This is a genomic window from Cronobacter muytjensii ATCC 51329 (genome assembly GCF_001277195.1).
Lineage (GTDB): Bacteria > Pseudomonadota > Gammaproteobacteria > Enterobacterales > Enterobacteriaceae > Cronobacter > Cronobacter muytjensii.
This window is the reverse complement of sequence record NZ_CP012268.1, coordinates 4,118,646-4,174,135: the sequence shown is the minus strand read 5'-3', so window position 1 is coordinate 4,174,135 and position 55,490 is coordinate 4,118,646. Positions and strand designations below refer to the sequence as shown.

Sequence of the window (55,490 nt, the reverse complement as noted above, 5' to 3'; positions counted from 1 at the left end):
CGCGTGGAGCGGATTAACTATATCGACGAGGGCGAAGGGATGACGACCGTGCGCGAACGGGTATCGCGCCTGTTTTCGAAGGCGCGCTATTGCTATCAGGGCGTGATCCACGAACAGGTGACGCCGCGCGCAGGCATCCCGGCAGGCGAGACATTCCCGGTGCCCGTGACGCTGGATCATGTCGGCTATAAAAAAGCGGTATTGCAGCAGACGGATAAAATCAGCCGTAACATCCGGCTGCTAACGCGCGCGCTGCAAACCCGGCAGGACGGCCCCTATCTCTGGTTTCAGCTCGGTAAAAGCCATTTTCTGAAGCGCGACTACCCGGCGGCGGTTCAGGCGTTTCGCGAGGCGCTGCGTTACCAGCCAAATGTGGCGCTGGAGTATGTCGAAGAGCTGGTGGAAACCCTGGGCTATGCGCTGATTAATCAGGGCGACTACGCCGCCGCCATGACGCTTATCGATTACGAGCGATGGTACACGTCGGCCGATTTTACGTTCCTTAAGGCGTTAATTCTGATGAACAACGGCAAGCTTCAGGAGGCCGTGGACACCTTTATAGCCTGCACAACATTGCCGGAGGGCAACAAAGCGGGCGTCAACAGCTTCAAGGCCTGGTACAACATCGGCGTTATACTGGAGATTTCCGGTATGACGCCCGACGCGCAGGCGTGTTATCAGCAGTGCGGTGATTACCCGCCCGCGCAGGCCGGGCTGGCGCGGCTTAACGCCTGAGCCCTCAGCGCGGCGCGCCGCCGCTCTCCTTTAGCGCCTCCACCACCAGTGAAAACGCAGGAGATGGCTGCTTTCTGCTGGGATAATAGAGGTAATAACCGGGAAACGGACGGCACCAGGGTTTCAGCGCCTGTACCAGCCGTCCTTCTTCGATATGCGCGCCAAATTCCTCTTCCGGCAGGAAGGCGATGCCAAGCCCCGCCAGCGCCGCATCCACGATATGCGCCGAAGTGTTGAAAATTAGCTGGCCTTCCACGCGCACATTTACCGGCCCGTCGTCGCCGTCAAACTCCCACACGTAAACTCTGCCGGACGCGGCCATACGCATGTTGATGCAGTTGTGCTGCATCAGATCCTGCGGCGTCTGCGGCACCGGATGGCGGGCGAAATAGTCCGGCGAGGCCGCCGCCGCCATCCGCAACGCCGGCCCAATGGGCACGGCAATCATGTCTTTATCGATGGTGTCGCCCATGCGCACGCCTGCATCGAAGCGGTCCGCCACAATATCGCGAAAGCCGTGGTTAGCATCGAACTCCAGTCGGATATCCGGATATTCGCGCAATAGCGGCGTCAGTTTCGGCAGCAGAATGGTATGCAGGACGTTCGGCCCACAGGTGATGCGTACCGTGCCCGCAGGCTTGTCGCGCAGGGCGGTTAACATATCCAGCTCCGCCTCTATCTCATCAAAACGGTTGCCGATCGCCTGCAACAGCCGCTCGCCTGCGGCAGTAAGCGAGACGCTGCGCGTGGTACGCGTCAGCAGGCGGATTTGCAGCCGCGCTTCGAGACCGCTTATCGCCTGGCTCAACGCAGGCTGGGTGACGCCCAGCTGCGCGGCGGCGCGGGTAAAGCTCCCCTCACGCGCCACGGTCACAAAAGAGAGCAGATCATTAAGATTTCGCTTCATTCTGGCTCCTGCCGGTGCGATTTATAAATATTACTTATAAGCCCATTAAGCATTCATTAGCTAGTCAGCACAAGACGCGCGTGTAACACTTTTACCGTCACTTGCATGCCAGCCCTGCCGCGCGGTCTCCGCGCTGTCGCGCACAGGTCCATTGACCTTATCCGCGCCCATAAAAACATCCCGTCACATCAGGTTTTTATTCTCAATAAAAGCCCGACCCCGGCGTGCCTGCGCACGGGCTGGCGCAGAAAAAACGAAGGAAAAATATGTCCGGAACGTACCAGGAAACAGAAATACAAAGCGAAAAGACGCCCGCTTACTGGGCCGGCGTGCTGGCGATGACGCTGTGCGTCTTCGCGTTGGTAGCCTCAGAGTTTATGCCGGTAAGCCTGTTGACGCCGGTTTCGCGTGATTTAGGCGTCAGCGAAGGGTTGGCGGGCCAGGGGATCGCGATTTCCGGCGCGCTGGCGGTGCTGACCAGCCTGTCCATTGCGCGTCTCGCGAGCAGCGTCAACCGTAAGGCGTTGTTGCTGGGGCTGACTATTTTGATGGCGGTTTCCGGCGTCATCATCGCTATCGCGCCCGGTTACCTCACGTATATGGCGGGACGTGCCTTGACTGGCGTGGTGACAGGCGGCTTCTGGTCGCTCAGCGCCGCGACAGCGATACGGCTGGTGCCGCGCCATCAGGTAGCGCGCGCGCTGGCGGTTTTTAACGGCGGCAACGCGCTGGCGACGGTTATCGCCGCCCCGCTCGGCAGCTGGCTCGGCGGAGTGATCGGCTGGCGCGGTGCGTTTTTCTGTCTGGTGCCGGTCGCGATTATCGCGTTTATCTGGCAGTGGATAAGCCTGCCTTCGATGCCACCGTCGCCGCAAAAGACGCGCCAGAGCGGCCTGCTGCCTCTGCTGCGCCAGCCACTGGTGCTGACGGGAATGGCGGCCTGCGGGATCTTCTTTATGGGCCAGTTCGCGCTCTTTACCTATGTACGGCCCTTTCTTGAGTCCGTCACCCGCGTCGATATCCCCACGCTGTCGCTCATTCTGTTGGTTATCGGGGTGGCAGGGTTTACCGGCACGATGCTGATTGGCGGCGCATTGCGCGCCGGGTTCTACCGGACGCTTATCGCCATTCCGCTGCTGATGGCGACGGCAGCCGTCGCGCTGACCGCTTTCGGGCATCAGCTCTGGCTGGTCGCCGCGCTGCTCGGCGGCTGGGGGCTTATCGCGACCGCCGCGCCAGTGGGCTGGTGGACGTGGGTCGCGCGTACGCTGCCGGATAACGCCGAGGCGGGCGGCGGCCTGATGGTGGCGGTCGTTCAGCTCTCCATCGCGCTCGGCTCCACGCTCGGCGGACTCGCCTTCGACCACAGCGGCTGGCGCAGCGCGTTCCTTCTGAGCGCCGGGCTGCTGCTGCTGGCGGCGCTGCTGGCCGTGCTGACCGCACGACACGATCAACACCCTGATTTCTGAGCCGTAATACGGCTGACTACTAAGGAGCCTCGTTATGAAAATCAAAGCTATTGGCGCGATTTGTGCTACGCAACCGCTTGAACCTATGGAGATTTCACGCCGCGAACCGGGCGCGCAGGATGTGCAAATCGCCATCGCGTATTGCGGCGTCTGCCACTCCGATATTCACCAGGCGCGCGCCGAATGGGCGGGCACGTTATTTCCCTGCGTGCCAGGCCATGAAATCGTCGGACGCGTCACCGCGACCGGGGCGCAGGTTTCCGGCTTTAAGCCGGGCGATTTGGTGGGCGTGGGTTGTATCGTGGACAGTTGCAAACACTGCGAGGAGTGCGACGAGGGCCTGGAAAACTACTGCGATCATATGACAGGCACTTATAACTTCCCGACGGCGGACGCGCCAGGCTATACGCTCGGCGGTTACTCGCAGCAGATCGTGGTGCATGAGCGCTACGTGTTGCGCATCCGTCATCCGGAATCGCAGCTTGCCGCCGTGGCGCCGCTGCTGTGCGCCGGGATCACTACGTATTCGCCGCTGCGCCACTGGAATATCGGGCCCGGGAAAAAAGTGGGCATTGTCGGCATCGGCGGGCTTGGGCATATGGGCATTAAGCTTGCGCATGCGATGGGCGCGCAGGTGGTGGCGTTCACCACTTCAGAATCCAAACGCGACGCGGCGAGAGCGCTGGGCGCGGATGACGTGGTGGTGTCGCGCAACGCCGATGAGATGCAGGCGCACGCGAAAAGCTTCGATTTCATCCTCAATACCGTGGCGGCGCCACACAGCCTGGATGCGTTCACCGCGCTGCTCAAACGTGACGGCACGATGACGCTGGTCGGCGCGCCTGCCTCGCCGCACCCATCGCCGGAGGTGTTTAACCTGATTTTCAAACGCCGCGCGATTGCAGGCTCCATGATTGGCGGCATACCGGAAACCCAGGAGATGCTCGATTTCTGCGCCGAACACAACATTGTCGCCGACATTGAGCTCATCCGTGCTGACGAGATCAACGAGGCCTGGGAGCGCATGATCAAAGGCGATGTGAAATATCGCTTCGTGATAGACACCGCCACGCTCGCCTGAGTATTCCCACGCCGGGCGACGTAAACGTCCGGCGTCGCGATGTGGTCCATAACGCTTTTAGCTTTGACAGGAGATTGTGATGACTGAGATTTACCGTTGCGGTTCACGCGCCTCTTATGGCGGCCCGGAGGCGTGGTTTACGGGTACGGTGCGTATCGACCCGCTCTTTCCGGCAAACGATCCGGCCCGCGCGAGCGGCGGCAGCGTGACCTTTGAGCCCGGCGCGCGTACCGCCTGGCATACGCACCCGCTGGGCCAGACGCTTATCGTCACCGCCGGTTTCGGCTACGTGCAGACCTGGGGCCAGCCTGCGCGGGAGATTCGCCCCGGCGACGTGGTCTGGATCCCGCCGCATGAAAAACACTGGCATGGCGCAAGCCCGACCACGCCGCTGACGCATATCGCGATACAGGAAGCGCAGGACGGCAGCGTCGTGGAGTGGCTGGAGCACGTCAGCGACGCGCAGTACCACGCGCGCGGTTGATAAGCGCGGCCTGCGTTTGCGGCGCAGGCCGCGGCGCGAAAAAGCTTATCGGCGTGCAAAGGCCAGGTATAATCCGCAGCAGCGGGAATGGCCCGCGCCATTTTCCTTTGCGACAAGGACGTAATCATGAACGCGCCCGCGGACAGATTTCAACATACGCTGCTTTGCATTACCGTCGGGGTGGCCTGGTTTACGCTACCGGTCGCCATCTCCCTGTTACCAGGCTATTCAGGTATTTACCGTGCCGGGTTCGCCACGCCGCTGCTCTATTTCGTGTTCTGGCTTCCCTTCGCCCTGCTCTGCTGGCGAACGTATCAGAAACACTACGGACTGCTGCCGCCGGGCAGGCTGAGCGTGCAATCGCTGGTATTGCCGGGGCTGGCGCTGATGGCGCTTTCGATGATCCACGGGTTGTTTGGCAGGCAGGAGCCCTGGAGCGCCACGCTGTCAGAGATGTCATCCTTTAGCCTGGCGCTGACGGCGATCTGCATCTGCCTGCTGGCGCCGGTGGTGGAAGAGGTTATCTGCCGCGGCTTTTTGCTGAACGCGGGCATCGGTTGGGGCAAAACCGGCCAGACGATAGCGATGGTCGCCACCTCGCTGTTTTTCGCCATCGGCCACGCGCAATATCAGATGCCTACCACCTTCATCTGGCTGTTTGTCTTCTCGGTGATCCTCTGTCAGGTGCGCATTCATACCGGCAGCCTGCTGGCGCCCATCGTGCTGCATTCGGCGACCAACATTATCGGCATGATGGCGGCGCTGAAACTCTCCTGAACCGCCTTACGCCGCCGGGAACCGCAGAATAAAGCGGTTCCAGCCCTCTTCATGCTCGACCGCCACCTGACCGCCGTGTAGCCGCACGATCGCCTGGGTGAGCGCCAGCCCAAGACCAGTCCCGGGCGTGTGGCGCGCGTTGTCGCCGCGCCAGAAGCGCAGAAACAGTTTATCCGCCTCGGCTATCGGCGCGCCCGGATTGGCGACGCTTAATACTGCGTAGTCCGCCTCCTGAGCAGCGGCGATCCGTACGTCGCCACCCGTTGGCGCATGGCGCAGCGCGTTGGTCAGAAGGTTAGTAAGCGCTCGCTGGAGGAGCAGGCGGTCGGCGCGCAGCACTCCGCTCGCCTGCACGCTGAACGTGATGCCGCGCTCTTCCGCCAGCGGCTCCAGGAAATCGGTCAGTTGATGGATAAACGGCTCAAGCGCCAGCGTCTCGCGGCGTAGCGCGATGTTTTGATGATCGGCGCGGGCGAGAAACAGAATGTTTTCAATAAGTCGGGTCATCTGCTCCAGCTCTTCGATATTGCCGGCAAGCAGGTTCTGATACTCCTGCACGCTGCGCGGGCGTTGTAGCGCGACCTGATTCTGCCCCAGCAGAATGTTGACCGGCGTGCGCAGCTCATGGGCGAGATCGTCGGCAAAGCGCGTCAGCCGGGCGAAATCCTCCGCCAGCCGGCGGCGCATGGTATTGAGCGCCTCGCCAAGCGGCAACAGCTCGCGCGGCAGGGTCTCCAGGCTTAGCGGCTGTTGCAGCGTCTCGCTGCCAGTGCGGGCGGTAGCCTCGCTAAGACGGCGAATCGCCCGCAGTCCGCGGCGGATAAGCCACGGGCTTAACAGCGCGGCGGCGAGCGTCGCCAGCAGGCAGACCAGCAGGCTTTCCCGCCGATATTCCGCCAGCATCTGCGCGCGCTCCTGCGCCACGCGCGCCACGGTGATGACCAGCGGCCCGTTTTTATCGCTCGCCGTCAGGGCTATCGCGCTGACATACACGCCGTCGGGCCGCCGCCAGCGGTGCAACGCCTGTTCGTTCACGCTCCGCCCCGGCAACACCGGCGCGAGCGTCGGCAGCGTCACGCCCGCCTGGTTGATGTTCACCAGCGTGTCGCCATCGACGCGGCGGATCAGCAGCACATCCTGTCGCGTATCCAGCATACGGTTGAAATAGAGCGGCAGCTGGCGCGGTTCGGCGCCGTCCGTCAAAAGCTGGCGCAATTGCGAGGCGCGGTTGAGCAACGTCTGATCGTCGCGCCAGACCAGCTCCGCGCTGAGCGAGCGGTAGAGCGACACGCCGGTAATGCCGCAGGCGAACGCCACCAGCAGCGTAAAAATGAGCGTCAGGCGCAGCGTCAGTGAAGGGCTACGCATCGCTCTCCTCCGGCGCGTTGAGCCGATATCCCATGCCGCGGACGGTTTCAATCAGCTTGAGCGGGAAGGGATCGTCGATTTTCTTGCGCAGGCGACGGATGGCGACATCCACCACGTTGGTTTCGCTGTCAAAATTGATGCCCCAGACTTCGCTCGCGATAAGCGTGCGCGGCAAAATCTCCCCGACGCGGCTCGCCAGCAGCCAGAGCAGGGTAAATTCCTGGCGGGTCAGCGCGATCCGCTCGCCGCCGCGGCTGGCGGCGTGACGCGCGGTATCAAGCGTGAGGTCGGCCACCTGTAACGTCGCAGCGGCGGGCGCATGACGCCGCAGCTGGGCCCGTACGCGCGCCAGCAGTTCGGCGAAAGAAAAGGGCTTTACCAGATAGTCATCCGCGCCAAGCTCCAGCCCCTTGACGCGATCGCTGACTGCGTCTCTCGCCGTCAGGCAGAGTACCGGCGTGGCTTTGGCGGTGCGCAGCGCGCGCAACACCTGCCAGCCGTCGAGGCCCGGCAGCATGATATCAAGGATGATAAGCGCATAGTCCTGGTCCAGCGCCAGGTGCAGGCCATCGCGCCCGTCGGCGACAGCGTCCACCACCAGCCCCGCCTCGCGCAGCCCCTTTTCGAGCCACGCGCGGGTTTTTTCGTTGTCTTCAATCAGTAGCAGTTTCATGGCGACAGTCTCGCAAAGAACGCAGGCGCTGCCCAGCGCAGACACGCCGGATGACAAAACTGTCATCTTCGCGTCAGGCGTTTTCCCGCGCGCGGCTGGCAGGATAACCACACAACCCATTAAGGAGGAATGACAATGAACCGTTTTCAAACGCTTGCCGCCGCTGCCCTTTTCGCTCTGCCAGGGCTGGCGCTTGCCGCGTCTTCAAACTTACTGAGCGTACATGTGCTCAATGAACAGACCGGCAAACCCGCGCCGGGCGTAGTGGTTAAGCTTGAGAAAAAACAGGGCGACGCATGGCAGCCGCTGAACCAGGCGACAACCGATAAAGATGGCCGTATCAAAGCGCTGTGGCCGGACGCGCCCGCCGCCACAGGCGACTATCGCGTTATCTTTGAAACCGGCGACTATTTCGCCTCGCATAAGCAGTCCAGCTTTTTCCCGGAAGTGCCGGTGGTGTTCCATATCGACAACACCGACGAGCACTACCATGTGCCGCTGCTGCTGAGCCAGTACGGCTACTCCACCTACCGCGGCAGCTGAAAACCGGGCGGCGGGCAGCACAGGATGTTGCCCAGAAAAACGAGCAGTGGCGAGGACTCTTTCTCGCCGTAATAGTCGACGTCAGGCAGCGCGTAAAGAAAGCTGATATCGCTGACGCCGCGCTCGCAAAGCTGTTCCGCCGCCGCGCGGGTTAAAAACGCAAACTGCGGGTCGAGCGCCGGATTGTGCGGATGAATCGATCCCGTCTCGCCGGGCACGGCACCATACCAGAGCGCGATCGCGCGTTCCGCATGGCCCGGCGCAAACCCGAAATCCTGCAAAAAATGGCGCTCGCAGCCGGGCGCGGGCAGCGCCTCACGCAGCGCCTTTTCATCGTCAGTCGTGGAATACCAGACCGCAAAATGCATCGTCGTCATGCTGTTCTCCGCGTCGCGTTGCCTCAGAGTTTACCCAGCAGCCGGAACCAGCCGTAATCCAGCGGCAGCAGGAAAAGAAACGTGACGATCGCCAGCGCCAGACAGAGCTTCATCCCGGCGCGCGCCGGTACGTTGCCAAGCGCCATCGCCACCACAATCGGCGACGCCTGATACGGCAGCAGCGGCGTCGAATATCCCAGCACCTGAATCATAATGGTCGACAGCAGCGGAAACCCGGTGCTGCGTGAAAAGCTTTCCGCAAGCGTGGTGTAAAGCGCCGGAACGCCGTTGGCGGTCATAATGAAATTCAGCGCGGTGGTGATGCCGGTGAGCGCGGCGAAGCTCGTAAAGGGGCGTTCCGGATCAAGCGGCATAATATGCATCAGCGCCTCGCCGACCGCGCTGCCGATGCCGGTATGGGTGACGGTCGTCGCAAGGCCAAGAATGCCCGCCACGTAGATACAGGTACGCATATTAACGCCGCTGGCGAACTCATCGCCGGTAATAAACCCGACGCGCGGCAGCAGCGTGATGACCGCCGCCGCAAGCCCCGTCCAGGCAGGCCCGATGCCGTGCCAGCTCTCCGTCACCCACAGCACCAGCACCACCAGCAAAAGCCAGCCGAGGCGTTTTTCGGCGCGGCTCATCGGCGTTGCGGCGGGCAGTTCGCGCGGCGGCTGCGGCTTGCCGGGGAACAGCCAGCAGATAAGCGCTATCAGCACCGCGCCCTTGAGCAGCCCCAGTACCGGCGTGTGCAGCAGCAGATAGGGCAGATAGTTAAGATGAATGCCGAAAGAGCCTTCCGCCGCGCCGCTCATGACGAGGTTCGGCACGTTAGCAGGCAGAATGGTCGCGGAGAGCTGGAACGTGCCGAAGCCTACCGCCAGCGCCAGGCCGTACCAGCCGCGGGTGTTTTCCTCGATGCCGGCGCGTCTGGCCATCGCCGCCACAATCGGCATCAGCAGCGCGATGCGCCCCATGTTGGAGGGCATTACAAACGCCAGCGCATAGCTGAGCAGCACCACGCTCGCTACCATCTGCCACCAGGAGTCCGTCAGCCGCGCCGATAACGCCCGCGCGGCGCGGTCCGCCAGCCCGGTTTTGCGAATAGCCACGCCCAGCACGAAGCCGCTGAACACCAGCCAGAACGCCGATGACGCGAAGCCGCCGAACAGAACCTCCGGCGGGGCGATTTTGGCTATCATCGCCACCGCGAAAAAGAGCAGCGCGGTGATAAATTCCGGTAGCAGGGACGTCGCCCAGAGCACGATCGTCAGCAGAATAATAAGGGCGGGTAAGAAAAGCGGATGCGCAAGCCAGACGGACATACCTGTCTCCTGATGAATTTTTCAGCAAGTCTACGGCGCGCCAGACGTTAAGTAAATGTTATGGATTGCCTTTTTGCAGAAGCGCGCAGTCGTGATCCTGTAGCTCTTCGCTGTGCGCCAGGTTCAGTTGCAGAAGGTTGCGACGGGTCGCGAGCAGGACAAACGCGCCATCTTTTAGCGGCGCCAGCGCCAGCGAATAGCGGCCCATGTGCTCACGCGCCTGCGGCACTTCTTCTGCCAGCATGAGGAATGGCGAGCGACGCGACAGTTCTTCGCCGGTGATGTGCCGCGCCAGATAGTCGTGCCCGCGCAAGCCGCCCGGAAACGGCTGCCAGCGGCTGCCGATGGCGGTCATCGCCGCGTCAAGCTGCGCGCGCACATCCGGGCGCAGGCAGGAGATGTGGATATGCAGATGGTTCTGGGAACGGCCCAGCCTGGAGTTGATGGTCAGCGAGACGGCGCTATCCGGCACCGGGCTACCGCGCTTTTCGCTCATCCAGCGGCGCGCCTGCCAGGCCTGCCAGAAAAAGTTGGGGGTGTTATCGGAAAGCAGTTGCGGGCTTTCGATACCGTTGATTTTCCACAGCGGCATTAACAGGTATTGCAGCGGGCCGTTGATATCTTTCAGCACAGCGTAGCCGGCAGGGAGGTTCACCTGCGCGCAGGGCGCGGGGTTCTGGCGTTCACGTTCGCCGGGCAGACACTGCTGCGTCACGATGCGCCTGAGGATGTCGGGATCGTCCGCAAGGAAATAGCGCCACGCCACCAGCGCGGCCAGCGCCAGTAAGACAATGAGTGTGATCGTGACAGACACTATTCGCTTCATGCTTCGCCCTGATGATTCCGTAAACGCAAAGCGTAGCGTAAAACGGAACGCTACGGGGCACTATTGCGCGGAAAAAGCGGGCCACATCCTTGTGGCCAGGGTATTTAACGCTTGCTGATTTGATCGAACGTACCGCCGTTGGCAAAGTGCGTCTGCTGCGCTTTGGTCCAGCCGCCGAACACGTCATCAATCGTAAACAGCTTGAGTTTCGGGAAGGTGTTTTCATACTTCGCTGCAATTTGCGTATCGCGAGGGCGGTAGAAGTTTTTCGCGGCGATCTCCTGGCCTTCCGGTGAGTAGAGGTATTTCAGGTAGGCTTCCGCCACGGTCTGGGTGCCTTTCTCCTGCGCGACTTTATCGACGACCGAGACGGTCGGCTCCGCAAGGATAGACTCGCTCGGGGTCACGATTTCGAATTTGTCTTTACCAAGCTCGTTGGCCGCCAGCAGCGCCTCGTTTTCCCAGGCGATCAGCACATCGCCAATGCCGCGCTCAACGAAGGTGTTGGTTGCGCCGCGCGCGCCGGAGTCGAGCACTTCGACGTTTTTATACAGCGCCTTGACGAACGCCTGGGCTTTCGCCTGATCGCCGTTGTTGTGATGCAGCGCGTAGCCCCAGGCTGCCAGATAGTTCCAGCGCGCGCCGCCGGAGCTCTTCGGGTTCGGCGTGATAACCGACACGCCCGGCTTCACGAGATCGTTCCAGTCTTTGATCTGCTTCGGGTTGCCCTTACGCACCAGGAAGACGATGGTGGAGGTGTACGGCGCGGAGTTGTCCGGCAGGCGCTTGATCCAGTTTTTATCGATACGCCCACGCCCGGCGATAGCATCGACGTCATAGGCCAGCGCCAGCGTCACGACATCCGCCTTGATGCCGTTGATAACTGAGGTCGCCTGCTTGCCGGAGCCGCCGTGTGACTGGCGAACCACCACGTTGTCGCCGGTCTCTTTTTTCCAGTGCGCGCTGAATGCCTTGTTATATTGCTCATAGAATTCGCGCGTCGGATCGTATGAGACGTTTAACAACTGAACGTCTTTCGCCAGTACGCTTGCCGAAGCCAACAGTAAAGTAATGCCCACGCCCCACTTGTTCATTGCACGCTCTCTTTAAATTTTCAAAGTTAAATGTTGATAAAAGCAGCGTGCCAGAAAGCGCGGCAGGGATTAAAGAATAAAAAAAAATTGGCTATAACTGGCGGGAATAACAACAGGAAAAAGAAACGCCCGGCAGCGCAGGCTGACCGGGCGCAGAGCGTGAGGCTTAGTAGAGCTTTTTAGCGCAATCCAGCCAGTCGCCTTTGAACGGACGCTTCATGTTTTCGATAGCGTCGATGATGTCGTGATGCACCATTTTTTCGTTCTGAATGCCGACGCAGCGGCCACCGTGGCCCTGGAGCAGCAGTTCGATAGCATAAGCGCCCATGCGGGAGGCGAGGATACGGTCGTAAGGCACCGGCGAGCCGCCGCGCTGGATGTGACCGAGCACGGTGGCGCGAGTTTCGCGTTTCGTCTCGGTTTCAATGTATTTCGCGAGCTCGTCGATATCGCAGATATGCTCAGTGATGGCGACAATCGCGTGTTTTTTCCCTTTCGCGATGCCGGCTTTGATTTCCGCCACCAGATCTTCGCGGTTAAATTCCACTTCCGGCAGAACGATAAATTCGCAACCGCCCGCAATAGCCGCCGCCAGGGTGAGATCGCCGCAGTAACGGCCCATCACTTCAACGATGGAAATACGCTGGTGAGAAGAAGAGGTGTCGCGCAGGCGGTCAATCGCTTCGACCACGGTGTGCAGCGCGGTGAAGTAACCAATGGTGTAATCGGTGCCCGCCACGTCATTATCGATGGTGCCCGGCAGACCGATGCACGGGAAGCCCATTTCGGTCAGGCGTTTGGCGCCCATATAAGAGCCGTCACCGCCGATGACCACCAGCGCGTCGATGCCGCGTTTTTTCATGTTCTCGATAGCCACGGCGCGAATATGTTCTTCGCGGAATTCCGGGAAACGCGCGGAACCGAGGAAAGTGCCGCCGCGGTTGATCATGTCGGAAACGCTGTAACGGTCGAGCTGGATCATACGGTCTTCATACAGGCCAAGATAGCCATCGTAAATGCCGAATACTTCCAGACCTTCCGTCAACGCCGCGCGGACTACGCCACGGATGGCGGCGTTCATGCCAGGCGCATCACCGCCACTCGTCAACACACCGATTTTCTTAATCATGACTACCTCTGAACGTAGAATGCAAAAGGAATACTTTCGCCGGAAACCGCCTGCGCGAGTGCGACAGGTGATCGACTATTGCTGCAAATAGTATATCAACAGCTTCCTGCTGAATTGATTCAGGTCAGCCCGCGTGGGGGTGAGATATACAAAAAATGCCTGCCCGAATCACGCCTTTACAACGAATGCTTAATGCTCAAATTGCCCCTGCTGAAAACGCGGGACGACCGAGCATGGGTCCTGATGAATAATGACGTCCGACCCCGGAAACCGGAACAGGATCGCCTGCTCCACCTGTTCGGCGATTAAATGCGCCTGAACCAGCGGCAAGTTGTCTTCCATTTCGAGATGAAGCTGGATAAAGCGGGTCGGCCCTGACTGCCGCGTGCGTAGATCGTGCGCGCCCCGAACGCCTGGCCAGGCGGAGATAATCTCGACTATCGCCTGACGTTCTTCATCGGGCAGGGCCCGGTCAAGCAACGCCTGTACCGCTTCATAGCCCATCCGTAACGCACTGTATAAAATCCAGACGCCAATCCCGAGCGCAAACAGCGCGTCGGCGCGGTGCAGGCCATACCAGGAGAGGGCCAGCGCCACAAGAATAGCGCCGTTCATCATAACATCAGACTGATAATGAAGCATATCCGCCCGCACCGCCTGGCTGCGGGTTTTGCGCACGACCCAGCGCTGGAAAGTGACCAGCATCAGCGTGGTCACCAGCGCCGCCATCGTCACGATAACCCCGACCAGCGGCGCGCGCATCGGCTCTGGCGTCACCAGATGCTGAATGCCGGTGAGGAAAAGAAACAGCGCCGAGCCGGAAATAAACATGCTTTGCGCGAGCGCCGCCAGCGATTCCGCTTTGCCGTGCCCGAAGGCATGTTCTTTATCGGCAGGCTGAAGCGAATACCGTACCACCCATAAATTGGTGAGCGACGCGGCGATATCGACAAGCGAGTCCACCAGGGCGGCGAGAATGCTGACCGACCCGGTATACCACCAGGCGAAAATTTTGATGATCAGCAGTAGCGTCGCCACCAGCGTGGCGGCGAGAGCCGCCCGGTTCACCAGGCGGGCATAGTCATGATTCATAACGACTCCTGCGAAGACATGTTGCCAGTATAACCAACCGTCCGCAGGAATTTGATGAAATTCGTATGGCATGTAGCGCCGATGAACATCGGCGCGCGGCGAAAAAAGGGCAAAAAAAACCCCCTCATCATGAGGGGGAAGACAGGGATGGTGTCTATGGCAAGGAAAACAGGGTTGTTACTGGTTACTACGGGTACTGCTACTAAAGAGCGGCAGCGCAGACTGGCGCTGCATTTGCGCAACCTCACGAAACTGTTCCATGCGTTGCTGGTGTTTCTCGTTCAAAACCGCTTGCTGCTCGGGCGTTAACAGGCGATACATTTGATTTCTCACCTTCGCCATTTCCACCTGGCGGGCCACTTGCTCCTGGGCCATTTTTTCCGCCTGAGCGCGCACTGCGTTTTCATCAAAATTTTCTGCGGTGACCAGCCTGTGCATGGTCTCCATTTCGCTAACATTAACAGGGGGCTGCTCATGCCGCGCCTGCTGCATCAAATCGCGCATTTGCTGGCGCTGATGCTCTGTTAAGTTGATGCCGTCAAACATATGACTTTGCACGCTGCTGCGTTGCGTCAGCATTTCCGCCGGATGCCAGCTTTCGTCCGTCGGGACCTGTGCCGCCTGGCTGGTTAACGCACCGGCAGCCAGCGTTGAGGCCATGACGGCGGCGGTAACTTTGCGCATCACTGACTCCTGGAAACTTATGTGCTGCGGTTCAACGAAATCCAGTCTACGATTCGGGCTGCAAACATGCGTCAGGGGGTGTAAAACAACGTAAAGTCATGGATTAGCGCGCCTTGATGACGTAATTTCTGCCTCGGAGGTACTGAAAATGAATAAAATCCTGTTAGTTGATGATGACCGCGAGCTGACTTTCCTGTTAAAGGAATTGCTCGACATGGAAGGGTTTAATGTCCTCGTTGCCCATGATGGCGAACAGGCGCTTGACCTCCTGGACGACAGCATCGACCTGCTTTTGCTCGACGTGATGATGCCAAAGAAGAACGGCATCGATACTTTGAAAGAGCTTCGCCAGACTCACCAGACACCCGTTATTATGCTGACCGCACGAGGCAGCGAACTGGATCGCGTACTTGGCCTTGAGCTGGGCGCGGACGACTATCTGCCAAAACCGTTTAACGACCGCGAACTCGTGGCCCGTATTCGGGCGATTTTGCGCCGTTCACACTGGAGCGAACAGCAGCAGAACAGCGACAGCGGTTCGCCGACGCTGGAAGTGGACGCGCTAAGCCTCAACCCAGGTCGTCAGGAAGCGAGTTTTGACGGCCAGACACTGGAACTCACCGGCACCGAATTTACCCTGCTCTATTTGCTGGCGCAGCATCTGGGCCAGGTGGTGTCACGTGAACATTTAAGCCAGGAAGTGCTTGGCAAACGTCTCACGCCGTTCGATCGCGCGATCGATATGCATATCTCTAACCTGCGTCGTAAATTGCCGGAGCGCAAAGACGGCCATCCGTGGTTTAAAACCTTACGCGGACGCGGCTATCTGATGGTTTCCGCTTCATGATAGGCAGCCTTACCGCCCGCATTTTCGCCATTTTCTGGCTGACGCTGGCGCTGGTGTTAATGCTGGTGCTGATGCTGCCCAAGCTCGACAGCCGTCAGATGACGGAACTGCTGGAGAGCGAGCAGCGTCAGGGCACCATGATTGAACAGCACGTCGAGGCCGAGCTGGCGAGCGACCCGCCCAACGACCTGATGTGGTGGCGTCGGCTGTTTCGCGCTATCGACAAGTGGGCGCCGCCGGGGCAGCGGTTGCTGCTGGTCACCAGCGAAGGCCGCGTGATCGGCGCAGAACGCAACGAAATGCAGATAATCCGCAACTTTATCGGACAGTCCGATAACGCCGACCATCCCCAGAAGAAAAAGTATGGCCGCGTGGAGCTGGTCGGGCCCTTTTCCGTGCGCGACGGCGAAGATAACTATCAGCTTTACCTGATCCGTCCGGCGAGCAATTCACAGTCCGATTTCATCAACCTCCTGTTCGACCGCCCGCTGCTCCTGCTGATTGTCACAATGCTGGTGAGTTCGCCGCTGCTGCTTTGGCTGGCGTGGAGCCTGGCACGACCGGCGCGTAAGCTTAAAAACGCCGCCGATGAAGTGGCTCAGGGCAATTTGCGTCAGCATCCGGAGCTGGAAGCCGGGCCGCAGGAGTTTATCGCCGCAGGCGCCAGTTTCAACCAGATGGTAACGGCGCTGGAACGTATGATGACGACCCAGCAACGGCTGCTTTCCGATATCTCTCACGAGCTGCGCACTCCGCTGACGCGTCTGCAACTCGGTACCGCGCTGCTGCGCCGCCGTAGTGGAGAGAGCAAAGAGCTGGAGCGCATTGAAACCGAAGCCCATCGCCTCGACAGCATGATCAACGATCTGCTGGTGATGTCGCGTAATCAGCAGAAAAACGCGCTGGTGAGCGAGACTATGAAAGCGAATCAGCTGTGGGGCGACGTGCTTGATAACGCCGCCTTCGAAGCGGAACAGATGGGCAAATCGTTTGAAGTCGCCTACCCGCCAGGCCCGTGGCTGCTTTACGGCAACCCGAATGCCCTGGAAAGCGCGCTGGAAAATATCGTGCGTAATGCGCTGCGCTACTCTCACAGCAAGATTTCCGTAAGCTTCGCGGTGGATAAAGAAGGCATTACGATTAACGTCGATGATGACGGGCCGGGCGTGAGCCAGGCTGACCGGGAACAGATTTTCCGCCCGTTCTATCGCACCGATGAGGCGCGCGACCGCGAATCCGGCGGCACCGGTCTCGGCCTCGCCATTGTGGAAACCGCCGTGCAGCAGCATCGCGGCTGGGTGAAGGCGGACGACAGCCCGCTTGGCGGTCTGCGCCTGACCCTCTGGCTACCGCTCTATCACCGCTCGTGAATATGGCCCTCCCCTGCGCGGGAGGGCTTTGCTTCTCTGAAACGGTCCCCCGTGCCCCGCAGTTTTTACGCGCGGGCAATTCTGGTATTCTGCGCGCCTCTGCAAAAGGGGAGCCGTATGCTGAATATCGTCCTGTTTGAACCTGAAATCCCGCCCAATACCGGTAATATCATTCGCCTGTGCGCCAACACCGGCTTTCGCCTGCATATTATCGAGCCGATGGGCTTTACCTGGGATGATAAACGCCTGCGCCGCGCGGGGCTGGATTACCACGAATTTACCGCTGTAATACGCCATCGCGATTATGCCGCGTTCCAGGATTCGGAAAAACCGCAGCGCCTGTTCGCACTGACGACCAAAGGCACGCCCGCGCACAGCGCGGTCAGCTATCAGGACGGCGATTATCTGCTGTTTGGCCCCGAAACGCGCGGGCTGCCCGCCTCGATTCTGGACGCGCTGCCGCCCGAGCTGAAAATCCGTATTCCGATGATGCCGGACAGCCGCAGCATGAACCTTTCTAACGCGGTTTCCGTGGTGGTATATGAGGCGTGGCGACAGCTTGGCTATCCTGGCGCGGTATTGCGCAGCTAACGGCTGAACGTTAAAGACAACAAAGCCGCGCATTGCGCGGCTTTTTTATGCATAAAGCAGGCGGTTTAAATACCGTCGCCGTACTCGAACCCGTGGTTGATGCCGTTGAAGTGCTGATCCATATCCATCGACGGCTTATCGCTTTCCGGCTTGCCGACTATACGCGCCGGCACGCCTGCCGCCGTCGTGTGCGGCGGCACAGGCTGCAACACCACGGAGCCTGCGCCGATTTTTGCGCCACGCCCCACTTCGATATTGCCCAGAATTTTGGCGCCCGCGCCAATCATCACGCCTTCGCGGATTTTCGGATGGCGATCGCCGCTGGTTTTACCGGTACCGCCCAGCGTTACCGACTGCAGGATAGAGACGTCATCTTCCACCACGGCTGTTTCGCCGATCACAATGCCGGTCGCGTGATCGAGCATGATCCCACGTCCAATGGTGGCCGCCGGATGGATATCGACCTGGAAAGAGACCGACACCTGGTTTTGCAGGAAAATCGCCAGCGCCTGACGCCCCTGTTTCCACAGCCAGTGGCCGATGCGATGAGCCTGCAGCGCATGAAATCCTTTAAGATAGAGCAACGGCGTGGAATATTTATCTACCGCCGGGTCACGGGTGCGCACGGCCTGGATATCGCAGGCGGCGGAGGCAATCATCTCCGGGTCCGCTTTGTAGGCCTCTTCCACCACTTCACGAATGGCGATAGCTGGCATGATAGGCGACGCCAGCTTGTTGGCAAGCATATAGCTTAACGCGCTGCCCAGGTTCTCGTGCTTAAGCAATGTCGCATGGTAAAAACTGGCCAGCATCGGCTCGCAATCGGCCAGCTGACGGGCTTCGGCTTTGATATTCTTCCACACCAGATCCAGTTCTTCACACGGCATTGCTTTCTCCAGACAAACAAATAGCGGCCGACAAAAAGGTTTTGTCGGCACGCATCAATCATTACGGACGCGCTTCCCTACTGGCTGCTTCGCTCATCCTTGCGGGTACGGCCCAGCAGCGTTAATGCTGCCTCGCGCGCATTTTTTCCGCAATAGAGTACCTGATAAATTTCCTCGGTTATTGGCATTTCCACGCCAAAACGCGCCGCCAGTTCGCGCACCTCTTTGGTGTTGCGATACCCTTCGACCACCTGGCCTATCTTCTCCTGAGCGCTCTGCACATCCATACCCTGGCCGAGCATCATGCCGAAGCGGCGGTTGCGCGACTGGTTGTCGGTACAGGTCAGGACCAGATCGCCGAGACCAGCCATGCCCATAAAGGTGGTTGGATCCGCACCGAGCGCCGCGCCGAGGCGTGACATCTCCGCGAGACCGCGCGTAATCAGCGCCGTGCGGGCATTCGCGCCGAAGCCGATGCCGTCAGACATCCCGGCGCCGATGGCGATAACGTTTTTCACCGCGCCGCCGAGCTGCACGCCGATGAAATCGGGGTTGCTATAAACGCGAAAGCTCTTGCCGCAGTGCAGCAGCTGCTGGAGATCGTTGGCAAACGCGTCGTCCGTGGCCGCCAGCGAAATCGCCGTCGGCAGCCCTGCCGCCAGCTCTTTGGCGAATGTCGGGCCGGAGATCACCGCCAGCGGTATCTCATCGCCTAACGCTTCGCGCGCCACATCCTGCAATAATCGACCGGTTTCCGCCTCAAGACCTTTGGTCGCCCATACCACGCGGGCATCCGGGCGCATGAGCGGTTTAATCTGGCGCAGCACCTGACCAAACACATGGCTTGGCACTACAACCAGAATATTGCGGCTGGAGGCCAGCGCGGCGGCTAAGTCGCTCTCAAGATGAAGCGTGTCGGGGAAAGGCACATCGGGAAGGAACGCCGCGTTGCAGCGGTCGGCCTGCAGCGTCGCGATATGCGCGGGGTCATGACCCCACAGCACGACGTGATGGCCGTTTCTTGCCAGTGTAATGGCAAGAGCGGTGCCGTATGAACCGGCACCGATAACTGTCATTGACGCATTAATGGTGTTCATCAGGCATCCTGATGGTTTTGCGCACCTTCAGCAGCCTGCTGCTGCAGATAGTTCATGAACAGCGCGTCGAAGTTAACCGGCGCAAGGTTCAGCTGCGGGAAAGTGCCGCGGGAAACCAGGTTGGTGATGCATTCGCGAGCATACGGGAACAGGCTGTTCGGGCAGTAAGCGCCGAGGCAGTGCGCCATCTGGGTGCCTTCAATGCCAGAAATATTGAAAATGCCTGCCTGCTGCACTTCGCAAAGGAAAGCGGTCTCTTCGCCCAGCGACGCGGTGACCGTCACGCGCAATACCACTTCATAGACATCGTCAGCAAGCTGGCTGGAAGCGGTATCCAGATCCAGCTTCACATCCGGCTGCCAGTCTTTCTGAAACACATGCGGCGCATTCGGTGCTTCGAAAGAGATATCTTTGGTGTAAATGCGCAGAAGCTGAAAGTTCATTTCAGTGTTGTTTTGTTCTGACATGAGCGAAAACCCTTGTATGTAATGTCCTTAAAAATGCCGTCACGGCTAAGCGCACTAGCGCAGCAGAGGATCGAGTCCGCCGCGCGCATCCAGTGCATGCAGGTCGTCGCAACCGCCAATGTGCTGACCATCAATAAAGATCTGCGGCACAGTGGTGCGGCCACTACGCTGAATCATTTCTTCCCTTTTGGCGGTATCGCCGTCAATGGGCAGTTCGAGGAAAGCGGCGCCTTTGCTGTTCAGCAGGGCCTTCGCACGATGGCAATACGGGCAGGTCGCTTTGGTGTACATTTCGATATTGGCCATGTCGTTACCTCTTATGAAAATTATTTACCACGTACCAGCGGCAGGTTCTCGCCACTCCAGCCGGCAACGCCTTCTTTGAGCACATACACCTGTTCAAACCCGGCGTTAGTTAACGCCGTTGCTGACTCCTGAGCCGACAGGCCGTTGCCATCAACGACGATGACCGGCTTCGCTTTATGCTTGTCCAGTTCGCCGACGTTATTTGCCTTGATATCGGCAGGCAGCAGGTTCATGGCGCTGGCGATATGCCCTTTGCGGAAGTCGTCGCGCTGACGGATATCCACTACCACGGCATCTTCTTTGTTAATCAGACGCGTCGCTTCGCCACGCGTAATCACCTTCACTTTAGAGGTCAGGCTCTTGAAAGTGGTGTAAATCACCGCCGCGAATAACGCAATCCACGCGATACTAAGTATGGGGTGGCGGCCAACGAATTGCATAATTTCTTGCATGGGGGGTCAAACTCCCGACTCAGTAAAAAAACCAGGTGTGGAGTATACCTGCGCGCTGTGTCAATTACAGCCAGTACAAAGAAGGTTGTGCGTTTTCTGCGGCACGTTACGGAAAAAAGGATGAAATGCGCCGTTGCGCTTGCAGACCCCGGCCTGTTCTTTGATCTTCTGCGGCTATTTGCCCTCTGACGGTGTAGTAAAATTACGCCAATTTTTTCGTCGTTGACGCATGAGGTTCCGCAATGTCGCTTACTAAAAAACCTGTCGTATTAGTGATCCTGGATGGCTACGGCTACCGTGAAGACAATCAGGATAACGCTATTTCCGCCGCCAGAACGCCTGTAATGGATAGCCTGTGGGCAAGCCGTCCGCACACTTTAATTGATGCTTCTGGACTTGAAGTCGGCCTGCCGGACCGTCAGATGGGTAACTCGGAAGTGGGTCATGTCAATCTGGGCGCAGGCCGTATCGTGTATCAGGATCTCACGCGTCTGGATGTCGAAATCAAAGAACGCACTTTCTTTGCAAATCCGGTACTGACTTCGGCTGTTGATAAGGCCGTCGCCGCCGGGAAAGCCGTCCATATTATGGGCCTCGCCTCGCCGGGCGGCGTCCACAGCCATGAGGATCATATTCTGGCGATGATAGAACTGGCGGCCGCACGCGGCGCAGAAAAAATCTATCTGCATGCGTTCCTGGACGGTCGCGACACGCCGCCGCGAAGCGCCAGGGCGTCGCTGGAAAAATTCGCCGCGAAGTTTGCCGAAGTGGGTAAAGGCCGCGTCGCATCGATTATCGGCCGCTATTTTGCGATGGACCGCGATAACCGCTGGGAGCGCGTGGAGCAGGCGTATGATCTGCTGACGCTGGCGCAAGGTGAATATGAGGCGCCAAACGCCGTGGCAGGCCTTGAAGCCGCCTACGCGCGCGATGAAAACGATGAATTCGTTAAAGCGACCGTGATTCGTGGCGAAGGCGAAGCCTCTGCCGCAATGGACGATGGTGACGCGCTGATTTTCATGAACTTCCGTGCCGATCGCGCACGTCAGATAACCCGCGCCTTCGTGAACCCCGATTTTGACGGTTTTAACCGCAAAAAAGTCGTTAAGTTCGCCGATTTCGTTATGCTGACCGAGTATGCCGCCGATATTCGCACCGCCTGCGCTTATCCGCCCACCTCGCTGGTTAACACCTTCGGCGAGTGGATGGCAAAACACGATAAAACCCAGTTGCGTATTTCCGAAACCGAGAAATACGCCCATGTGACGTTTTTCTTTAACGGTGGTGTGGAAGAGCCGTTCCCGGGCGAAGACCGCATCCTGATTAATTCGCCGAAAGTCGCGACCTACGATCTGCAGCCGGAGATGAGCTCCGCCGAACTGACTGAAAAACTGGTTGGCGCTATCAACAGCGGCAAATATGACGCCATCATTTGTAACTACCCGAACGGCGATATGGTCGGCCACACCGGCGTGTTTGACGCTGCTGTCGCTGCGGTGGAAGCGCTTGATAACTGCATCGCGCAGGTGACGCGCGCCGTTGAGGCGGCAGGCGGTCAGATGCTGATCACCGCAGACCACGGCAATGCCGAACAGATGCGTGATCCGGCGACCGGTCAGGCGCACACTGCGCACACTAACCTGCCGGTACCGCTGATTTACGTGGGCGATAAAAAAGTTAACGCGGTAGACGGTGGCAAGCTTTCTGACATCGCGCCGACCCTGCTTACGCTGATGGGGATGGAAATCCCGCAAGAGATGACTGGCAAGCCGCTGTTCATCGTGGAATAATCCCTCCCCATGAGGGGAAAGGCGATTTTTTCAATGACATGGGGCAACAGGCCGTTTCGGTTCTCACTTAAGCCCCTGCTTTACGCCAGCGCGCTCAGCGCTGGCGTATTGTTATGCCCGCTTTCCGCCCATGCGGATGACCGCGATCAGCTCAAATCTCTTCAGGATGATATCGCCGCCAAAGAGCGCGCGGTACGCCAGCAACAGCAGCAGCGCGCAAAATTGCTCGCCCAGTTGAAAAGCCAGGAGCAGGCGATCGCTGCCGCCAGCCGTAAACTGCGCGAAACCCAGAATACGCTGGCGGAACTTAACCGTCAGATAGCCGAGATGAACGCCTCCATCGCAAAGCTTGAAAAACAGAAAGCCGCCCAGGAACGCAACCTCGCGGCCCAGCTTGATGCGGCGTTCCGTCAGGGGCAGCACAGCGGTCTTCAGCTTATTCTGAGCGGCGAAGAGAGCCAGCGCGGCCAGCGTTTACAGGCTTACTTCGGCTACCTTAACGAAGCGCGTCAGGAAACCATCGCGCAGCTCAAACAAACCCGCGAAGAAGTCGCCACTCAAAAAGCCGAGCTTGAAGAGAAGCAAACGCAGCAGCAAACGTTGCTCTACGAGCAGCAGGCGCAGCAGGCGAAGCTGGAGCAGGCCCGCAACGAACGTAAAAAAACCCTCAGCTCGCTGGAATCCTCTATTCAGCAGGGCCAACAGCAGCTAAGCGAGCTGCGTGCGAATGAATCGCGTCTGCGCGATCGCATCGCCCGCGCAGAGGCGGCGGCGAAAGCCCGTGCCGAGCGCGAAGCACGTGAAGCTGAGCAGGTCCGCTCTCGCCAGAAAGAGGCGTCGCGCAAAGGCACCACCTATAAACCCTCTGAAAGTGAGCGTTCACTAATGGCGCGTACCGGCGGGCTGGGCTCGCCGAATGGGCAGGCTTACTGGCCAGTACGCGGCCCGTTGCTGCATCGATATGGCGAGCAGTTGCAAGGTGAACTACGTTGGAAGGGCATTGTTATCGGGGCCAGCGAAGGCACCGAGGTAAAAGCCATTGCCGACGGGCGCGTGATCCTCGCCGACTGGCTGCAGGGCTACGGTCTGGTGGTCGTCGTTGAACACGGCAAAGGCGACATGAGCCTTTACGGTTACAACCAGAGCGCGCTGGTGAATGTCGGCGCCCAGGTCCGCGCCGGTCAGCCCATCGCGCTGGTGGGCAACAGCGGCGGCCAGGGGCGGCCTTCGCTCTATTTTGAAATTCGCCGTCAGGGTCAGGCGGTCAATCCACAACCGTGGTTGGGAAGATAAGTTTTGCTTCAGTTGCGTCGTCTTGTTTTTGCTCTCGCCGGTTCGCTGGCTCTCGCTTTCCCCGCCTTCGCCGGCAAACTCGCTATCGTTATCGATGACTTCGGCTACCGCCCGCATACCGAAAACCAGGTGCTGGCGATGCCCGCTGAAGTCTCCGTCGCTGTACTGCCCAACGCGCCGCATGCCCGAGAAATGGCGACTAAAGCCCACAATCAGGGACACGAGGTGCTTATCCATCTGCCGATGGCGCCGCTCAGCAAGCAGCCGCTGGAAAAAGACACACTGCGCCCGGACATGAGCGGTGAAGAAATCGCGCGCATTATTCGCAACGCCGTCGACAACGTGCCCTACGCCACCGGCATGAATAATCATATGGGCAGCGCCATGACCTCAAGCCTCCCCGGCATGCAAAAAGTCATGGCGGCGCTGGCGCACTATAACCTCTATTTTCTTGACAGCATGACTATTGGCAACAGCCAGGCCATGCGTGCCGCCGCAGGAACGGGCGTGAAGGTCATCAAACGCAAAGTCTTTCTTGACGACACCCAGAACGAGGCGGACATACGCGCCCAGTTTAACCGTGCGGTCGCGCTTGCGCGTCGCAACGGCTCAGCGATTGCCATTGGTCACCCGCATCCGGCAACGGTGCGCGTGCTCCAGCAGGCGCTCTATAATTTGCCGCCAGATATCACGCTGGTGCGCGCCAGTCGCCTGTTGAACGAGCCGCAGACGGATAATTCCACGCCGAATGCTGCGCCGCCCACAACAACGCCTGCCGTGCCGCGTAACCCGTTCCGCGGCGTGAAGCTGTGCAAACCGAAAAAACAGCCTGAACCGGTTTATGCCAGCCGCTTCTTTACGGTCATCAGTGAAAGCGTCAGCGAGAGCGCCGTGGTGAGCTACTTCCGCCATCAATGGCAGGGCTGGGGTAAACAGTCATAATAAAAAAACCGCCCTCGGGCGGTTTTTTTTAACGTGAGGGTGGCGAGTGAGCCACTGCGCATCAACTTAGGGGAGTTTAAAATTTCCGTTCAGGATAGCGCTGTACAGCGTGGACTCACCATTATCTGTCAGACGATACTTCTCTTTATGGGAAAGCTTATAGATGCCGACAGGATCATGTTTTAAGGTTTCCAGCGCGGTTTGCGTCGATGCCGCGTTGATAAACTGCCGGATAAGGAAACGATGATTCCCCGTCACGGGCTGCGCATCCATCCATTCGCGAAACGCTGGCACCTTCTCTCGCGCGTACAGGAAACTGTAATCGATCAGGAAATACTCAATAAGGTCGTCATGGTATTGCCAGTAACGATAAAGAATATCTCTGACAAATTTCACCAGCGAATTTCCCTTCTGCGCTGCAAGAAAATAGGCCGTCCAGTATCCCTGACTTAATGCGCTTTCCCGCCCGACGCCGTCAAAACGCAGTGACGAAAACGCGTTTTCATAGAAAGATTCAGGTAACGGCCGGGTCATAAAGACTGTGGCGTCCATCCAGATGCCACCATACTGATAAAGCAGAGAGCAACGAACAATATCTGAGTACTGCGCTTTACTGATAAGGCCCGCCTGATATTTAGCGGTAATATGATCAGGTAACGTCAGATATTGTGGGATATTGTCGTCAGTCAGCACAATAGTGCTTGCATCAGGCGTGTGCTGTTTTACCGACTCGATACACCGCTTAACCAGTTCAGGCGCCTGATCCAGGCCCTGGAACCAACAAATCCAGATGATGCGCGACCGCGCCTGCGGAACGGTTGCTACAGGCTCAGGCTGGACGTTAAGGCTATCAATAACAGAAAAAATCGTCGCCTTTTTCTTCGCTTCAAAATGTGCCGCCGCGCGCTGAAAAACCGCGAGTCTCGTCTTCTTATGCCACCGACGCGTTTTCTTGATGAGTTTGTTGATGGTCGTGAGCTTCATCATTCCACCTGACAGAGATTTCAGAAGAGTTCTTTTAATGTGCGGCGAAATAGCTTCAGCCTTAACTTAATGTCTTTCTTGCGGCCACGTAGCAGAGCATTCATGCGGGTCGAGCTAAAACCCCTGAAAGACATCAACTGAAAGAGGTTATTACTGCGCGTCGTTTCCGACATATGTTCACGATATTTAAAATAGAGCTTGCGATACGAGTTATATTTTTTGATTTTTTTAGTAATGCGATCGCTACTATGTTCAGCATCAACCATCGCAGTGCTAAAACTGTATTTAATCCCCGGGCCATATTTCAGGATGAGTTTTATCCACGCATCGCGATCCTGCTGCTGCTTTATTTCCGGTGAAAAACCACCAACCCCAAGTAATTTTTCTCTTGTGGTAAGCACCTGATTGCCAACTACATTTTCACAGAGAATATCCTGTAGGGTGATAATGCGTTTGCTGTTGCTGTCAGGCCTGGTGCGCTGTTTTTTATCCAGACGGGCTGGGGAGTCGGTGACGAAGGCATAACGCTCTTCATAACGAGTGACAAGCTTTGATAAACGCTCCGGTAAAAAGTAATCGTCATCATCAAGCCCCGTGACGAAAACGCCCTGTGAAAGCGCATAGCCCCGATTACGGCTGAAATTTGAACCGCTGTTTTTCGTATTACGTTCATAGATGAAATTAACGAACCGCGCCTCACATTCCGCCCGCATTTCCTCTATGAGCTGTGCGGTTTTTTCGTTCGAACAATCATCGACAACGATCAACTCGACGGCAGGATACGTTTGAGCAATGACGGAGCGAATCGCCCGCTCCAGCAGGTCTTCTCTGTTAAAGGTCGTAATGATAACGGAGATCAGTTCATTCATAGCAGGCTCGTCTGGTCAGGATCGTAACTCCACCGGGAGAATACCCTTTTCCCGGTGGGGAATCAAAAAAGCTTACTTAACAATATTCTGGTGCCTGTTTTGCTCCAGGAAAACGACAGACATAATTAACGTCAGCATCCAGGCGATAGGGGTCGTTTTCGAATAAAACATGACGCCACTAATGCCAAACATAATGATCGAGGCCAGAAACGCGCAAAGAATAATACTGTTGAGTTTTCTGTAGGCGTAACAGAACAGAGCGACAATAAAAGCAAAATAGAGCAATAAACCCGAAGGGCCTTTTACAGATAATGTTTCTACCACTTCATTGTGCAGGTGGCCTTTCATGAACAACAATGCACCACGTAACCCAGGGTCTTTCTCTACAGTAGCAACGATAATTTTATTACGCTGATCCGTTGACTGCCATAAATAATTTTCTTTAGCTGCTTCAAGGCCTGTCTTCCACATTGCCAGACGCGCGCCCACCGACGTCAAACTGTTATTTTTATCATACGCAGCAATATCGCGATTAAAATCATTATAGCGCTTAGAAATGTCGTCCTTCATCATAAACATTCCCACGATCAAGGCGCAAATAAAAGCTATTACGCCTTTCCAGGGAATATGTTTTTCCTTATACAATTTAATGCTTAAAAGAACAAAGAAGATAACCGGATAAGCGATAATCGCTGCGCGTGTGCCCGTTGTCACCAGCATCAGAAATGTCAGGAAAAAATGCCCTAGAATGAGTGACTCTTTCCATTTATAAGCGCTGTGCTGAAGTACAAGAATGATGTAAAAAGAGATAAAAGCAATGGTGTAGGCAGCACCTGTCGCATCTGCCCCCCCTTCAAGAGAGAGCGTTACCCGACCCGTCCCCAGAAAAATAGCCTGATATCCCACATACACGGCCATCATCAGCTGTAACAGCATCGCTAACAGGGCATGAATTTTATTACTACCGATATTTAACTTGCGGTAATTAGCGAAAGTGTAAATACAAAAGGCGCCAAAGACACATATTTTACCTACTTCCAGGTAGGCACGGTAGGAGTTAATGGCCGGACTGGTGTCGACTTTATACAGGCGGTACCACACTAAATCACAAAGTCCAATGGTTAATAGCACCGCGCACAGCCAAAAGGCATCATTTTTCCTGAAGTTTTTAATATCCAGCAAGAATGCTATCAGCGCCACCGCGCCAGCAAGGCTGAAAATTTTTGCAGCATAGTTTGGCGAAATAATCACACACCCAAATGCAATCGCACATAATCCGAATAACAATTGCATCAAACTAAAATGGACCTTCTCAAATTTACTTGTTGTCATCATCATTCCATTTATTACTGCAAACAAAAAACTTTAGCACACCATCGAAAAAATCATTAAGGACCGCTGTGTTAATGAATATTGCGCCATTCATATACGGTGCCCGTGGTATCCATAACGGCAACATCCTTATCATACTGCGACAGCCAGGACGATAACGTCTTCACCGCATCCCCTTCACGATGGATACCTAACCATAATTCAGCAAGCGTATTCACATCATCGGTTGACCAGAGCCGGTTGTAATCCCCCGTCAGCTTGTCTTTCGCTGCAACGCCCTGAGCATACCAGATGAACATGGGGACCTGTAGCGCCTCGCGAGGCGGTTTCGCTCCGCCATGAGAGTAGACTACGGCGCGGGAAGGGTCGCGTATCAGCGCGTGATCGGAAAAATAGAGCACGGAGGAGCGACTGTCGCCCAGAGCATGAAAGACCTGGCCCATCACCGTGTCGGTAAAGCGCACGGCATTATCGTAACAGTCATCAGTGTTATTACCGCTGTTGAGAACCGTCTGATTTGCCGGAAAACGCCGGCAGGCAGGTTCATGGCTACCATACAGATGTAACACGATAAGTTTTTTGCCCGGCTTTTTCAGCGCCTCGTTGAGTAACGGCAACAATGCGTCATCATAGCCCTCTTCCACCCATACACTCTGATGCGCGTTAAGCGCGATGCCCGTAATAATATTGTTATGCGCGCCGCCCTTTCCCTGACGGCTAAACCAGGACGTGTCGTAACCCGCTTTGTTGGCAATATTGATAACGTTATCGCCATATTTACGCGGATCGCGCGCCTTTACGGTATCCGCTGTCAGGGCCATCGGCACCGCCATAATGGTCACCGGTGCCGGAGCAATCGCGTTGCGAAACAGCAAAAGCCGATCTTTTTGGGCGTTCAGCGCTGGTGTGGTATCACGTCCATATCCGTAAATGCCCATATTTTTCGCACGTTCAGACTCACCGACGATTAACACATAGTTGTCAATTCCGGTATCTGAAACGGTGATTTTATAATCAGGAATATCATTACCGACGCTCGCCATCACAGCATTATCTTCCGCCGCCTGCATGAAAACTTTGGCGGTACTGACCGGCGTCGATTGCATAAAACGCTGCGTCAGACTTTCCACATTGCTTTTACGAATCTGATGTAGCCAGGCTTGCGTAAAAAAGCCAAATAGCGTCAGGCCGAGCAGAATAGCGGGCCAGCGTCTGAATCGAGGTGGAACCGGCCAGGCGCCGCTATTTGCCGTAAAAATAAACAGCGCCGAAAGAGCAAAAAATAACAGGCCATCGCGCCAGTAAAGGCCAAGCATGGAACTCGCCTCTTCCGGCGTGGTATTCAGCACACTTAAGGCAAATCCATAACTGAACGCTGAATTAAAATTTGTCCATGCATAAAGCTGCAGCGTCACGTCTGCCGCGACCGGCACTAAGAAAAGCACAGCCAGAAGATGTCTGAAGCCTTTGTTATTAATACATTTAATCGTAAAAATCAGTAACGCGAATACCAGCGCCCGGTTTATTACCGTATTATATTTTTCATTCAAAACATTAGCGTAAATGACGATTGCGAGCGAAATAATTAACGGCAAAACGCTCGAAATACGAAAACCGTATTTCGTGGTTTTTTGTTCTAACAGAATAGACATGACGACCTGGACTTTATTTAAATCTTTCCTGACGACACCCTTATCACCGGAAAAAGAAATACCTCACCCTCTTCCGGACAGAAGAAAGCCTGATATCTGCGTGATACTGGGCGTAAAAAAGAGGCACTATTAAAATTTGCGCAGACGGTAGCAATTCGTTTTTATAAAGTCAAACCGCTGAAGATAGTAGCGGCGCCTGAATATACAGGCGCCACGATAAGCTGTTAATCCCAGCTCAGAATGACCTTACCGGACTGACCAGAACGCATGGCGTCGAAGCCTTTCTGGAAGTCGTCGATGGTGAAGCGGTGAGTAATAATCGGCGACAGGTCGAGGCCGGACTGGATCAGCGCCGCCATCTTATACCAGGTTTCAAACATCTCGCGGCCATAGATGCCTTTGATGAAAAGCCCTTTAAAGATGACTTTGTTCCAGTCGATGGACATATCGGAAGGCGGAATGCCGAGCATTGCGATACGCCCGCCGTGGTTCATGGTGTCCAGCATGGTACGAAACGCCGGCGGCGCGCCGGACATCTCCAGACCTACGTCAAAGCCTTCGGTCATGCCCAGTTCGGCCATAACGTCCTGCAGGCTTTCGGTCGCGACGTTCACCGCGCGGGTCACGCCCATTTTGCGCGCGAGATCCAGACGGAACTCGTTCACATCGGTGATCACCACATTGCGCGCGCCCACGTGCTTCGCGACCGCCGCCGCCATGATGCCAATCGGGCCCGCGCCGGAGACCAGCACGTCTTCGCCGACCAGGTCAAACGAGAGCGCGGTGTGTACCGCGTTGCCGAACGGGTCGAAAATCGAGGCCAGCTCGTCCGGAATATTGTCCGGAATTTTGAAGGCGTTGAACGCCGGGATCACCAGGTATTCGGCGAAGCAGCCCGGACGATTCACGCCCACGCCAACGGTGTTGCGGCACAGGTGCGTACGCCCGCCGCGGCAGTTACGACAGTGGCCGCAGGTGATATGACCTTCGCCGCTGACGCGATCGCCGATTTTAAAGCCTTTCACTTCCTGGCCGATGCCGACGACTTCGCCGACATATTCATGCCCGACGACCATCGGTACCGGAATTGTCTTCTGCGACCACTCGTCCCAGTTATAGATATGCACGTCGGTGCCGCAAATCGCGGTTTTGCGAATTTTAATCAGCAGATCGTTATGGCCGACTTCCGGCTCCGGCACGTCGGTCATCCAGATGCCTTCTGCCGGTTTCAGTTTTGATAATGCTTTCATTCCACGCCCTCAGGCAATCACGCCTAACTGTTTACCGATGCGGGTAAACGCATCGACTGCACGTTCAATCTGTTCAGGGGTATGCGCCGCCGACATCTGGGTGCGAATACGCGCCTGGCCTTTTGGCACCACCGGATAGAAGAACCCGGTGACGTAAATGCCCTCTTTTTGCAGCTCGCGGGCGAAGTTCTGCGCCACAACCGCCTCGCCCAGCATGACCGGAATGATAGCGTGATCGGCGCCCGCAAGCGTAAAGCCCGCCGCAGTCATTTTCTCGCGGAACAGGCGCGCGTTAGACCACAGACGCTCACGCAACTCCGCGCCGGATTCCAGCATTTCCAGCACTTTGATGGAGGCGGAGACAATTGCCGGCGCGAGCGAGTTGGAGAACAGATACGGGCGTGAACGCTGGCGCAGCCACTCCACCACCTCTTTACGCGCCGCGGTATAACCGCCGGACGCGCCACCCAGCGCCTTGCCGAGCGTACCAGTGATAATGTCCACGCGGCCCATCACGTCGCAATACTCATGGGTGCCGCGGCCGTTTTCGCCGACAAAGCCCACCGCGTGGGAGTCATCGACCATCACCAGCGCGTCATATTTATCCGCCAGATCGCACACGCCTTTCAGGTTGGCTATCACGCCATCCATGGAGAACACGCCGTCTGTCGCGATAAGGACATGCCGCGCGCCCGCGTCACGAGCCTCTTTCAGGCGCGCTTCCAGCTCCTGCATATCGTTGTTGGCATAACGGAAGCGTTTTGCTTTGCACAGGCGCACGCCGTCGATAATGGAGGCGTGGTTCAGCGCGTCGGAGATAATGGCGTCTTCCGCGCCGAGCAGCGTCTCAAACAGCCCGCCGTTGGCGTCAAAGCAGGAAGAGTAAAGAATGGCGTCTTCCATGCCGAGGAACGCGGCCAGTTTATTTTCAAGCAGTTTGTGGCTGTCCTGGGTGCCGCAAATAAAGCGCACCGACGCCATGCCGAAACCGTGCGTATCCATGCCCTGCTTCGCCGCGGCGATCAGTTCAGGGTGGTTCGCCAGACCGAGATAGTTATTGGCGCAAAAGTTGATTACGTGGCTGCCGTCTGCCACCTGGATATCCGCCTGCTGGGCGGAGGTGATGATCCGTTCTTCCTTAAACAAGCCTTCGGCGCGCGCGGTATCTAAATCGGCGGAAAGCTGTTGGTAAAAATCCCCTCGCATTGCATTTCTCCAGACATGAGCCAGTTCGGCACATATTATTACCCAAAGCTATGGATGGAGACGAGATGACGAAGCACCGATTCTCTGTTTTGCAGCATAAATCACGCGAGACGGGCAAACTTGCTGCGGCTGAAACGGGCAATGGCTGTAGGGCAACCAATGTGATGGTATGATTAACACTATTCACGCCGGAGATTTTTCCCGGCTCACATTCTGAAGGACAGGCTTATGATTATCGTTACCGGCGGCGCTGGTTTTATCGGCAGCAACATTGTTAAGGCTCTGAACGACATCGGCTATACCGATATTCTGGTGGTGGATAACCTTAAAGACGGCACCAAGTTTGTTAACCTGGTGGATCTGAACATCGCCGACTACATGGATAAAGAAGATTTCCAGGTGCAGATCATGTCCGGGGAAGAGTTCGGCGACGTCGAAGCCGTATTCCACGAAGGCGCATGCTCGTCCACTACCGAGTGGGATGGCAAGTACATGATGGATAACAACTATCAGTACTCCAAAGAGCTGCTGCACTACTGCCTGGAGCGCGAAATCCCGTTCCTGTACGCCTCTTCCGCCGCCACCTACGGCGGGCGCACCTCTGATTTCATCGAATCCCGTGAATATGAAAAGCCGCTGAACGTTTACGGCTACTCTAAATTCCTGTTCGACGAGTATGTCCGCCAGATCCTGCCGGAAGCGAACTCCCAGATTACCGGCTTTCGCTACTTCAACGTCTACGGGCCGCGCGAAGGCCACAAAGGCAGCATGGCGAGCGTCGCGTTCCATCTCAACACCCAGCTGAACAACGGCGAGAGCCCGAAACTGTTTGAAGGCAGCGATAATTTCAAGCGCGACTTCATCTATGTGGGCGACGTGGCGGCAGTAAACCTGTGGTTCTGGCAGAACGGCGTCTCCGGCATTTATAACTGCGGCACTGGCCGTGCGGAGTCGTTCCAGGCCGTGGCAGATGCCGCGCTGGCCTTCCATAAAAAAGGCAGCATTGAGTACATCCCGTTCCCGGAAAAACTCAAAGGCCGTTATCAGGCGTTTACGCAGGCGGATCTTACCAACCTGCGCGCGGCGGGTTATGACAAGCCGTTTAAAACCGTTGCTGAAGGTGTGACGGAATACATGGCCTGGCTGAACCGCGACGCATAAGCAGGCTAATGCATGAAAATATTGGTGATCGGCCCGTCATGGGTGGGCGACATGATGATGTCGCAAAGTCTCTATCGCACGCTCAAGGCTCGCTATCCACAGGCGATCATCGACGTGATGGCGCCCGCGTGGTGCCGTCCGCTGCTGTCGCGCATGCCGGAGGTGAACGAGGCGATCCCCATGCCTCTCGGCCATGGCGCGCTGGGGCTCGGCGAGCGCCGTCGTCTGGGGCGCAGCCTGCGCGAGCGCCGCTACGATCGCGCTTATGTGCTGCCGAATTCGTTTAAATCTGCGCTCGTACCGTTTTTTGCAGGTATCCCGCACCGCACCGGCTGGCGCGGCGAGATGCGCTACGGCCTGCTGAACGATATTCGCGTGCTGGATAAACAGGCCTGGCCGCTGATGGTTGAGCGTTACGTCGCGCTGGCTTACGACAACGGTGTGATGCAGTCGGCGAAAGATTTACCGCAGCCTTTACTCTGGCCACAGTTGCTGGTGACGGACGCGGAAAAAAGCCAGGCCTGCGCCCAGTTCGCGCTCTCCGCGGAGCGTCCGATCATCGGTTTTTGCCCGGGTGCGGAGTTCGGCCCGGCGAAACGCTGGCCGCACTACCACTACGCCGGGCTGGCGAAAGAGCTGATTGACGAAGGGTATCAGGTGGCGCTGTTCGGCTCGGCGAAAGACAACGAAGCAGGTAATGAAATCCTCGCGGCGCTGAGCGTCGAACAGCAGGCGTGGTGCCGTAATCTCGCGGGCGAAACCCAGCTTGAACAGGCCGTGGCGCTGATTGCCGCCTGTAAAGCGATTGTCACTAATGATTCCGGCCTGATGCATGTAGCCGCCGCGCTCGACCGTCCGCTGGTCGCGCTGTATGGCCCGAGCAGCCCGGATTTCACGCCGCCGCTGTCCCATAAAGCGAAAGTCATTCGTCTTATCACCGGCTACCACAAAGTGCGCAAAGGCGACGCCGCCGAAGGTTATCACCAGAGCCTGATCGACATTACGCCCGCGCGCGTACTTGAGACGCTCAACGAACTGCTGCTGAACGAGGAAGCGTGAGGATGCGGGTGCTTGTTGTGAAAACCTCCTCGATGGGCGATGTACTCCACACGCTACCCGCGTTAACCGACGCGATGCAGGCGATGCCGGATATTCGCTTCGACTGGGTGGTGGAAGAAGGGTTCGCGCAGATCCCTTCGTGGCATCCGGCGGTCGATCGCGTGCTCCCGGTGGCCATCCGCCGCTGGCGCAAGGCGTGGTTTTCCGCGCCGGTGAAGTCCGAGCGCCGCGCTTTTCGCGACGCCCTGCGGGCGGAAAAATATGACGCCGTCATCGACGCGCAGGGGCTGGTGAAAAGCGCAGCCCTGGTGACGCGTCTGGCGCGCGGTCTGAAGCATGGCATGGACTGGCAGACGGCGCGCGAACCGCTCGCCAGCCTGTTCTACAACCGCCGCCACCATATCGCCAAAGCGCAACACGCCGTGGAGCGCACCCGTGAACTCTTCGCCAAAAGCCTCGGTTACGCGAAGCCCGCCGCGCAGGGCGATTACGCCATCGCGCCGCATTTTTTGCGTGAGCCTGCTGACGCCGCCGGGGACTATGTTGTGTTCCTGCATGCCACGACGCGTGATGAAAAGCACTGGCCGGAAGCGCACTGGCGCGAGCTTATCGCGCTGATGGGCACGACCGGCCTGCAAATCCGGCTGCCATGGGGGGCGCCGCACGAAGAAGCGCGAGCGAAAAGACTTGCTGAAGGTTTCGGGTATGTTCAGGTGCTCCCGCGCCTGACGCTTGAACAGGTCGCCCACCAGCTGGCGGGCGCACGGTTTGTGGTATCGGTGGATACCGGTCTGAGCCATCTGACGGCGGCGCTCGATCGCCCGAATTTCACGCTCTATGGTCCGACCGATCCGGGGCTTATTGGCGGATATGGGCAGAACCAGTTTGTTTGCCGCCCGCCCCATTCTCAGGATCTCGCCGCCCTGCCCGCAACAACCGTTTTCGAACAACTGCGTCCCTGGCTTAACGGGGAAACTTCCGTTTCAGAGAGTGCCCATGCCTGACTTTTTCTCGCCCGAACAACCGCCGAAGCGGGTTCTGATTATTAAGCTGCGCCACCACGGCGACGTGCTGCTGACGTCTCCCTGCTTTACGGTGCTTAAGCAAGCGTATCCGCAGGCCGAAGTGGACGCGCTGGTCTATGACGACACCCAGGCGATGCTCACCAGCCATCCGCACATCGATCAGGTACACACCATCGGGCGTAACTGGCGCAAACAAGGGCTGCTAAAGCAGCTCCGGCTCTATCGTGGGCTGGTGAAAACGCTGAAGGCGCGCCAGTACGATGTGCTGATCAACCTGACCGAACACTGGCACGGCGCCCGTCTGGCACGCCTGCTGAAGCCGCGCGTCTCTGTCGGCTTTCGCCCTGACAAGCGCAGCGGCTTTGCGCGCCGCCGCTGGGTGAAATCCTTTACCACACTTTATCCGGCGATTCAGGACAATACGCGCCATATGGTGGAGGTTAACCTCGACGCGCTGCGCCGTATCGGCATTCATCCGGCCACCCGCGACGATAAGCGTACGCTGTTCGTGCCGGGGGATGAGGCGGAAGCCTTTATCCAGGAAAAACTGGCGGCGTTCGGCCTCAAGAGCGGCGAGTACATTCTTGTGCATCCGACCTCGCGCTGGATGTTTAAATCCTGGGATATCCCTGCGCTGGCGGCGACCGTCGATGCGCTGGCAAGCCGCGGGCTGCCGGTGATCCTCTCAGCCGCCCCTTCACGCGAAGAAACCGAGTATATGGATAAACTACGCGCCGCCCTGACGCAGCCGGTATTCGACCTGAGCGGCCAGCTGAATCTCAAACAGCTTGGCGCGCTGATGAAGCACGCGCGGGTTTATTTCGGCGTGGACTCCATGCCTATGCATCTGGCGAGCGCCGTCGGCACGCCGACCGTCGCCATTTTCGGGCCGACCGGCGCGATTAAATGGGCGCCGTGGGGCGTCTCGCATCGGGTGATTACCGCAGGCTTCACCTGCCAGCCCTGCGGCAAAGCGGGCTGTGGCGACAGCGGCGTCTCCGACTGCATCACCGCGATTGCGCCTCAACAGGTGCTGAGCGCCATTGATACCCTGCTGCTGGAAACGCCTGCATGAAGCTTGCGATTGTCAGGCAGACCTGGAACCCCAACGGCGGCGCCGAGCGTTTTGTGTCGCGCGCGCTGAATGTGCTTTCGCAAAGCGGCGAGCTGGATGTCACGCTGATTGCCCGCCAGTGGGAAAGCGGCGCGGGCTGGCAGACGCTGACGGTCAATCCGCCGTTTCGCAACCGCAAGGCGCGCGAGGCGGGCTTCGCCGCCGCTGCCGCCGCGCAGTTCCCGGCATTCGATATTGTGCAGAGCCATGAGCGCATTCCCGGCGCGACGATTTTCCGCGCGGGTGACGGCGTCCATGCCGCCTGGCTGGAGCAGTACCAGCGCATCCAGTCGCCGCTGGCGCGCTGGGCGCAGGCGTTCAGCGCGTACCACCGCTACATTCTTCAGGCGGAGCGCGAGATGTTTATGCATCCTCAGCTTCGTAAAGTGATCTGTAATTCGAAGATGGTGCGTGACGATATTGCCCGCCGCTTCGGCCTTGCGGACCACCAGCTCACGGTCATTTATAACGGCGTCGATACGTCGGTATTCCATCCATCAGTACGTGAGCACTCACTACGCAGCGAGCTCAACATTCCTGACGATGCGCCGGTGCTGGCCTACGTCGGTTCCGGTTTCGCCCGTAAGGGCGTCGCCGTTGCGCTGAAGGCGATTGTCAACCATCCGTCTGTCTGGCTGTTAGTCGCCGGACGTGACAAGCACGCGCGACGCTTCGAGGCGCTGGCGCGCAAGCTCGGCGTAGCGGCTCGCGTGAAATTCCTCGGCCCCGTATCGGACATCAAAACGGTGTACGGTAGCGCCGACGCGCTGATCCTGCCGACGCTCTACGATCCGTTCCCCAATGTCTGCGTCGAAGCGCTCGCCTGCGGCCTGCCGCTGTTAACCAGCCACGGCTGTGGCGCGGCAGAGTGGGTGCAGGAAGGCGAAAACGGCTGGGTGCGTGACGCGCTGGACGCGTCCGGCTACAGCCTGGCGGTCGGGGAGTGGCTCGCGGGCCGCGCGGCAGGGAAAGATTACGCCGCTGCGGCGCGACGTACCGCGGAGCCCTGGACGCTGGAGCGAATGGCCCAGGAACTCAACGCGCTTTACCGGGAATTGCTGGCCTGACGGCTGGCGTTCCGGAAGACCTGTTCCATCGCATCCAGCATGCAGTCGCGCGTGAAATGGCTGCGCAGGTAATCGTAACCCTGCTGCGCCAGCCGCTCGCGCAACGCAGCGTCGTCATATAGCCGCATAATCGCGGCTTTTAACGCCTGCGCATCCCGCTGGCCCACCAGCACACCCGTCTGGTTATCAATGACCGCATCCGCGGTGCCGCCCGCGTCGGTAGCGATCGTCGCCACGCGCGAGGCGAGCGACTGCAATACTCCTTGCGGTACGCCTTCCATATCGTGCGACGGGCTCAGCGCGATATCAAACGCCGGGAACCAGGCTTCGGGATCGGCGCGATGCCCAGCCATTAGCACGCGCTCCTGCAACCCCAGCGCGACAATCTCCTGCTCCAGCGCGGCGCGATGCGGCCCTTCGCCGACAATCGCCAGTCGGATACGCGGGTTATCGATTTGCGCCAGCGCCTGCAACAACACGCTGTGGCCCTTGTTAGGCCGCAGATGCGAGACCACACCCAGCCAGAAATCCTCTTCTCTCAGCCCGCAATGCCGGCGTGCCGCGTTTTTATCGCCGGGCTTAAAGCGTGCCGTATCAACCCCACTGGGAACCGAGGTGCTGTGTGAAAGCGGAACGCCGATATCCTCAAGCTGATGACGCAATGCCTCGCCAGTCGTGACCACATGCGCGCAGGCGGTGCCGAAGAGCCAGCGGGTGCCGCGGTTATTACGCGGTTTGCCCGAGGCGTGGCGTGTGCGCACCAGCGGCGGCGCGTGACGCAGTGTCGCGCAGGCCAGCGCCGCAAGCCAGGTATCTACGGAGTTGTGACTATTGATGACATCAATATGTCCCGCCTCGTGTTTTAGCCAGGCGCGCAGACGCAGCAGGTTAGCGATTTTTTTACGCTTAATGGGCAGATTGACAACCGTCAGGCCCGCGTCCCGCGCCAGCGTGCTGAGCGGCACTTCTGCAGGACACACAATTGTGACCTGGTGTCCGCGTGACTGCATGCCAAGAGATTCGTTGATAATACGCAGCGGCTGACCACCTTTCCCGCCGTCCGCTTCGGTATGAACGATGTGCATAATCTTCCTGTTATTGACCGGCCTGTCCGGCGCTGACAAGTATACCTTTGGCTTTATGAAGGCTTCGCAGTTTTTCTCCCGCCAAAGAAGCGCGGGCAACCCGCTTGCACATCATGGTTTCGCCATCACTGGCAGGCACCTTACACAACACGCAAAGGTAATGCACCCGCAAACGGACGCGTGCCTGTGGCTTTCTTTACCACTTCATAGATAATAAGCGGCAACTGGAGCAACACGCTGGCGAACCACCGCCCCGGTAAGCGGTCAATAAGCCATACGTCAGGCGATGCGGTTTGCCTGTACGACCCGGTATCCAACGGAGAAAGCATGTCTGATACCCCTCTTCTGAGTATTATTGTCGCGGTTTATAACGGCGAGAAATTCCTGAGCGCCTTTTTTGACAGCATCAAAAGTCAGCAACTGGAAAGCGTTGAGCTTATCGTCGTGGACGACGGGTCGACCGACCGCTCCGCAGAAATCACCGAAAGCTATCGCGCGCAGTTTCCTCTTTTTCAGTATGTGAAACAGGAAAACCAGGGCGTATCCGCGGCCCGCAATACCGGCCTTGCGCTGGCGCAGGGGAAATATCTGGCGTTTCCGGATATCGACGACGTTATCTACCCGACGCTTTACCCGCGTCTGCTGGATATCGCCACGCAGAATGACCTTGATGTCGCAACCTGCAACGGCACCTATATCTATGACGACGGCCGCCCGGCGAAGAAAATTTTTCCGTCAGATCGCCTCTCTTCAACCGGTGTCCTGGACGGCCCAACCTGGCTGCAGATGGCACTCAGTTCGCGCAAATTCCTGCATGTCACCTGGCTTAATATCTATCGCCACGACTTTATTAAACGCCACGGTTTTAGCTTCGAACATGGCCTGCGCCATCAGGATATTCCCTGGACTACCGAAGTGTTGCTGACAGCGCAGCGGGTACAGTACATCGACGAAACATTGTATGACTACCTGATCCACTCAGCCTCGGTGTCGCATACGCCAGGTACGGACGACACGCGGATGCGATCGGCTCGCCACTATATGAAGATTCTGGAGATGCTGAACGCGATTAATGAACGTTACCCGGAGCAGGTGAAACGCGTACCGGCATGCCACTGGCAAATCGCCAAAGAAGGGCTCGGGATCCTGCACAGCATTAATAATATTGAAAATCCGCAGAAGAAGCGTGAAATCACGCGTGAGCTTTTCGAGCGGGGCATCTGGGAGATGATCTGGAAGAACGCGCGCGGCTTTAAGCAGCGCTGGCGTCTGGGTCGTCGCTATTTCCGCCTGAAAAAAATGGCGGGCTAAAAACCGGCGGGCGCAGGCGGCATAATATGGCCTGCGCCTTTATCACCAGAGACAGTTTCGGGGGCTTTTCGGAACGTATTGCCTGCCATCTGGATGGAGTAAAAAAAGCCGTTCCCTGATTTCTTCTGCGTTACAGCCTGACACGGCAGGCGGTTGCCGCCGCCCGCTTCTTCCTCTTCCCGCTTATCTGTATACTTCCGGCAGGCAAAACGCGTCGGCTGGCGCCAAAACAATAGCTTTAACCGGGCTAAATGCTTAGAATTTGCCCGCCGATAAAGAAAATAACGGATATTAGCTTGGAATCGTTGTATACCGCTCTGCTCTACCTGATACAGCCTTTTGTCTGGGTGCGGCTTCTGCTCCGCAGCCGTAAAGCCCCTGCCTATCGCAAACGATGGGGGGAACGCTACGGCTTTTGTCAGGGAAAAGTGTTGCCGGACGGTATTCTGCTGCACTCCGTATCGGTGGGCGAAACCCTGGCCGCGATCCCGCTAGTGCGCGCATTGCGCCACCGCTACCCTTCTCTGCCGATCACCGTCACCACCATGACGCCGACGGGCTCTGAGCGCGTACAGTCGGCGTTCGGCAAAGATGTACATCACGTCTATCTGCCTTACGATTTGCCCTGCGCGATGCATCGTTTTCTGGAAACCGTGCGCCCGAAGCTGGTTATCGTGATGGAAACCGAACTGTGGCCGAACATGATTTCCGCGCTGCATCAGCGCAAAATTCCGCTGGTTATCGCTAACGCGCGGCTTTCCGAACGTTCCGCGAAGGGCTATCAAAAACTCGGTGGATTTATGCGCCGTCTACTGTCGAAAATCACGCTGATCGCCGCGCAAAATGATGAAGACGCCAGCCGCTTTACCGCGCTTGGCCTCAAGCGTAACCAGCTGGCCGTGACCGGCAGCCTGAAGTTTGATATCTCCGTGACGCCGGAACTGGCGGCTCGCGCGGTAACGCTGCGCCGTCAGTGGGCGCCGCGTCGCCAGGTCTGGATAGCCACCAGCACGCACGACGGTGAAGAGGCGATTATTCTGCAGGCGCATCGCCAGCTACTGGCAACCTTTCCCGATCTGCTGCTGATTCTGGTGCCGCGCCACCCGGAGCGCTTTAAAGACGCCCGCGATATGGTGCAAAAAGCGGGCTTTAGTTTTACGCTGCGCAGTACCGGCGAAATCCCCTCTGGCAGTACCCAGGTGGTGATTGGCGATACGATGGGCGAACTGATGCTGCTGTACGGCATCGCCGATCTCGCGTTTGTCGGCGGCAGCCTTGTCGAGCGCGGCGGCCATAATCCACTGGAGCCCGCCGCCCACGCCATTCCCGTGCTGATGGGCCCGCATACATTTAATTTCAAAGATATCTGCGCCAAATTGCAGGAAGCCGACGGACTTATCACGGTGACCGGCGCCGATTCGCTGGTAAAAGAGATCTCCACGCTGCTGACTGACGAGGACTATCGTCTGTGGTATGGCCGTCATGCGGTCGAAGTGCTGCACCAGAACCAAGGCGCGCTACAGCGTCTGTTGCAGCTGCTGCAGCCGTACCTTCCGCAGCGGAGCCACTGATGCGCGCGCGTCTCTCGGTGGTGATGATCGCCAAAAACGCGGCGCTGCTGCTGCCGGATTGTCTCGCCTCCGTGGCCTTTGCTGATGAAATCGTGGTGCTGGATTCCGGCAGCAGCGACGAGACTGTCGCTGTCGCGACGGCAGCCGGCGCGAACGTGTTCGTCGAAACCGACTGGCAGGGCTACGGCGTTCAGCGCCAGCGGGCTCAGCAGCACGCCAGCGGTGATTACATTCTGATGATCGATACCGACGAGCGCGTGACGCCAGAACTGGCCCAGGCGATTCGTCAGGTGCTGGAAAATCCCGATCCGCAGACGGTTTACAGCATCGCCCGCCGCAATCTGTTTCTGGGCCGCTTTATGCGCCACAGCGGCTGGTATCCGGACCGCGTCACCCGCCTCTATGCCCGCGAGCGCTATCGCTATAATGATAATCTGGTGCACGAATCGCTCGACGCGCCGGATGCGCGCGTGGTCGCCCTGCAGGGCGATCTGCTGCACCTGACCTGCCGGGATTTCGCGGGTTTTCAGCGCAAGCAGTTAGGCTACGCCACCGCCTGGGCTCAGGAACGTCATCTGAGGGGCAAAAAGGTGTCGGTAGCGGGGATTTTCGGACATACGCTGGCCGCATTCTGCAAGACGCTTCTGCTGCGCGCAGGCGTGCTGGATGGCCGTCAGGGCTGGCTGCTGGCCGTGGTGAACGCCCAGTACACCTTCAACAAATATACCGAGCTGTGGGCGCTAAACCGCGGCTATACGGAAAAGTAACGCTATGACCACTCGCGCGATTTATCCAGGTACGTTCGACCCGATCACTAACGGTCATCTCGATATTATTACTCGTGCGGCCAGCATGTTTGATGAACTGATTCTGGCGGTGGCCGCCAGCCCGCATAAAAAGACCATGTTTTCGCTGGATGAGCGCGTGGCGCTGGCGCAGCAGGCGGCGGCGCATCTGCCGAACGTCAGCGTGACCGGCTTTAGCGATCTGATGGCGAACTTTGCGCAGACCCGGCAGGCGAATGTTCTGGTACGCGGCCTGCGCACCGCGGGTGATTTCGAGTATGAAATGCAGCTGGCGCATATGAATCGCCATCTGATGCCTTCGCTTGAGAGCGTGTTTCTGATGCCCTCGAAAGAGTGGTCCTTTATCTCATCAAGCCTGGTGAAGGAAGTGGCGCGCCATCAGGGCGATGTCTCCCACTTCCTGCCTGCGCATGTTCACCAGGCGTTGCTGGAGAAGCTGCGTTAATCACTTCTGACAGCGTCGGCACCAGTAGGTACGGCGCTGGGCATGTTTCCCTGCCAGAATCGGCGCGCCGCAGACCCGACACGGTTCGCCTTCACGCCCGTAGACCTGCAACTGCTGCGCAAAATAGCCCGGCTTGCCGTCGCTTTGCAGAAAATCACGCAGCGTCGTACCGCCCTGTTCAATCGATCGCAACAGTACCGCTTTGATCGCCTGCGCCAGTAGTTCACACTCTTTTTCTGACAATGACGAGGCCAGCCGATCGGGGTGGATCCCGGCGGCAAACAGCGACTCGCTGGCGTAGATATTGCCGACGCCTACCACGAGCTTGTTATCCATCAGCCAGGGTTTGATAGCGACTTTCTTTTTCGTGCATTTTTGATGCAGATACGCGCCGTTAAACGCCTCGCTGAGCGGCTCCGGCCCCAGATGCGCCAGGACGTTATGCCCTTCCAGCTCGCGCGTCCATAGCCAGGCGCCGAAGCGGCGCGGATCGGTATAGCGCAGCACTTTGCCGTTACTCATCACCAGGTCGACATGGTCGTGTTTCTCGGCCGGGCGCTCCTCCGGCAGGATACGCAGGCTACCGGACATGCCCAGATGAATAATTATCCAGCCGTCCGGCAGCTCCAGCAGCAGATATTTAGCGCGACGCTGCACGCTGAGGACGGGTTTGTCGCTTAACGCATGGATTTCATCAGAAACTGGCCAGCGTAGCCGGCTATTGCGCACAACGGCGTGCAGGATGGTTTCGCCAACCAGATGCGGCTCAATCCCGCGACGGCTGGTTTCCACCTCAGGTAATTCAGGCATAGCGTTTCTCGCGTGAGTTAACAGAAGCAGTAAGGATAGATATGGGGACAACGCAGAAAACAAAAAACCCCGCCGAAGCGGGGTTTTTGTACAAATCTGACTAAAATCTTATTTGATTTTAGCTTCTTTGTAGAGAACGTGTTGACGGACAACCGGATCGAATTTCTTCAGTTCCAGTTTTTCCGGCTTAGTACGTTTGTTCTTCGTGGTGGTATAGAAGTGACCAGTACCAGCAGAAGAAACCAGCTTGATTTTCTCGCGAATACCTTTAGCCATGATTTATTTCCTCTAAGTACTTAGTACTTTTCGCCACGGGCACGCAGTTCAGAAAGAACTACATCGATGCCTTTTTTATCAATTACACGCATACCTTTAGCAGATACGCGCAGAGTAACGAAACGCTTTTCGCTCTCAACCCAGAAACGGTGAGAGTGCAGGTTCGGCAGAAAACGGCGTTTAGTCGCGTTCAGTGCGTGGGAACGGTTGTTACCGGTCACCGGACGCTTGCCAGTAACTTGGCAGACTCGGGACATGTCTATTCTCCAAAAATCAAATTAGCTCGAGCTTCGTATAGGGTATTGGCAGCCTCGTCAGGCCTGATGGCCCAGTCTGGCGGTTCAATGGAACTCGCATTGCCAGGCCCACATGCCAAACCCGAGATTCTCAAAGGTGGCGTAGTATACGCTGCCGGGACCGTCTGCTCAAGTCCCGAACAAATAAAGATCGCTAAGGATCGCCACGTCTGGCTTATATCCACCCACGTTCGGCGAAAGAAACGTATTCTCCACGCCCAATGACCAGATGGTCAAGCACCCGAATATCCACCAGCTGACAACTTTTCACGATGCGCTCGGTGACCAGTTTGTCCGCCCGGCTGGGCTCGGCATGCCCGGAAGGATGGTTATGCGCCAGAATAATTCCGGCAGCGTTGAGCCGCACCGCCTCGCGGACGATTTCGCGCGGATGCACTTCGACATGGCTGAGCGTGCCGGTAAACAGCGTATTTTGCCTGATAACACGGTTCTGATTATCCAGAAAGACGACCAGAAACACTTCGCGTTCCAGCGCTGAAAGCTGGCTTTGCAGAAACTCGCGCGTGATAGTCGGGCTCAATAGCGCCGTTTCCTGCGAGGGCCGTGAGCCGTAATAACGCCGCGCCAGTTCGGCCACGGCTTTAAGTTGCACATATTTCGCCGTACCAATGCCGCTGAAGCCCTGAAATGCCTGCCAGTCTGCTGAAAGCAGGCTGTAGAGCGATCCGAAATGCAGCAACAGCCGCTTCGCCAGCGTAAGCACGTCTGCACCCGGCGTCCCGGTTCGCAGGAAAATTGCCAGCAGTTCGTCATCGTTGAGATCGGCGGCGCCGTATCGCATCAGTTTTTCTCGCGGCCCGTTGTCCATGACAGCTATCGTCTTCCTTGCCCTGTTTTGTTTGCCATTATGCGCAGGCGGTCAGTCGCTGGCGACAGCGTGTATCGATCCCTGCGTAACGTCTCGCAAAGTTTAAATTTCATACCGCCGCGCAGTTTTTCGGATTGTGATAAAATGCCCGCTTTCCAGAAAGCGACAGGAAGAGAAGACAATGGGGCTTGCCGGTAAAAAAATCGTTTTGGGCGTCAGCGGCGGTATTGCGGCGTATAAAGCGCCGGAACTGGTGCGGCGTTTGCGTGAGCGGGGCGCAGAAGTGCGCGTCGCCATGACCGAAGCGGCAAAAGCGTTTATCACGCCGCTGAGCCTGCAGGCCGTTTCCGGCTACCCTGTGTCAGACAGCCTGCTCGACCCGGCCGCCGAGGCCGCTATGGGCCATATTGAGCTTGGTAAATGGGCCGATTTAGTCATCCTGGCACCCGCGACGGCGGATCTCATCGCGCGCGTTGCGGCGGGTATGGCGAATGATCTGGTCACGACGATTTGTCTCGCGACGCCCTCGCCTGTCGCCGTCGTTCCTGCAATGAATCAGCAGATGTACCGTAACGTCGCGACGCAGCACAATATTGCGCTGCTTGCCTCGCGCGGTCTGCATATCTGGGGCCCTGACAGCGGCAGCCAGGCCTGCGGTGATGTCGGGCCAGGCCGTATGCTCGATCCGCTGGAGATTGTGGACCTCGCCGTTAACCACTTCGCCCCTGTCAACGATCTGCAACATCTCAACATCATGATTACCGCGGGTCCGACCCGTGAGCGGCTTGATCCGGTGCGCTACATCACCAACGACAGCTCCGGTAAAATGGGCTTCGCTATTGCGGCGGCAGCCAGCGCGCGCGGCGCGCGCGTCACGCTGGTGTCGGGGCCGGTCAACTTATCGACGCCAGCGGGTGTCGAACGCATTGATGTGGAAAGCGCTCTGGAGATGGAAGCCGCCGTTCAGCAACGTGCAGCGCAGCAGCATATTTTTATCGGCTGCGCGGCCGTGGCGGATTACCGCGCCGAAACGATTTCCAGCGAAAAAATAAAAAAACAGGGCGACGAACTCACGCTAAAAATGGTGAAAAACCCTGATATTGTCGCAGGCGTCGCGGCGCTTGTGGAAAATCGTCCTTATGTTGTCGGGTTTGCTGCCGAAACAAATAATGTGGAAGAATATGCGCGGCAAAAACGCCTGCGTAAAAACCTTGATCTGATTTGCGCCAACGATGTGTCGCAAGCGGGTCAGGGATTTAACAGCGATACCAACGCTTTGCATCTTTTCTGGCAGGAGGGAGATAAAGTCTTACCGCTTGAGCGGAAGGCGCTCCTTGGCCAACGTTTACTGGACGAGATTGTTACCCGTTATGATGAAAAAAATCGACGTTAAGATTCTGGACCCGCGTGTGGGCGAGCAATTCCCGCTGCCGACGTACGCCACCTCTGGCTCAGCAGGCCTCGATCTGCGCGCCTGCCTGGACGAGTCCGTTGAACTGGCGCCGGGTGCGACCACGCTCCTGCCAACTGGCCTCGCCATTCATATCGCCGATCCAACGCTCGCCGCTGTTATTCTGCCGCGCTCAGGCCTCGGGCATAAACATGGCGTCGTGCTGGGCAATCTGGTCGGGCTTATTGATTCCGATTACCAGGGCCAGCTGATGGTTTCCGTCTGGAACCGTGGCCAGCAGAGCTTCACCATTGAGCCTGGCGAGCGCATCGCGCAAATGGTTTTTGTACCGGTCGTGCAGGCGGAATTTAATCTGGTAGAAGAGTTTACCGCTACCGATCGCGGTGAAGGCGGTTTCGGTCATTCCGGGCGTAAATAAACCCGCCCGCGTATACGCGCATTCCTTAAGTTAAATAAAGCGAACAGATTGCCGCAGGCGAGGGCCTGCGGACGCTTTGTGGATGCTCGCCTGGCAAGTGTTTATTTTTCAGGGGTATTTTAGAACATGGCAGAAAAACAAACCGCGAAAAGGAACCGTCGCGAAGAAATACTTCAGTCTCTGGCGCAGATGCTTGAATCCAGCGATGGTAGCCAACGTATTACGACCGCTAAACTCGCGGCTTCCGTTGGCGTCTCCGAAGCGGCGCTTTATCGCCACTTCCCCAGCAAAACCCGCATGTTCGACAGCCTGATTGAATTTATCGAAGACAGCCTGATCACCCGCATTAATTTGATTCTGAAAGATGAAAAAGAGACGCTTAACCGTCTGCGCCTGATTGTGCAGCTCATTCTCGGGTTCGGCGAGCGCAACCCGGGGCTGACCCGCATTCTGACGGGACATGCGTTGATGTTTGAACAGGATCGTTTGCAGGGGCGCATTAATCAGCTCTTTGAACGTATAGAAGCCCAGTTGCGCCAGGTGCTGCGTGAGAAAAAAATGCGTGAAGGCGAAGGGTATGTCACTGACGAAGCGCTGCTGGCAAGCCAGCTGCTGGCGTTTTGTGAAGGCATGCTGTCGCGCTTTGTACGCAGCGAATTCCGCTACAGCCCGACGGCGGACTTTGAAGCGCGTTGGCCGTTGCTGGCCGCGCAGTTGCAGTAAACGCAGAGCAGGAAATGTAAAAAGGCCGGATATCCGGCCTTTTATTTTTTATCAGACGCCGTATTGCTGGCGATACGCCTCTACCGCCGCCAGATGGTTCGCCATCTCCGGTTTCTCTGACAAATAATCAATGAGGTCGTTGAGTGTAATAATGGCAATGACCTGGCAACCGTAATCCCGCTCCACTTCCTGAATCGCGGAGAGTTCGCCGCGTCCGCGCTCCTGCCTGTCCAGCGAAATCATGACGCCCGCAAGCGTCGCGCCATTCGCCTGGATTATCTCCATCGATTCACGGATCGCAGTGCCTGCGGTTATCACGTCATCCACCAGCATGACGCGCCCCTGAAGCGGGCTACCGACCAGGCTGCCGCCCTCGCCGTGATCTTTCGCCTCTTTGCGGTTAAAGCAATACGGCACGTCACGCTCATGATGCTCGGCCAGCGCGACCGCCGTGGTGGTAGCGATAGGGATGCCTTTATACGCAGGGCCGAACAGCAAATCGAAATCGATGCCGGAATCGACCAGCGCCTCAGCATAAAAACGGCCCAGCAGCGCCAGATCGCGCCCGGTATTAAACAAACCGGCGTTAAAGAAGTAAGGGCTCTGACGCCCGGATTTCAGCGTGAACTCACCAAATTTAAGCACCTGTTTGTTAAGGGCGAATTCAATAAACTGGCGCTGATACGGTTTCATGGCTTTGCTCCTCAGATAGCATATTGCAGGCATAAAAAAGGCGACTCTTCAGTCGCCTTAAAAATCAGTTTGCTAACGCCGCCTTCTGCGACGCGATGATCGATTCGATTCCCCCGCGGGCCAGCGCCAGCAAGGTGAGTAACTCCTCATGGGAGAAGGGCTCGCCTTCCGCCGTGCCCTGCACTTCAATCATACGTCCGTCTTCGGTCATAACGACGTTCATGTCGGTTTCTGCGGCAGAATCTTCGACATATTCCAGATCGCACACCGCTTCGCCCTTGACGATACCTACCGATACTGCCGCCACCATGCCTTTCATCGGATTGGTTTTCAGCTTGCCGGCAGCCACCAGCGCGTTCAGCGCGTCGGCCAACGCAACGCAGGCACCGGTAATAGAGGCGGTGCGGGTGCCGCCATCAGCCTGAATCACGTCACAGTCCAGGGTGATGGTGAATTCACCGAGCGCCTTGAGATCTACCGCCGCGCGCAGCGAGCGGGCAATCAGACGCTGGATTTCAAGCGTACGGCCGCCCTGCTTGCCTTTTGCTGCTTCACGGGCGTTACGGGTATGGGTGGAGCGCGGTAACATGCCATATTCGGCGGTGATCCAGCCCTGGCCCTGACCTTTCAAAAAGCGCGGCACGCCTTCTTCAATGGATGCGGTGCAGAGCACTTTGGTATCGCCAAACTCAACCAGCACGGAGCCTTCTGCGTGTTTAGTGTAATGACGGGTCAGGGTAACTGGGCGCACTTCAGATGCGCTACGGCCTGCTGGACGCATGGGCTTATCTCCGGCTTGTTAACGAATGTGGCTGCGCATTATACGGGCTGAAAGCGCTTATTCCTATCATGAGTGACCGGTGGTAGCTATAATCCCCTCATTCATTTCAGAAAACGGGTACTTCTATGATCCGCAGTATGACCGCCTACGCCCGGCGAGAAATTAAGGGCGACTGGGGCAGCGCCACCTGGGAGTTGCGTTCAGTGAACCAGCGCTACCTGGAAACTTATTTCCGTCTGCCGGAGCAGTTCCGCAGCCTGGAGCCCGTGGTGCGCGAACGCATCCGTACCCGTCTGACACGCGGCAAAATCGAGTGTAGCTTGCGCTTTGAACCCGACGCCAGCGCACAGGGTGAATTGATCCTTAACGAAAAACTGGCGAAACAGCTGGTTTCTGCCGCTAACTGGGTAAAACTGCAAAGCGACGAAGGCGAAATTAACCCGGTCGATATTTTGCGCTGGCCTGGCGTGATGGCCGCCCAGGAGCAGGATCTGGACACCATCGCCGCTGAGATCCTCACCGCGCTGGACGGCGCGCTCGACGATTTCATCGTGGCGCGTGAAACCGAAGGCCAGGCGCTGAAAGCGCTTATTGAGCAGCGCCTGGAAGGCGTAAGCGTAGAAGTCGCCAAAGTGCGCGCGCATATGCCAGAAATTCTCCAGTGGCAGCGCGAGCGCCTGGTTTCAAAACTCGAAGAAGCGCAGGTGCAGCTTGAAAATAACCGCCTGGAACAAGAGCTGGTAATGATGGCGCAGCGCATTGATGTCGCTGAAGAGCTCGACCGTCTGGAAGCGCATGTTAAAGAAACCTATAACATCCTGAAGAAAAAAGAAGCGGTAGGCCGCCGGCTGGACTTCATGATGCAGGAGTTTAACCGCGAATCTAACACGCTGGCGTCAAAATCTATTAATGCCGAAGTAACTAACTCCGCCATTGAACTCAAGGTATTGATTGAGCAAATGCGCGAGCAGATCCAGAACATTGAGTAATCCTTAAAGGGCCTGTCAGGGCCCTTTTTTCGCCGGCTATAGTTCCGGGATGCCCTACGCCGTAAACCTTTTCCCCAACCGAAACACGAATTCGTCCTTGCCCTTTCACCTTAGAAAATCTAATCCGAAACTCCTTACTTTAGAAAATATCAATCGTTCCGCCGTGCTCTAATCGTTACCCTTCCCGGGCTGCTACCGGAGGAAACGATGTTATTACATGTGCTGTACCTGATTGGAATTACCGCGGAAGCGATGACCGGCGCACTGGCGGCCGGGCGTCGCCGGATGGACACCTTTGGCGTCATTATTATCGCGACCGCGACCGCGCTTGGCGGCGGCTCTGTCAGAGACATTCTGCTGGGACATTACCCGCTCGGCTGGGTAAAGCACCCGGAATATGTCGTGATCGTTGCCGCGGCGGCAGTCGTTACGACCTTCGTTGCTCCTCTGATGCCTCATCTGCGACGCCTTTTCCTGATTCTGGATGCGCTGGGGCTGGTCGTTTTTTCAATTATCGGCGCGCAAATCGCACTGGATATGGGTGAAGGCCCAATCATCGCTTCCATAGCCGCTGTGGTGACAGGCGTCTTTGGCGGCGTATTGCGGGATATGTTTTGCAAACGCATTCCGCTCGTATTTCAGAAAGAGCTCTACGCCGGTATTTCTTTTACCTCTGCGGTGTTGTATATCGCGCTGGAGCACTATATCTCCAGTCACGACGTTGTGGTGATAGCAACTCTGCTGTTCGGTTTTACCGCGCGTCTGCTGGCGCTGCGCTTTCGTCTCGGCCTGCCGGTTTTTCATTACCGTGCTGAAACGCACTGACGATTACGCCCGTCACGGTTCTTTCGCCGGTAAATGAGCCTGAACTGACAAGCCGCATCATCATTCCCCGGCGGGGCCTGGCAGTTCAAACCCAGCGATTTTCTGCCGGGCCAGCCACTGCGCCAGTGCTGTGATATCTGGATGGTGGATATAACTGACAATCTGGCGTGCCCTTTCTGCGCCAACGCCTGGGAGCTGTTGCCAGCTATGCTCATTGCGCGTCTGAAGCTGATGCCAGTTATCGTCAGTGAGAGCCAGCCAGGCACGTGCCGGTAAGGGGAGCCCCAGCGCTTTCACCCAACGCTGAAACGGTTGTCGCCGCGTAAGGTTAAACTGATGCCAGAGCTGTGCTGCGCGACGGGCGCTAAAGCCCGGCGTCTGTTTCAACGCATCGTTACTAAGAGCAAGCCAGGAAAACAGGTGTGCGAAATGGTGGCTGCGCCACAGCTGACGCCATGTCGCCTCACCTGCTCCTTCTATCCCCAGTATAGATTCACCACTAAGCCAGACAAGACGGGCAATAAACTGTTCCTCACACATCTGTGACGCGTATAAACAGCTCAGCGCGTCAAAGCGAGCCGCCGGTGGTTCAGGCTTATTACGCTGCGTGGGCCGCCAGATGACGGCATCAAGCCGTGGGATCCCTTGCCCTGCCAGACTCACCTGTACCTGATCGCCTTCGGCAAGATCCAGTCTCTCCCAGCGCGCCAGAGACCCTATGCTCACTTTCGTGACTTGTTTGTCATCCAGCGCAACGGGCTCAAGCTGGGCTACCACACTTATCTTGCCGGTTCGACCCACGGCAAAACGTAACGCCTTCACTTCCGTAATCTGTTTCACTGGCGGATATTTCCATGCCGCTACCCAAAAACCCTCCCCCGGGCGCCAGCTTTTTCCGGGCGGCTCGTGGGACGCACGAATGACTACGCCATCGGTGACAAACGGCAGCGCCTCACTGAACCACCGTTCACGCCAGCGGGCAACGTCTGCCGCCGTATTGACCGGCTGGCTCCAGGTTTTCGCCAAAGGAAACCCACCTTCCGCCAGTATGGCAAGGCGCGCTTTCATCTCCTGCGGGCCATCCGGCCATGCCCAGATTAAGATATCCAGATCGTCAAGAACCGCAGACGCCGCGTTGCGCATCATCGCACCTGCCACGCGAGCGCGCGCATTAACGCCACCATCGTACTGCTGCCGATGCCCTTCACGCCGCAAAAAGAGCTCACCCTGCAATACGCTGTCGGCAAGCTCGCCACCAACCTGCTGAGGAATAGCGGGAATATGGCGCGCTCGCGCTGTCCAGTCTTCGCCTTGCAGCCCATTGCCACGGCTAATTACCTGCTGGAGCTGGCCATTGCGGTAAACCAGAGAAACAGCCACGCCGTCCACTTTCGGTTGTACCCAAAGATCCGTTTTTCCCTGCATCCATTGGGAAAGCGACGCGGCATCTCTGAGTTTTTGCACACCAGTATGCGCCACAGGATGTGGCGTTCGTCCCGCCGCCACAGACGCAGGGGCATCGTTGACCGTAGCCAGCGAAAAACAGCCCTGCCACTCTTTTAGCCGCTGACGCATACCGTCATACACCGCGTCGCTGACTTTATTTTCGCCCCGCAGCCAGTAGGCCTCCTCCCAGCGCGCCAACTGGCTTTGCAATGCCTTGACCTCCTGTTGCGCCTGCGCAATGGTCCAGTCAGGGCAGACAGCGTGGGCGCAACCACATGTCAGGCTCATCCAGAACAAAGTAATCGTGATGCGCACATTTCACCCCCTTCGCTTTCCTGAAGAGACGGTAATACATGGCGCTTTTCTGAGGCGACACAGACTGTTGGGTTTTACGAGAGGTTTTCCGGGGTATTTCGTCTGTTGCATAAACGAGACAATTTTTCTGGATAATGTCTCGCAAAATCGCGCAAAGAGGCGCTAACCCTGCGACAAAGACTGCGCCAGCGTAGCGCGACGTGTATAATAAGGCGGTATACGCACCTCTATTCGCATACCAACAGACGTAAATACCACATGGCTCAAGGCACGCTTTATATTGTTTCCGCTCCCAGTGGCGCGGGTAAATCCAGCCTTATTCAGGCTTTTTTAAAGACGCAACCGCTCTATGACTCACAAGTGTCGGTGTCGCATACCACCCGCGAGCCGCGTCCTGGCGAAGTGCATGGGGAACACTACTTTTTCGTTAATCATGATCGTTTTCGAGCGATGATTGCCGAAGATGCGTTTCTTGAACATGCGGAAGTGTTTGGCAACTATTACGGGACGTCGCGCGCCGCGATTGAACAGGTGCTGGCGACCGGCGTAGATGTTTTCCTGGATATCGACTGGCAGGGCGCGCGGCAAATCCGTGAAAAAATGCCGCACGCGCGCAGTATTTTTATCCTGCCGCCATCAAAGGAAGAGCTTAACCGCCGCCTGCGTGGTCGTGGTCAGGATAGCGAAGAGGTGATTGCAAAGCGTATGGCGCAGGCCGTAGCGGAAATGAGCCACTATGCAGAGTACGATTACCTTATCGTTAACGACGATTTTGATACGGCGCTGTCTGACTTAAAAATCATTCTGCGCGCCGAACGTCTGCGTATGAGCCGCCAGAAGCAGCGACATGACGCTTTAATCACCAAACTATTGGCAGACTGAGCGTAGTTTCAGTATCATGCCCAGTCATTTCTTCACCTGTGGAGCTTTTTAAATATGGCACGCGTAACTGTTCAGGACGCTGTAGAGAAAATTGGTAACCGTTTTGACCTGGTACTGGTCGCCGCGCGTCGCGCTCGTCAGATGCAGGTAGGCGGCAAAGATCCGCTGGTACCGGAAGAAAACGATAAAACCACTGTTATTGCGCTGCGTGAAATTGAAGAAGGTCTGATTAACAACCAGATCCTCGACGTACGTGAGCGCCAGGAGCAGCAGGAGCAGGAAGCCGCAGAACTGCAGGCCGTTACCGCAATCGCTGAAGGCCGTCGTTAATAACTTGTGCGGGTAGCCCTTGTATCTGTTTGAAAGCCTGAATCAACTGATTCAACAATACCTGCCTGCGGACCAGATCAAGCGTCTGCAGCAGGCTTATCTCGTTGCACGTGATGCTCACGAGGGACAGACACGTTCAAGTGGCGAACCCTACATCACTCATCCAGTAGCCGTGGCCTGTATTCTGGCCGAAATGAAACTCGACTATGAAACGTTGATGGCTGCGCTACTGCATGATGTGATTGAAGACACGCCTGCTACCTACCAGGATATGGAACAGCTGTTCGGTAAAAGCGTTGCCGAACTGGTGGAAGGGGTTTCTAAGCTCGATAAGCTGAAATTCCGCGACAAAAAAGAAGCGCAAGCCGAAAACTTTCGCAAAATGATCATGGCGATGGTGCAGGATATCCGCGTCATTCTGATCAAACTCGCTGACCGTACCCATAATATGCGCACGCTGGGCTCGCTTCGCCCGGATAAGCGTCGTCGTATTGCCCGTGAAACCCTTGAGATTTATAGCCCACTGGCTCACCGCCTCGGTATTCATCATCTGAAAACCGAACTGGAAGAGCTGGGTTTCGAAGCGCTCCATCCTAACCGTTACCGCGTTATTAAAGAGGTCGTTAAGGCCGCGCGCGGGAATCGTAAAGAGATGATTCAGAAAATCCTTTCTGAAATCGAAGGACGTTTACAGGAAGCGGGTATTCCATGCCGCGTCAGCGGTCGCGAAAAACACCTCTACTCCATCTATTGCAAGATGGTGCTGAAGGAGCAGCGGTTTCACTCCATTATGGATATCTACGCGTTTCGCGTGATCGTAAAGGATGTCGATACCTGTTACCGCGTGCTTGGCCAGATGCACAGCCTTTACAAGCCTCGCCCCGGCCGAATGAAAGATTACATCGCCATTCCAAAGGCGAACGGCTATCAGTCGCTTCATACCTCCATGATTGGTCCTCATGGCGTGCCTGTCGAGGTGCAAATCCGCACCGAAGATATGGACCAGATGGCAGAAATGGGTGTCGCGGCGCACTGGGCTTATAAAGAGCATGGCGAAAGCAGCACCACTGCGCAGATCCGCGCCCAGCGCTGGATGCAAAGCCTGCTGGAGCTTCAGCAGAGTGCGGGCAGTTCCTTTGAATTTATCGAGAGCGTTAAATCCGATCTTTTCCCGGATGAGATTTACGTTTTCACGCCGGAAGGGCGCATTGTCGAGTTGCCGGCAGGCGCGACGCCGGTCGATTTCGCGTATGCGGTGCATACGGATATCGGCCACGCCTGCGTGGGCGCTCGCGTAGATCGCCAGCCCTATCCGCTCTCCCAGTCGCTTTCCAGCGGTCAGACGGTAGAAATTATCACAGCGCCAGGCGCTCGTCCGAACGCCGCCTGGCTGAACTTTGTCGTGAGCTCCAAAGCGCGTGCCAAAATCCGCCAGATGCTGAAAAACCTCAAGCGCGATGATTCGGTAAGCCTGGGTCGCCGTCTGCTGAACCATGCGCTGGGCGGCAGCCGTAAACTGGCGGAAATCCCGCCGGAACACATCCAGCGTGAACTGGAGCGCATGAAGCTCGCCACGCTTGACGATCTGCTGGCGGAAATCGGCCTTGGCAACGCGATGAGCGTCGTGGTTGCGAAAAACCTGCTGCAGGGCGAAGCGGCCACCAGCAATCAGCCGAGCGTGCCGGCATCAGGTCACAGTCATCTGCCGATTAAAGGCGCGGACGGCGTGTTGATTACCTTCGCTAAATGCTGTCGCCCGATTCCGGGCGACCCGATCGTCGCGCACGTCAGTCCTGGCAAAGGCCTCGTTATCCATCATGAATCCTGTCGAAATATTCGTGGCTACCAGAAAGAGCCTGAGAAATTTATGGCGGTGGAATGGGATAAAGAGACTGAGCAAGAGTTCATCACCGAAATTAA

The 55,490-nt window shown here is 57.3% G+C and carries 59 protein-coding genes (2 of these 59 cut by a window edge); 29 read left to right on the top strand and 30 right to left on the bottom strand.

All coding sequences use genetic code 11. The annotated features are described in order from the left end of the window. Positions 1-735, top strand: partial view of a glycosyltransferase gene (locus AFK63_RS19115; RefSeq protein WP_038866653.1) — the 3' portion only. Its footprint begins 315 nt before the window's first position; 735 of the gene's 1,050 nt are visible here — the last part of the coding sequence; its start codon lies beyond the left edge, outside the window; its stop codon occupies positions 733-735. A gap of 4 nt (positions 736-739) precedes the next feature. On the opposite strand, the gene AFK63_RS19110 is transcribed toward AFK63_RS19115, so the two are convergent. Beyond that, positions 740-1,642 carry a LysR family transcriptional regulator gene (locus AFK63_RS19110; RefSeq protein WP_038866652.1) on the bottom strand — a complete coding sequence of 301 codons (903 nt, stop codon included), beginning with the start codon at positions 1,640-1,642 and terminating at the stop codon, positions 740-742. A gap of 266 nt (positions 1,643-1,908) precedes the next feature. Between AFK63_RS19110 and AFK63_RS19105 the strand changes: the two genes are divergently transcribed. From AFK63_RS19105 to AFK63_RS19090, 4 genes are all read left to right on the top strand, one after another. Beyond that, the gene (locus tag AFK63_RS19105; RefSeq protein WP_038866644.1) at positions 1,909-3,111 is read left to right on the top strand and encodes an MFS transporter; all 1,203 of its coding nucleotides are present in this window, start codon (positions 1,909-1,911) and stop codon (positions 3,109-3,111) included. 34 nt (positions 3,112-3,145) lie between these two features. Beyond that, the gene (locus AFK63_RS19100) at positions 3,146-4,192 is read left to right on the top strand and encodes an NAD(P)-dependent alcohol dehydrogenase (protein ID WP_038866637.1); all 1,047 of its coding nucleotides are present in this window, start codon (positions 3,146-3,148) and stop codon (positions 4,190-4,192) included. A 79-nt stretch (positions 4,193-4,271) separates the two neighbouring features. Further along, positions 4,272-4,676 carry a (R)-mandelonitrile lyase gene (locus AFK63_RS19095; protein WP_038866635.1) on the top strand — a complete coding sequence of 135 codons (405 nt, stop codon included), beginning with the start codon at positions 4,272-4,274 and terminating at the stop codon, positions 4,674-4,676. Between the two features lie 126 nt (positions 4,677-4,802). Then, positions 4,803-5,453, top strand: a complete 651-nt coding sequence (locus AFK63_RS19090; protein ID WP_038866633.1) for a CPBP family intramembrane glutamic endopeptidase — start codon at positions 4,803-4,805, stop codon at positions 5,451-5,453. Between the two features lie 6 nt (positions 5,454-5,459). Here AFK63_RS19090 and AFK63_RS19085 read toward each other — a convergent pair whose 3' ends face one another. Continuing rightward, positions 5,460-6,821: a heavy metal sensor histidine kinase gene (locus AFK63_RS19085; protein WP_038866632.1), complete on the bottom strand. Its 1,362-nt coding sequence runs from the start codon at positions 6,819-6,821 to the stop codon at positions 5,460-5,462. After that, positions 6,814-7,494 carry a response regulator transcription factor HprR gene (hprR, locus tag AFK63_RS19080; RefSeq protein ID WP_038866806.1) on the bottom strand — a complete coding sequence of 227 codons (681 nt, stop codon included), beginning with the start codon at positions 7,492-7,494 and terminating at the stop codon, positions 6,814-6,816. The genes AFK63_RS19085 and hprR overlap by 8 nt, the downstream gene beginning before the upstream one ends. A 135-nt stretch (positions 7,495-7,629) precedes the next feature. On the opposite strand from hprR, the gene uraH reads away from it, so the two are divergent. Beyond that, on the top strand, positions 7,630-8,037 hold the full coding sequence (uraH, locus tag AFK63_RS19075) for a hydroxyisourate hydrolase (RefSeq protein ID WP_038866631.1): 408 nt from the start codon (positions 7,630-7,632) through the stop codon (positions 8,035-8,037). On the opposite strand, the gene AFK63_RS19070 is transcribed toward uraH, so the two are convergent. The 7 genes from AFK63_RS19070 to cpxP all read right to left on the bottom strand — a co-directional run bounded on the left by AFK63_RS19070 (position 8,022) and on the right by cpxP (position 14,567). Continuing rightward, on the bottom strand, positions 8,022-8,414 hold the full coding sequence (locus AFK63_RS19070) for a hypothetical protein (RefSeq protein ID WP_038866629.1): 393 nt from the start codon (positions 8,412-8,414) through the stop codon (positions 8,022-8,024). The two genes, uraH and AFK63_RS19070, sit on opposite strands and share 16 nt — an antisense overlap. 23 nt (positions 8,415-8,437) lie before the next feature. Next, positions 8,438-9,742 carry an SLC13 family permease gene (locus AFK63_RS19065; protein WP_038866626.1) on the bottom strand — a complete coding sequence of 435 codons (1,305 nt, stop codon included), beginning with the start codon at positions 9,740-9,742 and terminating at the stop codon, positions 8,438-8,440. A 58-nt stretch (positions 9,743-9,800) separates the two neighbouring features. After that, positions 9,801-10,568, bottom strand: coding sequence for a CDP-diacylglycerol diphosphatase (locus tag AFK63_RS19060; protein WP_038866624.1), 768 nt, complete (start codon positions 10,566-10,568; stop codon positions 9,801-9,803). 104 nt (positions 10,569-10,672) lie between these two features. Next, positions 10,673-11,662 carry a sulfate ABC transporter substrate-binding protein gene (locus AFK63_RS19055; RefSeq protein WP_038866622.1) on the bottom strand — a complete coding sequence of 330 codons (990 nt, stop codon included), beginning with the start codon at positions 11,660-11,662 and terminating at the stop codon, positions 10,673-10,675. Positions 11,663-11,828: 166 nt separating this feature from the next. Then, entirely contained in the window at positions 11,829-12,791 is a 963-nt protein-coding gene (gene pfkA, locus AFK63_RS19050) for a 6-phosphofructokinase (protein ID WP_038866621.1), read from the bottom strand. Between the two features lie 189 nt (positions 12,792-12,980). Beyond that, positions 12,981-13,883, bottom strand: coding sequence for a CDF family cation-efflux transporter FieF (fieF, locus tag AFK63_RS19045; protein WP_038866619.1), 903 nt, complete (start codon positions 13,881-13,883; stop codon positions 12,981-12,983). A gap of 177 nt (positions 13,884-14,060) precedes the next feature. Beyond that, on the bottom strand, positions 14,061-14,567 hold the full coding sequence (cpxP, locus tag AFK63_RS19040; protein ID WP_038866616.1) for a cell-envelope stress modulator CpxP: 507 nt from the start codon (positions 14,565-14,567) through the stop codon (positions 14,061-14,063). A gap of 148 nt (positions 14,568-14,715) precedes the next feature. Between cpxP and cpxR the strand changes: the two genes are divergently transcribed. From cpxR to trmL, 3 genes are all read left to right on the top strand, one after another. Then, positions 14,716-15,414, top strand: coding sequence for an envelope stress response regulator transcription factor CpxR (cpxR, locus tag AFK63_RS19035; RefSeq protein ID WP_038866613.1), 699 nt, complete (start codon positions 14,716-14,718; stop codon positions 15,412-15,414). Then, entirely contained in the window at positions 15,411-16,784 is a 1,374-nt protein-coding gene (gene cpxA, locus AFK63_RS19030; RefSeq protein WP_038866611.1) for an envelope stress sensor histidine kinase CpxA, read from the top strand. Before cpxR ends, cpxA begins: the two co-directional genes overlap by 4 nt. Before the next feature lie 117 nt (positions 16,785-16,901). After that, a complete protein-coding gene (gene trmL, locus AFK63_RS19025; protein WP_038866610.1) occupies positions 16,902-17,375 on the top strand; it encodes a tRNA (uridine(34)/cytosine(34)/5-carboxymethylaminomethyluridine(34)-2'-O)-methyltransferase TrmL in 474 nt (157 codons plus the stop codon). Positions 17,376-17,440: 65 nt separating this feature from the next. On the opposite strand, the gene cysE is transcribed toward trmL, so the two are convergent. From cysE to AFK63_RS19000, 5 genes are all read right to left on the bottom strand, one after another. Beyond that, positions 17,441-18,262, bottom strand: coding sequence for a serine O-acetyltransferase (gene cysE, locus AFK63_RS19020; protein WP_038866608.1), 822 nt, complete (start codon positions 18,260-18,262; stop codon positions 17,441-17,443). Positions 18,263-18,339: 77 nt separating this feature from the next. Next, positions 18,340-19,359 (bottom strand): NAD(P)H-dependent glycerol-3-phosphate dehydrogenase, encoded by a 1,020-nt coding sequence (gene gpsA / locus AFK63_RS19015; RefSeq protein WP_038866606.1) that lies wholly within the window; start codon positions 19,357-19,359, stop codon positions 18,340-18,342. After that, entirely contained in the window at positions 19,359-19,826 is a 468-nt protein-coding gene (secB, locus tag AFK63_RS19010) for a protein-export chaperone SecB (protein ID WP_038866603.1), read from the bottom strand. Before secB ends, gpsA begins: the two co-directional genes overlap by 1 nt. A gap of 54 nt (positions 19,827-19,880) precedes the next feature. Beyond that, a complete protein-coding gene (grxC, locus tag AFK63_RS19005) occupies positions 19,881-20,132 on the bottom strand; it encodes a glutaredoxin 3 (protein WP_004388492.1) in 252 nt (83 codons plus the stop codon). Between the two features lie 20 nt (positions 20,133-20,152). After that, positions 20,153-20,584 carry a rhodanese-like domain-containing protein gene (locus tag AFK63_RS19000; RefSeq protein WP_038866594.1) on the bottom strand — a complete coding sequence of 144 codons (432 nt, stop codon included), beginning with the start codon at positions 20,582-20,584 and terminating at the stop codon, positions 20,153-20,155. A gap of 242 nt (positions 20,585-20,826) precedes the next feature. Between AFK63_RS19000 and gpmM the strand changes: the two genes are divergently transcribed. Genes gpmM through AFK63_RS18985 form a run of 3 tightly spaced genes read left to right on the top strand, consistent with a single transcriptional unit; the run spans position 20,827 to position 24,609 of the window. After that, a complete protein-coding gene (gene gpmM / locus AFK63_RS18995; RefSeq protein ID WP_038866592.1) occupies positions 20,827-22,374 on the top strand; it encodes a 2,3-bisphosphoglycerate-independent phosphoglycerate mutase in 1,548 nt (515 codons plus the stop codon). Between the two features lie 33 nt (positions 22,375-22,407). Further along, complete coding sequence (envC, locus tag AFK63_RS18990; protein WP_236613133.1) at positions 22,408-23,667, top strand: murein hydrolase activator EnvC; 1,260 nt, start codon at positions 22,408-22,410, stop codon at positions 23,665-23,667. A 3-nt stretch (positions 23,668-23,670) separates the two neighbouring features. Continuing rightward, complete coding sequence (locus AFK63_RS18985) at positions 23,671-24,609, top strand: divergent polysaccharide deacetylase family protein (protein ID WP_038866588.1); 939 nt, start codon at positions 23,671-23,673, stop codon at positions 24,607-24,609. A 66-nt stretch (positions 24,610-24,675) separates the two neighbouring features. Here the strand turns inward: AFK63_RS18985 and AFK63_RS18980 are convergent, their stop codons facing one another. The 6 genes from AFK63_RS18980 to kbl all read right to left on the bottom strand — a co-directional run bounded on the left by AFK63_RS18980 (position 24,676) and on the right by kbl (position 31,902). Continuing rightward, positions 24,676-25,596 (bottom strand): capsular polysaccharide synthesis protein, encoded by a 921-nt coding sequence (locus tag AFK63_RS18980; protein WP_236613132.1) that lies wholly within the window; start codon positions 25,594-25,596, stop codon positions 24,676-24,678. Between the two features lie 17 nt (positions 25,597-25,613). Continuing rightward, positions 25,614-26,462: a glycosyltransferase gene (locus AFK63_RS18975; protein WP_038866584.1), complete on the bottom strand. Its 849-nt coding sequence runs from the start codon at positions 26,460-26,462 to the stop codon at positions 25,614-25,616. Positions 26,463-26,534: 72 nt separating this feature from the next. Beyond that, the gene (locus AFK63_RS18970; RefSeq protein ID WP_038866582.1) at positions 26,535-27,794 is read right to left on the bottom strand and encodes an O-antigen ligase family protein; all 1,260 of its coding nucleotides are present in this window, start codon (positions 27,792-27,794) and stop codon (positions 26,535-26,537) included. A 71-nt stretch (positions 27,795-27,865) separates the two neighbouring features. Then, positions 27,866-29,446, bottom strand: a complete 1,581-nt coding sequence (locus tag AFK63_RS18965; RefSeq protein WP_038866580.1) for a phosphoethanolamine transferase — start codon at positions 29,444-29,446, stop codon at positions 27,866-27,868. A 224-nt stretch (positions 29,447-29,670) separates the two neighbouring features. Further along, positions 29,671-30,696, bottom strand: a complete 1,026-nt coding sequence (tdh, locus tag AFK63_RS18960) for an L-threonine 3-dehydrogenase (RefSeq protein ID WP_038866578.1) — start codon at positions 30,694-30,696, stop codon at positions 29,671-29,673. Between the two features lie 9 nt (positions 30,697-30,705). Then, positions 30,706-31,902, bottom strand: a complete 1,197-nt coding sequence (kbl, locus tag AFK63_RS18955) for a glycine C-acetyltransferase (RefSeq protein WP_038866577.1) — start codon at positions 31,900-31,902, stop codon at positions 30,706-30,708. 228 nt (positions 31,903-32,130) lie between these two features. Here kbl and rfaD point away from each other — a divergent pair, with 228 nt between their 5' ends. Genes rfaD through AFK63_RS18930 form a run of 5 tightly spaced genes read left to right on the top strand, consistent with a single transcriptional unit; the run spans position 32,131 to position 37,328 of the window. Continuing rightward, positions 32,131-33,063 carry an ADP-glyceromanno-heptose 6-epimerase gene (gene rfaD, locus AFK63_RS18950; RefSeq protein ID WP_038866575.1) on the top strand — a complete coding sequence of 311 codons (933 nt, stop codon included), beginning with the start codon at positions 32,131-32,133 and terminating at the stop codon, positions 33,061-33,063. A gap of 12 nt (positions 33,064-33,075) precedes the next feature. Next, on the top strand, positions 33,076-34,122 hold the full coding sequence (rfaF, locus tag AFK63_RS18945; protein ID WP_038866574.1) for an ADP-heptose--LPS heptosyltransferase RfaF: 1,047 nt from the start codon (positions 33,076-33,078) through the stop codon (positions 34,120-34,122). A gap of 2 nt (positions 34,123-34,124) precedes the next feature. After that, positions 34,125-35,126 (top strand): lipopolysaccharide heptosyltransferase RfaC, encoded by a 1,002-nt coding sequence (gene rfaC / locus AFK63_RS18940; protein WP_038866572.1) that lies wholly within the window; start codon positions 34,125-34,127, stop codon positions 35,124-35,126. After that, positions 35,119-36,222, top strand: a complete 1,104-nt coding sequence (gene rfaQ / locus AFK63_RS18935) for a putative lipopolysaccharide heptosyltransferase III (RefSeq protein ID WP_038866570.1) — start codon at positions 35,119-35,121, stop codon at positions 36,220-36,222. Before rfaC ends, rfaQ begins: the two co-directional genes overlap by 8 nt. Beyond that, a complete protein-coding gene (locus AFK63_RS18930) occupies positions 36,219-37,328 on the top strand; it encodes a glycosyltransferase family 4 protein (protein WP_038866568.1) in 1,110 nt (369 codons plus the stop codon). The genes rfaQ and AFK63_RS18930 overlap by 4 nt, the downstream gene beginning before the upstream one ends. Here the strand turns inward: AFK63_RS18930 and AFK63_RS18925 are convergent. Continuing rightward, a complete protein-coding gene (locus tag AFK63_RS18925; RefSeq protein ID WP_038866565.1) occupies positions 37,307-38,413 on the bottom strand; it encodes a glycosyltransferase family 4 protein in 1,107 nt (368 codons plus the stop codon). The genes AFK63_RS18930 and AFK63_RS18925 overlap by 22 nt on opposite strands. A 327-nt stretch (positions 38,414-38,740) precedes the next feature. Here AFK63_RS18925 and AFK63_RS18920 point away from each other — a divergent pair, with 327 nt between their 5' ends. Next, complete coding sequence (locus AFK63_RS18920; RefSeq protein ID WP_038866564.1) at positions 38,741-39,724, top strand: glycosyltransferase; 984 nt, start codon at positions 38,741-38,743, stop codon at positions 39,722-39,724. On the opposite strand, the gene AFK63_RS21695 is transcribed toward AFK63_RS18920, so the two are convergent. Further along, the gene (locus tag AFK63_RS21695) at positions 39,721-40,179 is read right to left on the bottom strand and encodes a hypothetical protein (protein WP_236613136.1); all 459 of its coding nucleotides are present in this window, start codon (positions 40,177-40,179) and stop codon (positions 39,721-39,723) included. The genes AFK63_RS18920 and AFK63_RS21695 overlap by 4 nt on opposite strands. On the opposite strand from AFK63_RS21695, the gene waaA reads away from it, so the two are divergent. Genes waaA through coaD form a run of 3 tightly spaced genes read left to right on the top strand, consistent with a single transcriptional unit; the run spans position 40,072 to position 42,546 of the window. Then, a complete protein-coding gene (gene waaA / locus AFK63_RS18910) occupies positions 40,072-41,295 on the top strand; it encodes a lipid IV(A) 3-deoxy-D-manno-octulosonic acid transferase (RefSeq protein ID WP_236613135.1) in 1,224 nt (407 codons plus the stop codon). The two genes, AFK63_RS21695 and waaA, sit on opposite strands and share 108 nt — an antisense overlap. Then, positions 41,295-42,062, top strand: a complete 768-nt coding sequence (locus AFK63_RS18905; RefSeq protein ID WP_038866558.1) for a glycosyltransferase family 2 protein — start codon at positions 41,295-41,297, stop codon at positions 42,060-42,062. Before waaA ends, AFK63_RS18905 begins: the two co-directional genes overlap by 1 nt. Before the next feature lie 4 nt (positions 42,063-42,066). Beyond that, positions 42,067-42,546, top strand: coding sequence for a pantetheine-phosphate adenylyltransferase (coaD, locus tag AFK63_RS18900; protein ID WP_038866555.1), 480 nt, complete (start codon positions 42,067-42,069; stop codon positions 42,544-42,546). Here the strand turns inward: coaD and mutM are convergent, their stop codons facing one another. The 4 genes from mutM to radC all read right to left on the bottom strand — a co-directional run bounded on the left by mutM (position 42,547) and on the right by radC (position 44,757). Continuing rightward, positions 42,547-43,356, bottom strand: coding sequence for a bifunctional DNA-formamidopyrimidine glycosylase/DNA-(apurinic or apyrimidinic site) lyase (gene mutM, locus AFK63_RS18895; protein ID WP_038866554.1), 810 nt, complete (start codon positions 43,354-43,356; stop codon positions 42,547-42,549). It abuts the gene before it with no gap. 108 nt (positions 43,357-43,464) lie between these two features. After that, positions 43,465-43,632 (bottom strand): 50S ribosomal protein L33, encoded by a 168-nt coding sequence (rpmG, locus tag AFK63_RS18890; RefSeq protein WP_003024094.1) that lies wholly within the window; start codon positions 43,630-43,632, stop codon positions 43,465-43,467. 20 nt (positions 43,633-43,652) lie between these two features. Then, positions 43,653-43,889, bottom strand: a complete 237-nt coding sequence (rpmB, locus tag AFK63_RS18885; RefSeq protein WP_004388471.1) for a 50S ribosomal protein L28 — start codon at positions 43,887-43,889, stop codon at positions 43,653-43,655. Positions 43,890-44,103: 214 nt separating this feature from the next. Next, the gene (radC, locus tag AFK63_RS18880) at positions 44,104-44,757 is read right to left on the bottom strand and encodes a RadC family protein (RefSeq protein ID WP_038866551.1); all 654 of its coding nucleotides are present in this window, start codon (positions 44,755-44,757) and stop codon (positions 44,104-44,106) included. 181 nt (positions 44,758-44,938) lie between these two features. Between radC and coaBC the strand changes: the two genes are divergently transcribed. The 3 genes from coaBC (at position 44,939) to slmA (ending at position 47,309) form a co-directional block, all read left to right on the top strand. After that, the gene (gene coaBC / locus AFK63_RS18875; protein ID WP_038866550.1) at positions 44,939-46,150 is read left to right on the top strand and encodes a bifunctional phosphopantothenoylcysteine decarboxylase/phosphopantothenate--cysteine ligase CoaBC; all 1,212 of its coding nucleotides are present in this window, start codon (positions 44,939-44,941) and stop codon (positions 46,148-46,150) included. Continuing rightward, complete coding sequence (gene dut, locus AFK63_RS18870) at positions 46,128-46,586, top strand: dUTP diphosphatase (RefSeq protein WP_038866548.1); 459 nt, start codon at positions 46,128-46,130, stop codon at positions 46,584-46,586. The genes coaBC and dut overlap by 23 nt, the downstream gene beginning before the upstream one ends. 126 nt (positions 46,587-46,712) lie before the next feature. Beyond that, positions 46,713-47,309: a nucleoid occlusion factor SlmA gene (gene slmA, locus AFK63_RS18865; RefSeq protein ID WP_038866546.1), complete on the top strand. Its 597-nt coding sequence runs from the start codon at positions 46,713-46,715 to the stop codon at positions 47,307-47,309. A gap of 51 nt (positions 47,310-47,360) precedes the next feature. Here slmA and pyrE read toward each other — a convergent pair whose 3' ends face one another. Both pyrE and rph read right to left on the bottom strand, forming a co-directional pair. Continuing rightward, entirely contained in the window at positions 47,361-48,002 is a 642-nt protein-coding gene (pyrE, locus tag AFK63_RS18860; protein ID WP_038866543.1) for an orotate phosphoribosyltransferase, read from the bottom strand. Between the two features lie 64 nt (positions 48,003-48,066). Beyond that, entirely contained in the window at positions 48,067-48,783 is a 717-nt protein-coding gene (rph, locus tag AFK63_RS18855; RefSeq protein WP_038866542.1) for a ribonuclease PH, read from the bottom strand. 125 nt (positions 48,784-48,908) lie between these two features. Here rph and AFK63_RS18850 point away from each other — a divergent pair, with 125 nt between their 5' ends. Next, complete coding sequence (locus AFK63_RS18850) at positions 48,909-49,772, top strand: YicC/YloC family endoribonuclease (protein ID WP_038866540.1); 864 nt, start codon at positions 48,909-48,911, stop codon at positions 49,770-49,772. A gap of 207 nt (positions 49,773-49,979) precedes the next feature. Then, complete coding sequence (locus AFK63_RS18845) at positions 49,980-50,597, top strand: trimeric intracellular cation channel family protein (RefSeq protein WP_038866538.1); 618 nt, start codon at positions 49,980-49,982, stop codon at positions 50,595-50,597. 60 nt (positions 50,598-50,657) lie between these two features. Here the strand turns inward: AFK63_RS18845 and ligB are convergent, their stop codons facing one another. Beyond that, complete coding sequence (gene ligB / locus AFK63_RS18840; RefSeq protein ID WP_038866536.1) at positions 50,658-52,358, bottom strand: NAD-dependent DNA ligase LigB; 1,701 nt, start codon at positions 52,356-52,358, stop codon at positions 50,658-50,660. Between the two features lie 258 nt (positions 52,359-52,616). Here ligB and gmk point away from each other — a divergent pair, with 258 nt between their 5' ends. The 3 genes in view from gmk to spoT are tightly spaced (at most 54 nt apart) and all read left to right on the top strand, a layout consistent with a single transcriptional unit that may run on beyond the window. Continuing rightward, positions 52,617-53,240: a guanylate kinase gene (gene gmk / locus AFK63_RS18835; RefSeq protein ID WP_038866533.1), complete on the top strand. Its 624-nt coding sequence runs from the start codon at positions 52,617-52,619 to the stop codon at positions 53,238-53,240. Positions 53,241-53,294: 54 nt separating this feature from the next. Continuing rightward, positions 53,295-53,570, top strand: coding sequence for a DNA-directed RNA polymerase subunit omega (gene rpoZ / locus AFK63_RS18830; RefSeq protein ID WP_000135058.1), 276 nt, complete (start codon positions 53,295-53,297; stop codon positions 53,568-53,570). A 19-nt stretch (positions 53,571-53,589) separates the two neighbouring features. Then, positions 53,590-55,490, top strand: the 5' portion of a protein-coding gene (gene spoT, locus AFK63_RS18825; RefSeq protein WP_038866530.1) for a bifunctional GTP diphosphokinase/guanosine-3',5'-bis pyrophosphate 3'-pyrophosphohydrolase. It continues 220 nt past the right edge of the window; 1,901 of the gene's 2,121 nt are visible here — the first part of the coding sequence; its start codon is at positions 53,590-53,592; the stop codon falls past the right edge of the window.

Bases quoted from the DNA above. Each gene is read 5' to 3' on its own strand.
- AFK63_RS19085 (WP_038866632.1), bottom strand. From the start codon at position 6,821: ATGCGTAGCCCTTCACTGACGCTGCGCCTGACGCTCATTTTTACGCTG.
- trmL (WP_038866610.1), top strand. From the start codon at position 16,902: ATGCTGAATATCGTCCTGTTTGAACCTGAAATCCCGCCCAATACCGGT.
- hprR (WP_038866806.1), bottom strand. From the start codon at position 7,494: ATGAAACTGCTACTGATTGAAGACAACGAAAAAACCCGCGCGTGGCTC.
- dut (WP_038866548.1), top strand. From the start codon at position 46,128: ATGATGAAAAAAATCGACGTTAAGATTCTGGACCCGCGTGTGGGCGAG.
- AFK63_RS18920 (WP_038866564.1), top strand. From the start codon at position 38,741: ATGTCTGATACCCCTCTTCTGAGTATTATTGTCGCGGTTTATAACGGC.
- AFK63_RS18970 (WP_038866582.1), bottom strand. From the start codon at position 27,794: ATGACAACAAGTAAATTTGAGAAGGTCCATTTTAGTTTGATGCAATTG.
- AFK63_RS19000 (WP_038866594.1), bottom strand. From the start codon at position 20,584: ATGCAAGAAATTATGCAATTCGTTGGCCGCCACCCCATACTTAGTATC.
- slmA (WP_038866546.1), top strand. From the start codon at position 46,713: ATGGCAGAAAAACAAACCGCGAAAAGGAACCGTCGCGAAGAAATACTT.
- mutM (WP_038866554.1), bottom strand. From the start codon at position 43,356: ATGCCTGAATTACCTGAGGTGGAAACCAGCCGTCGCGGGATTGAGCCG.
- rph (WP_038866542.1), bottom strand. From the start codon at position 48,783: ATGCGTCCAGCAGGCCGTAGCGCATCTGAAGTGCGCCCAGTTACCCTG.
- AFK63_RS19060 (WP_038866624.1), bottom strand. From the start codon at position 10,568: ATGAAGCGAATAGTGTCTGTCACGATCACACTCATTGTCTTACTGGCG.
- gmk (WP_038866533.1), top strand. From the start codon at position 52,617: ATGGCTCAAGGCACGCTTTATATTGTTTCCGCTCCCAGTGGCGCGGGT.
- grxC (WP_004388492.1), bottom strand. From the start codon at position 20,132: ATGGCCAATATCGAAATGTACACCAAAGCGACCTGCCCGTATTGCCAT.
- AFK63_RS18975 (WP_038866584.1), bottom strand. From the start codon at position 26,462: ATGAATGAACTGATCTCCGTTATCATTACGACCTTTAACAGAGAAGAC.
- cysE (WP_038866608.1), bottom strand. From the start codon at position 18,262: ATGCCGTGTGAAGAACTGGATCTGGTGTGGAAGAATATCAAAGCCGAA.
- rfaC (WP_038866572.1), top strand. From the start codon at position 34,125: ATGCGGGTGCTTGTTGTGAAAACCTCCTCGATGGGCGATGTACTCCAC.
- rpmB (WP_004388471.1), bottom strand. From the start codon at position 43,889: ATGTCCCGAGTCTGCCAAGTTACTGGCAAGCGTCCGGTGACCGGTAAC.
- coaBC (WP_038866550.1), top strand. From the start codon at position 44,939: ATGGGGCTTGCCGGTAAAAAAATCGTTTTGGGCGTCAGCGGCGGTATT.
- rpmG (WP_003024094.1), bottom strand. From the start codon at position 43,632: ATGGCTAAAGGTATTCGCGAGAAAATCAAGCTGGTTTCTTCTGCTGGT.
- pyrE (WP_038866543.1), bottom strand. From the start codon at position 48,002: ATGAAACCGTATCAGCGCCAGTTTATTGAATTCGCCCTTAACAAACAG.
- rfaD (WP_038866575.1), top strand. From the start codon at position 32,131: ATGATTATCGTTACCGGCGGCGCTGGTTTTATCGGCAGCAACATTGTT.
- AFK63_RS19070 (WP_038866629.1), bottom strand. From the start codon at position 8,414: ATGACGACGATGCATTTTGCGGTCTGGTATTCCACGACTGACGATGAA.
- AFK63_RS18930 (WP_038866568.1), top strand. From the start codon at position 36,219: ATGAAGCTTGCGATTGTCAGGCAGACCTGGAACCCCAACGGCGGCGCC.
- rpoZ (WP_000135058.1), top strand. From the start codon at position 53,295: ATGGCACGCGTAACTGTTCAGGACGCTGTAGAGAAAATTGGTAACCGT.
- AFK63_RS18850 (WP_038866540.1), top strand. From the start codon at position 48,909: ATGATCCGCAGTATGACCGCCTACGCCCGGCGAGAAATTAAGGGCGAC.
- cpxA (WP_038866611.1), top strand. From the start codon at position 15,411: ATGATAGGCAGCCTTACCGCCCGCATTTTCGCCATTTTCTGGCTGACG.
- AFK63_RS19090 (WP_038866633.1), top strand. From the start codon at position 4,803: ATGAACGCGCCCGCGGACAGATTTCAACATACGCTGCTTTGCATTACC.
- uraH (WP_038866631.1), top strand. From the start codon at position 7,630: ATGAACCGTTTTCAAACGCTTGCCGCCGCTGCCCTTTTCGCTCTGCCA.
- pfkA (WP_038866621.1), bottom strand. From the start codon at position 12,791: ATGATTAAGAAAATCGGTGTGTTGACGAGTGGCGGTGATGCGCCTGGC.
- AFK63_RS18925 (WP_038866565.1), bottom strand. From the start codon at position 38,413: ATGCACATCGTTCATACCGAAGCGGACGGCGGGAAAGGTGGTCAGCCG.
- cpxR (WP_038866613.1), top strand. From the start codon at position 14,716: ATGAATAAAATCCTGTTAGTTGATGATGACCGCGAGCTGACTTTCCTG.
- AFK63_RS19065 (WP_038866626.1), bottom strand. From the start codon at position 9,742: ATGTCCGTCTGGCTTGCGCATCCGCTTTTCTTACCCGCCCTTATTATT.
- gpmM (WP_038866592.1), top strand. From the start codon at position 20,827: ATGTCGCTTACTAAAAAACCTGTCGTATTAGTGATCCTGGATGGCTAC.
- fieF (WP_038866619.1), bottom strand. From the start codon at position 13,883: ATGAATCATGACTATGCCCGCCTGGTGAACCGGGCGGCTCTCGCCGCC.
- coaD (WP_038866555.1), top strand. From the start codon at position 42,067: ATGACCACTCGCGCGATTTATCCAGGTACGTTCGACCCGATCACTAAC.
- AFK63_RS19105 (WP_038866644.1), top strand. From the start codon at position 1,909: ATGTCCGGAACGTACCAGGAAACAGAAATACAAAGCGAAAAGACGCCC.
- tdh (WP_038866578.1), bottom strand. From the start codon at position 30,696: ATGAAAGCATTATCAAAACTGAAACCGGCAGAAGGCATCTGGATGACC.
- AFK63_RS19110 (WP_038866652.1), bottom strand. From the start codon at position 1,642: ATGAAGCGAAATCTTAATGATCTGCTCTCTTTTGTGACCGTGGCGCGT.
- rfaF (WP_038866574.1), top strand. From the start codon at position 33,076: ATGAAAATATTGGTGATCGGCCCGTCATGGGTGGGCGACATGATGATG.
- AFK63_RS18965 (WP_038866580.1), bottom strand. From the start codon at position 29,446: ATGTCTATTCTGTTAGAACAAAAAACCACGAAATACGGTTTTCGTATT.
- AFK63_RS18980 (WP_236613132.1), bottom strand. From the start codon at position 25,596: ATGATGAAGCTCACGACCATCAACAAACTCATCAAGAAAACGCGTCGG.
- cpxP (WP_038866616.1), bottom strand. From the start codon at position 14,567: ATGCGCAAAGTTACCGCCGCCGTCATGGCCTCAACGCTGGCTGCCGGT.
- kbl (WP_038866577.1), bottom strand. From the start codon at position 31,902: ATGCGAGGGGATTTTTACCAACAGCTTTCCGCCGATTTAGATACCGCG.
- rfaQ (WP_038866570.1), top strand. From the start codon at position 35,119: ATGCCTGACTTTTTCTCGCCCGAACAACCGCCGAAGCGGGTTCTGATT.
- secB (WP_038866603.1), bottom strand. From the start codon at position 19,826: ATGTCAGAACAAAACAACACTGAAATGAACTTTCAGCTTCTGCGCATT.
- AFK63_RS19095 (WP_038866635.1), top strand. From the start codon at position 4,272: ATGACTGAGATTTACCGTTGCGGTTCACGCGCCTCTTATGGCGGCCCG.
- AFK63_RS19055 (WP_038866622.1), bottom strand. From the start codon at position 11,662: ATGAACAAGTGGGGCGTGGGCATTACTTTACTGTTGGCTTCGGCAAGC.
- gpsA (WP_038866606.1), bottom strand. From the start codon at position 19,359: ATGAACACCATTAATGCGTCAATGACAGTTATCGGTGCCGGTTCATAC.
- radC (WP_038866551.1), bottom strand. From the start codon at position 44,757: ATGGACAACGGGCCGCGAGAAAAACTGATGCGATACGGCGCCGCCGAT.
- AFK63_RS18845 (WP_038866538.1), top strand. From the start codon at position 49,980: ATGTTATTACATGTGCTGTACCTGATTGGAATTACCGCGGAAGCGATG.
- AFK63_RS18905 (WP_038866558.1), top strand. From the start codon at position 41,295: ATGCGCGCGCGTCTCTCGGTGGTGATGATCGCCAAAAACGCGGCGCTG.
- AFK63_RS19100 (WP_038866637.1), top strand. From the start codon at position 3,146: ATGAAAATCAAAGCTATTGGCGCGATTTGTGCTACGCAACCGCTTGAA.
- envC (WP_236613133.1), top strand. From the start codon at position 22,408: ATGACATGGGGCAACAGGCCGTTTCGGTTCTCACTTAAGCCCCTGCTT.